The organism is Xylanimonas ulmi, from assembly GCF_004216535.1.
Lineage (GTDB): Bacteria > Actinomycetota > Actinomycetes > Actinomycetales > Cellulomonadaceae > Xylanimonas > Xylanimonas ulmi.
Genome location: NZ_SGWX01000001.1, coordinates 1,946,285 through 2,003,045 on the forward strand (window position 1 = coordinate 1,946,285; position 56,761 = coordinate 2,003,045).

Here is a 56,761-nt window from a genome sequence, read left to right on the forward strand (position 1 = left end):
GGCACGCTGCCGGTGGCGACGACGACGGCGTGGCGCGCGCGCAGCAGGCCTGGGCTCGCCGGCGCCGAGGGGTCGTCGGGTGCGGCGACCCGCACGAGGCGCTCCCCCGCGAGCCGTCCGTGCCCGCGCACCAGCGTGATGCCCGCCGAGGCGACCCAGTCGGCCGCGCCCGCGTCGTCCCAGTCCCCCGTCATCCAGTCGCGCCACGCGAGCACGGCGGCGGGGTCGACGTGCAGGCCCTCGACCTGCGCCGCGAGGCCGGGCGCCGCCGCCGCGGCCGCGAGCGCCGCGCCCGGGCGCAACAGCGCCTTGGACGGCATGCACGCCCAGTAGGAGCACTCGCCTCCGACCAGCTCGGCCTCGACCAGGGCCACCGAGAGCCCGGTGCGTGAGGCGCGGTCGGCGGCGTTCTCCCCGACCGGACCCGCTCCGATGACGACGACGTCGAACTCCTGCGCGGGCTGCTCGGTCATAGGCGCATCGTCACCCGGGCGTCGGCGGCCCACAACGCGGGAGCGGCCCGGCCCCGGGTTCGGGGCCGGGCCGCCAGCGCCAAGGCGTCAGCGCAGGGACGTCAGTGGCGCACCACCGCCCGCTCGGCGCCCGCCCCCGTCAGGGAGCGCACCTCCATCTCGGCGAACCGCTCGGGGTGCGGCTTCTCGGAGGACGTGAGCGTGCCGACGATCCCCAGCACGAATCCCAGCGGGATCGACACCAGGCCGGGGTTGGTGAGCGGGAACACCGCGAAGTCGGCGTCGGGGAACATCGCCGTCGGCGATCCCGAGACCACCGGTGAGAGCGCGATGAGCATGATGCACGAGATCAGGCCGCCGTAGATGCTCCACAGCGCGCCCGCCGTGTTGAACCGCCTCCAGAACAGCGAGAACACGATGGTCGGCAGGTTGGCCGAGGCCGCGACCGCGAACGCGAGCGCCACGAGGAACGCGACGTTCTGGTTCTGCGCGTAGATGCCGCCGACGATCGCGATGGCGCCGATGACGACGACGGTCCAGCGCGCGACCTTGACCCCGCCGTCGGCGCTGACCTCGCCCTTCTTGATGACGTTGGCGTAGATGTCGTGCGAGAAGCTCGCCGCCGCCGTGATGGTCAGACCGGCGACCACGGCCAGGATGGTCGCGAACGCGACCGCCGCGATGATCCCCAGCAGCACCTCGCCGCCGAGGGCGAAGGCGAGCAGCGGCGCGGCCGAGTTGACGCCGCCCGGCGCCGCGGCGATCGCCTCGGGCCCGACCAGCGCGCCCGCGCCGTAGCCGAGCACCAGCGTGAACAGGTAGAAGACGCCGATGAGCCAGATGGCCCAGACGACCGAGCGCCGGGCCTCCTTCGCCGTCGGCACCGTGTAGAAGCGCATGAGCACGTGCGGCAGTCCCGCCGTGCCGAGCACCAGGGCCAGCGCGAGCGAGATGAAGCTCAGCTTCGACAACGACGTCGCGCCGTACTGCTTGCCGGGCTCGAGCAGCGCGGCCCCGTTGTCGCCGCCCGCGGCGACGGCGCCCTCGAGCAGTCCGGACAGCGAGAAGCCGAAGTGCGCGAGCACCCACAGCGTCATGACGGCGGCGCCGATGATGAGCAGCACGGCCTTGATGATCTGCACCCAGGTGGTGCCCTTCATGCCGCCGACCAACACGTAGACGATCATGAGCGCGCCCACGACGGCGATCACGAGGTTCTTGCCCGCCTGTCCGTCGATGCCGAGCAGCAGGGCCACCAGCCCGCCCGCACCGGCCATCTGGGCGAGCAGGTAGAAGAAGACGACCAGCAGCGTGGCCAGCGCCGCGGCCATGCGCACGGGGCGCTGCTTGAGCCGGAACGACAGGACGTCCGCCATCGTGAAGCGCCCGGTGTTGCGCAGCAGCTCCGCGACCAGCAGCAGCGCGACCAGCCACGCGACGAGGAACCCGATCGAGTACAGGAACCCGTCGTATCCGTTGACGGCGATGGCGCCGCAGATGCCGAGGAACGACGCCGCGGACAGATAGTCACCCGCGATGGCCGTGCCGTTCTGCGGGCCGGTGAAGGTGCGCCCGCCCGCGTAGAAGTCGGCGGCGGACTTGTTGTCGCGCGAGGCGCGGATGACGATCACGAGCGTCACCACGACGAACGCGGCGAAGATGGAGATGTTGACGACCGGGTTGCCGACGTCGGTCGACGTGGTCGCCAGGCGCAGCGGTGCGGCGATCATCTCTCTCCCCCTTCGACGTGCGCGCGCAGGGCCTCGGCCCGCGGGTCGAGCGTGTTGTTGGCCCAGCGGGCGTACAGCATCGTGATGACGAAGGTGGTCACGAACTGGCCGAGTCCGAGCAGCAGCCCGACCGTGATGGCGCTGCCTGCGATCCGGGTGGACATGAGGTCGTGCGCGTAGCTGGCGAGCAGCACGTAGGCGAAGTACCAGACCAGGAACAACGCCGTCATCGGGAAGACGAAGCGGCGGAACCGGGACCGCAGGTCCTGGAACTCGGCGGATCTCTCGACCTGTTGGTAAACGGTTTCGTCGGGCACTTCGATCGTGTCAGTCATGTTGCCTCCGTTGGCACAGGACGACCGGCGCGCGCCTTCGCGGGCCGGGCGAGCCCACCGTGCTCAGGTGTGCTCGGGAGCACACGATGCCGCGTTCCGACGTGTGACGCAAGCAACACTGAGGACTGAAACTCAGAGTCGCACGTACTCCAGGTCGGTGACGCCGCGGCCGGCGGCCAGGCCCTTGCGCTCGAATGCCGTCAGCACCCGCCCCTCGAACCGGGGCGCGACCGCGCCCGACCCGTGGGCGTTGCGGAAGTCAGCGCTCGCCTCGCCGACCTCGCGCATCTGCTCGCCGTACTCGGCCCAGTCCGTCGCGAGCCGCCAGACGCCGCCGGGACGCAGCACCCGGGCGGCCAGCGCCGCGAACCCGGGCGTGACCAGCCGGCGCTTGTGGTGGCGGGACTTGTGCCACGGGTCGGGGAAGAACACCCACAGCTCAGCGACCGAGGCCGCCGGCAGCGCCGTCTCCAGCAACTCGGCCGCGTTGACCTGGAGCAGGCGCAGGTTCGCGAGCCCGGCGCCCCCGCGCCGCTGCGCGGAGCGCGCGATCGTCTTGGCCAGACCGGGCAGGTAGACCTCGACGGCCAGGTGGTCACGCTCCGGGTGGGCGTCGGCCGCCTCGACGATGTTCTCGCCCTGGCCCGATCCGATCTCGACGACGAGCGGCGCGCGGCGCCCGAACGTGGCCTCGGCGTCGAAGACCCACGCGGGGTCGACCGAGGTGCCCGCGATCGCGCGCGGGGCGTCGACGACGTACTCGCGCCTGCGCTCGTCCCACGCCTTGCGCTGCGCCGGCGTCAGGCGCCCGCTGCGGCGCACGAAGCTGACGGGGTGCGTGCGGAAGGTGGGCACGTGCGGGAGGGGCTCGGACACCCGACAAGGGTACGGGGGCGCTCAGCGGCCGCTGACCTTGCCGAAGAGCGAGGCGACCGGCGCGATCACCAGCGGGCGGGCGGCCAGCGACACCGCGACCACCACGCCGAGCCCCGCGGCGAACCAGCCGAAGCCCGCCCAGCTCACGGCGTCGGAGGAGGCGAACATGTGGTTGAGGTTGCGGCGAGCGCCCGTCGCGAACACCAGGAACACGTGCGCGATGACGAACAGCACGAAGAACTGCATGGTCGGGAAGTGGATCGCGCGCGCCAGCGGCGCCGGGTACCAGCGGTTGAGGCGCTCGGCCTTGGTGGGCCACCACGCGCTCATCCGGACCCCGGTGAGGGCGGCCAGCGGCGCCGCGACGAACACCACCAGGAAGTACATGAGCTGCTGGAGGCTGTTGTAGGCCACCCAACCGTGCTCGACGGGCCAGTCGAGCGTCAGGTACTGCAGCGCGGCCGACAGCGCGTTGGGGAACACCGCCCACGACGTCGGGACGATCCGCGCCCAGTGCCCGGTGGCGAACAGCATGACCACGAACGCCGCGCCGTTGGCGAGCCACAGCAGGTCGAGGCTCGTGTGCAGCCACAGGGTCAGGCTGACCTTCGTCCCACCGCGCCGGGGCGTCCAGTACGCGGGCGGCTTGTGCTGGAGCCGCACCTGCAGACCCGACCGGACGATGAGCGCCATGAAGAAGAAGTTGAGGTAGTGCATCCAGTTCATCCACACCGGGAACCCGACCGGGGCGAACGCGGGCGGGTCGACCGTGCCCGGATATCGCTCCACGAACTCGGGCACGCCCGGCAGCGTGGTCACGCCGCGCGCCGCCAACACGATGACGCCCGCCGCGGCGACGACGCCGATCACGCCGAGCGTGGCGAGGCGGACGACGGCGCCCCGGGTGCGGGGGATGCGCGAGCCCAGGACTCGCGAGCCCAGGGTGCGCGGCTCGCTCGCGGCGGGCGCGCTCGCCGCGCGCGCCGGGGCCGACGGCGCTGGCTCGGCCACAGTGGGCGCCGCGGAGGCCGCGGCGACCGGCGCAGGCGCTGCGGGCGCAGGCGCAGCGAGCGTGGGCGCCCCAGGCACGGCGGGCGCAGCCACAGCGGGCCCCACGGACGGCGCGGCTGCGGACGGCGCAGTTTCGGACGGCGCAGGCGCGGCGAGCGCAGGCGCGGCAAGCGCAGGCGCGGCGAGCGCAGGCGCGGCAAGCGCAGGCGCGGCGAGCGCAGGCGCGGCGAGCGCAGGCGCGGCGAGCGCAGGCGCGGCGAGCGCAGGCGCGGCGAGCGCAGGCGCGGCAAGCGCAGGCGCGGCAAGCGCAGGCGCGGCAAGCGCAGGCGCGGCGAGCGCAGGCGCGGCGAGCGCAGGCGCGGCGAGCGCAGGCGCGGCGAGCGCAGGCGCCGTCGCGACCGCGGGGGCGCCCGCGACGGCGACGGCGACCGTCGTCGCGGGGGGCCAGGGTTCGCCTCCCGCGACGCGCGGCAGTCCGCGCCGCAGAGTGACGCCGGCGCTCGTCGTGGGACCGGGCCCGGCCGACGCCGTCGCGCTGGGCGCGTCCGCACCCGCGCGTCCTCCGTCCGCCGCCCGGCGCTCGCCCTCTGCCGGTTCGGCGGCCGTCTGCGAGCTCGCCGCTGGCGAGGCGACGGGCGCCACTGTCGCCCCGCGACGCTCGGGCTCGCTCGGGCCGGGCTGCGTGGGCGTCACGTCCACGGCGACGCTCGGGCGGGCGTCGTCGTCGACCTCGGGCCACCGGGGCCCGCCGGGGCGGCGCGGGAGCCCGCGGCGGATCGTTCGCGGGGACGTGGCCACGGGACTACGCCCTCGCCTTCTCGATCTCGGCGATCAGCTGCGGCACCACGGTGAACACGTCGCCCACCACGCCGAAGTCGGCGATCTCGAAGATGGGGGCGTCCGGGTCCTTGTTGACGGCGACGATCGTCTTCGACGTCCGCATCCCGGCGAGGTGCTGGATCGCGCCCGAGATGCCGAGCGCGACGTAGAGCTGTGGCGAGACCTGCACGCCCGTCTGCCCGACCTGACAGGTGGCGGGAACGAACCCGGCGTCGACGGCGGCGCGCGAGGCGCCGAGCGCGGCGCCCAGCGTGTCGGCGAGGCGCTCGACCAGTTCGAACTTCTCCTTCGAGGCGAGCCCACGGCCCCCCGAGACGATCCTCTTGGCGCCGCGCAGCTCGGGGCGCGCTCCGACCTTCTCCGCGGGCTTGACCGCGCCGATCACCGCGACCGGGGCGCCGCCCGCGATCTGGTCCAGTTCGATCACACGCGCCGGTTGGGCCTCGGCGCGCGCCTCGACCGCGCCCTGACGCACGGTGATCACGGGCGCCCCGTGGGTCACCGCCGACGTCACGGTGTAGGCCCCGCCGAACGCCGAGGTGCGCGCGATGACCCCCTCCTCGTCACGCTCGACCGCGACCGCGTCGACGATCAGGCCGGCGCGGGCGCGGACCGCGTAGCGCGCGGCGGCCTCGCGTCCCTCGACCGAGTGCGAGGCGAGCACGGCCTGGGGCCGCACCTGCGCCGCGGCCGCGGCCAGCGCGTCGGCTGCGCTGCCCGCGACCGTCGTCGCAGCGTCGGCCCGCAGCACGGCGACGGCGCCGAGCTCGGCCGCGGCGGTCGCCGCGGCGTCGTCGCCGAGCACGACGGCGACGGGCGTGCCGACGCCCGACGCGGCGCCGAGCAGCGGCGCCGACGACCTCGCCAGGCCGCCCTCGGGGGTCGTGTCGAGCAGCACCAGGATCGAATCTGTCGCGAAACTCATGGTCGCTCCCCCACTCAGATCAGGTGGTTCTCGGCCAGGAACGCCGCGAGCCGCACGCCCGCGTCGCCCTCGTCGGTGATCGTGACACCCGCGGTCCGCGGTGGACGGGCCTCGATCGCGACGACGATCGAGCGCGGCGTGCTCAGGTCCTGCGCCTCGACGCCGAGGTCGGCGAGCGTGAGCACGTCCAGCGGCTTCTTCTTGGCTGCCATGATGCCCTTGAAGTTCGGGAACCGGGCGTCCGGCAACGCCTCGGTGATCGACGCGACCGCCGGCAGCGGCGCGCTGACCTCGATGGTGGCGTCGTCCGAGACGCGCGTGCCGCCCACCTCGGACTCCCCCACCGTGATCGCGTTGAGGTTGGTCAGGTTCGCCACGCCCAGCAGCTCGGCCAGCATCGCGGGCAGCACGCCGCCCATCCCATCCGTGGACTGGTTGCCCGCGAGCACCAGGTCGTAGCCGATGCGCCGCAACGCCGCGGCGAGGACCTCGGCCGTGAGGCCGAGGTCCGCCCCGAGCAGTCCGTCGTCGACCACGTGGGTCGCCGCGTGCGCCCCCATCGCCAGGCATTTACGGATCGAGGTGGTCGCGTCCGCGGGCGCAAGCGTCAGCACATGGACCTCGGCGCCCTCGTGGGCGTCGGCGTAGGTCAGCGCGACCTCGAGCGCGCGCTCACCGATCTCGTCGACGACGTTGTCACCCGAGCGCTCGACGAGGCCCGTCTCAAGGCTGAGGGTGCGCTCACCGTTGGTGTCGGGGACCTCTTTGACCAGGACGACGATCCTCATGGGACGACGGCGCCTTCCTCGTTGAACGGCAGGGTCGGGTGCTACTTGCGGCCGGTCACGCTGCGCGCGACGATCTCGCGCATGACCTCGTTCGTGCCACCGTAGATGCGGTGCACGCGGGCGTCGAGGAACGCACGGGCGATCGGGTACTCGGTGATGTAGCCGTAGCCGCCGTGCAACTGGACACCCTGGTCGAGGATCTCCCACTCGCGCTCGGTGCACCAGAACTTGACCTTGGCGGCCTCCTCGGCGCTGAGCTTGCGCTGACGGTACAGGTCCATCGCGCGGTCGAGGTAGGCCCACATGACGTCGACCGTCGTGGCCATCTCCGCCAGGCGGAACCGCGTGTTCTGGAAGTCCGCGATGGCCTGCCCGAAGGCCCGGCGCGTCGAGGTGTAGTCGAGCGTCCACTCGAGCGCGGCCTGGGCGACCGCCCCGGCGACCGCGCCGATCGACAGGCGCTCGAGCGGCAGGTTCATCATCAGGTGGACGAACCCACGGCCTGGGACGCCGCCGATGAGGTTCTCGTCCGGGACGAACACGTCGGTGAAGGTCAGCTCGGCCGTGTCGTGGCCGGGGAAGCCCATCTTGTGCAGCTTCTTGCTGTGGTCGAAGCCCTCCATGCCGTCCTCGATCACGAGCAGGCTGAAGGCGTCGGGGCGGTTGCCCTCCCCCGTCTTGACGAACGTGACGACGATGTCAGCGGTCTTGCCGCTGGAGATGAACGTCTTGGCGCCGTTGACGACGTAGCCGCCGTCGACCTTCTTGGCCGTGGTCGTCACGCCACGCAGGTCGCTGCCGGCTCCGGGCTCCGTCATCGCGAGCGCGCCGAGCACCTCAGCGCTCGCCATGCCCGGCAGCCACTTGCGCTTCTGGTCGTCGGTGCCGAAGTGGGCGAGGTAGGGCACCGCGAGGTCGTCGTGGATGCCGAAGGCGCCTGCGATGGCCGAGCCGACGCCGCTGCGGATCAGCTCCTCGTTGACCACGCACCGGAACCGGTAGTCCATGAGCATCCCCGCGCCCCCGAACTCCTCGGGGACCGACAGCCCGACGATGCCGTGCTCGGCCGCCGCCCTCATGGTGTCGCGGTCGACCTCGCCCGCGGCGTCCCACTCACGGGACCGCTCGGGGGTCACGTACCGCTTGATGAACTCCTTGACCACCTCGCGGAACGCCTCGTGGTCCTCGTCGTAGATGTCGCGCTGCATGGCTTGGCCTCTTCCTCGCTCACTCGCCCTTGAGTGCCTGGCGCCCGTGTCGCGCCGGCGCCAGACACGGGCGAGTATGCCTGAGACTCAGTCTCCACTCAAGACCGCCAGGACGGCAAGACCCCTCAGGTCCCACCCGCCGGGACCTTGGTCCCGGCAGCCTCGCTCTCTGGTTGTTGCCCGCTGCTCGCTCAGGGGCCGGGGAGCCGCCCGCGTATCGGAGCACTGAGACGCAGTATCAGTGCAGCGCCGCGCGTCGCCGGGGCCCGCCCGCGGGCGCCCTGGCAGAACGGGCCAACCCCGCGATGTCGAGGCGGCGATTCCCGCGCCGCCGTTATCGCACATTCTCGCTCAGGTGAATCAGCCCCGCCCACCCTCACGACAGCCATGAGTCGCCTCACGACGCCTCCGGAGCCACACCGTCATCGCGATGGCATGTTGTCGAAACCGGGTCTTCGACAGACGTAGACCCTCGGTGCAAATGGCGGACGGTCGTGAATCGCATTTCGGCACTGCCACGGCGAGCGCGAATTCAGACAGGGCAGCGGCACGACATTCTCAAGGCCGCCGGCAAAGAGCAGCAAAGGGGGTGGCGGGATCATGGGGTGGATTGACGGGGTCACGCACTGGCCTTATCTGGCGCTAACGGCCAGCGGACTGGGACTGCTCGCGATGATCGTGGCGCTCGCGCAAGCGGCGCAGATCAGGCGGCTCCGGCGGCAGGTGCGGCGACTGGAGCGTCTGGTGCGCGAGGCGCAGTCGCGCGTCGCACAGACGGATCCCGCACCGCGCAGCGAGACGGAGGCCGACGGCGAGGTCGAAGCCGCCGCCGACGACGTGACGCTGCCCGCGTGGCTCACCGCGGACGCCGACCCGCACGCCCCGAGCGGACAGGACGACGCCGCCCCGCCAGCGCTCGAGTCCGGCCCACCGGACCTCCTGGGGGTCGGTCCCCCCGATATGCCCGACTCCGACGCCGCGCGTGCTCTCGACGTGACGGCGCTCAAGGTGACGGCGCTCGACAAGACGGGGCTCGACAAGACGGGGCTCGACACGCCGACGTTCGACGCGTTGCGCCTGCCGGCCCCCGTGCCCGACCCAGCCCCAGCCGCTTCGGGCCACCTCACCGTGGTCAGCACGCTGCGTGGGCTGTCGCTCATCGGCCGGCAGCTGGAGCTCCTGGACGAGATGGAGCGGCGCGAGGCGGTCCCCGAGACGCTCGCGGCGCTCTTCCAGATCGACAACCTCACGATGCGCCTGCGGCGCAGCGCGGAGTCGGCGCTCATCCTCGCGGGGCGCGAGCCGAGCCGTCGCGCGCGCGAGGCCCTCACGGTGAGCGACACGGTCCGCACCGCGTGCGCGCAGATCGAGCGCTACGAACGCGTCTCGGTCGACGCGCGCGAGGACCCCGTGCTGCGCGCCGACGTCGTGGTTCCGCTCGCCCACCTGCTCGCCGAGGTGCTCGACAACGCCACGCGGTTCTCCGACCCCGAGACGGCCGTACGGGTGCTGGTCGAGGCCACCGGCAGCCATGTGGTGGTCGTCGTCGAGGACCACGGCATCGGCCTGGACACCCCGACCCTCGATCAGGCCCGGGCCCAACTGCGCGGCGACGCCCCCTGGGCGGGCAGCGCGCGGATCGGTTTCGCCGTCATCAGCCAACTCGCCCGCCGTGTCGAGGCGAACGTCGAGATCGACTCCGAGCCGGGAGCGACCCGGGTCACCATCGGCGTCCCGGTCCGGTGGGTGCACGGCAGCGACGCCCTCGGCCTGGACGCGAGCCTCGACGTGCCCACGGCCGCGGCGGACGCCCTGTCCCTGGACGCCTTCGCCGAGCCCGCCCTGGTCGACGACGCCGACGCCTCATCGATCCCCGGACTGGGGCAGCCCGTGGCCGCCCTGCCCGGCGGACAGGCAGGCCCGATGGCCTCGGCGCCGCACAGCGCGGGGTGGCAGCCGGAGTGGCGCGCGGACACGTCCACGGCCGAGAGCGCGCCGCTGCCCACCCGGCGCACGTCCACGCTGACCGCACCGGCCGCCGAGCAGCCGTCGTCGCGACCCGCGCCGGCGCCGAGCGACGACGAGGCCGAGTGGATCGTCCCGCAGCGTCCGGGGCCGGGACTGGAGATGGTGTCCGACTCCTCGCTCCAGGACGAGGTGATCGCGGAGCTCTCCCGACTGTCGGGCTATCGGCCGGCTCACGCCGCCATCGACTCGGGGCCGCTGGAGCGGCGCACCCCGGCGCGGGTCGGCGAGCCGGTCGAGGCCAACCGAGGACCGGCACAGCGCGACGCCGCCGACATCCAGCGCCGGATGTCGGCCTTCCAGTCCAGTGTGCGCCGCGGACGAAGCCGCAGGCAGCGATGACGACCACCGCTCACGCCATGACAGCTCACGCGATGACAACCCGAGGAGAAGCAGTGTCCGCATCAGCCCGCGAAACACGGTCGTTCCCATGGCTGCTCGACAACACCGTGCGCAGCGTGGCCGGAGCCCGCCTGGGCCTGCTGGTCTCCAGCGACGGCCTGCTGATGGCCGTCTCGAAGGAGCTCGACCGCACGACCGCCGACCAGCTCGCGGCCGTGGTCTCCGGCATCGCCGGACTCGCGCGTGGGGCCGTGCGGACCCTGGGCGGAACCACCGTCAACCAGGCCGTCGTCGAGCACGACGCCGGGTCCCTGGTGCTCATGACGATCTCCGACGGCTCCATCCTCGCGTTCGAAGCCGACCCCGTCACCGACATCGGCTCGCTCGGGTATGAGATGGCGGTGCTCGCCCAGAGCGCCGAGGCCTACCTCACCCCGCAGCTGATCTCGCAGATGCGCCGCAGCCTGCCGGTCGACGGCGAGACGAGGGCCGACAGATGACAGCCGGCCCCGAGGAGCTGCCCGACGTCTCGGACATCAGGCCGTACATCCGCACGGGCGGGCGCGTCGCCGATGAGCGGGTCGCCCTCGACGCCCTCGTGGCGGCGGCGCATCGGTGCGACTCGCCCATTCGCGAACGCCAGGCCGCCGAAGTGCTCGGGGCCCTCGGATCCGGGTATCTGACCGTCGCGGAGCTGGCCGTCGCGCTGGCGGTCCCGCTCGGGACGGCGCAGGTGATCGCGGCGGACCTGGCGCACGCAGGTGTGCTCCGCCTCGTCGAGGGCGCCGAGTCGCCGGGATCCTCCGGCGACGAGCGCATTCAGATGTTGACGCTACTCGGGAGTGTGATTGATGGAATCGGCAAGCTCTGAGCTGAGCGAGCGTGATGGCGGCTCGTCCGCGACGACGCTCGACAGCCCCCCGGTCGTCGTCAAGGTGGTCGTCGCCGGTGGGTTCTCAGTGGGCAAGACGACATTCATCGGCTCGATCTCCGACATCGACCCGATCAGCACCGAGGCCTCGATGACGGACCGGTCACTGGGGGTCGACGACGCGGGCGGCCTGACCGACCGCAAGGTGGCCACGACGGTCGCGCTGGACTTCGGTCGCATCGCGCTGCCCGGGCGGCTGTGGCTGTACCTGTTCGGCACCCCGGGTCAGGACCGGTTCGCCGTGATGTGGGACGACCTGACCCGGGGTGCGGTGGGCGCCGTCGTCCTGGTGGACACCCAGCGCCTCGAGCAGAGCTTCACCGCGATCAACTACTTCGAGTCGCGCAACGTGCCGTTCGTCGTCGCCGTGAACTGCTTCGACGGGCTCGCGCGGCACAGCCTCGACGCGGTGCGTGAGGCCCTGGCCATGCCGGCCGAGGTGCCCGTGGTCTACACCGACGCCCGCTCGCGCGAGGCGACCAAGGAGACCCTGGTCCGCCTCGTCCGGCACGCGATGGACAGGCTCCGGAATGCGCGCTGACGGCATGTCCCTTCAGGGGGAGGGGCGCTGGATCGCTCCCGGAGAGCTGTTCTTCTCGATCACCGACCGTCAGGGGCGCATCGTCGCGTCCAACTCCGTCTTCGAGCGCCTCTCGGCCTACGGCCGGGACGAGTTGATGGGCGCGCCTCACAACATCATCCGGCACCCCGAGATGCCGGGCGGCGCGTTCCACCTCATGTGGGACACGCTGCTGTCCGGCCGTCCGTTCGCGGCGTACGTGCGCAACCTCGCCAAGGACCGCGTGCCCTACGACGTGTTCGCGACCGTGACGCCGCTCGGCGACGGGTTCTTGTCGGTGCGCAGCGCGCCGCAGTCCGCCGCCCTGCGCGCGGCGGCCTACGACCTCTACGCCGAGGTCGCCCCCCTGGAGCGCGAGCGCCGGGACGAGGGCGCCTCGGCCGCCGCAGCCGCCGCGCACGGGGCGGAGCAGCTCGCCGCGCGCCTCGCCGCGCTGGGCTTCGCCTCCTATGACGAGTTCATGTACTCGGCCCTGCCGACCGAGGTTGTGGCGCGCGTGGCCGTGTCGGGGCCCCGGCGCCCGTCGACCGACCCGGGCACGGTCGGGCGCATCCTCGCGGCGGCGCTCGACATCGACTCCGGGCTGGTCGCCGCGATGGACCGCCTCGACGCCCTGGAGCGGCTGGTCGAGAGCCTGCGGGCGGCCTCCTGCGAGGCGTCGACGACGGCGTCGGAGCTGCTGGAGGTCACCCGCCTGGCCGACGTCGCCTCCCAGCGTGTGGAGGCCTCGGCGCCGGTGCTGCGCCGCACCACGCAGGCGATGACGTCGCTCGTGGGCGGGCTGACCGTGACCCTGACGGCGCTGTCGGGCGAGTTGACCGCCGTGCGCCTGGCCGTCATGGAGCAGCGCTTCCTGATCGCCCTGGCGCGGCTGCACAACGACATGGTCATCCTGTTCGCGCAGGAGGTGCTGCAGGGCCGGGCCCCGCAGCAGGCCCTCGGGTACGTGCGCGCGCTGTGCGAGACCCTGAGCGACGACCTGAGCCGAATGGCGGACGCCGCGGAGGCGACCTCACGGCGCCTGGGCCTGATCCGCCAGGACGTCGACCGCGCCCGCGAGGAGCTTGAGGGCTACCGCGTGTTCCTGAGCACCTGGCGCATCCAGGTGCCGCGTTACGGAGTCGCGAGGCAGGTCGGCCCGCACGTCGGCCCGATCGACTCGCACCTGCGTCGGGGGCACGACCGCATCGCCGACCTGCGGGCGCTCGCCCAGCAGTGCGAGGCGAACGCCACGCCGGTCGACACCGGCGAGCTGGTCGGCCCCGTCTGGCGGATCCTCGAGTCCGCCGGCGCCGCGATCGGGGGGTGGCGACCGTGAGCCGGCTGACCGACGTCCTGGTCGGACGCGGACTCGTCGCGCCCGAGACGCTCGCGCGCGCTCAGGCGGCGCACGAGCGCAACGGGCGTGGCCTGGTCCAGACGCTCCTCGACGACGGCACGGTCAGCGAGCAGGCCATGCTCGCGACCCTGGCCGAGCAGGCGGGGATGCCGTTCGTCGACCTCGACGCCGAGCCCGTGGACCCCGAGACGGCCAACCTGCTGCCCGATTACGTGTGCCGCCGCCACACGATTCTGCCGATCGGCCACGACGGCGACACGGTCCTGATCGCGACTGCGGACCCCGGCAACGTGCTCGCCCTCGACGACGCGAAGGCCCTGCTCGCCGTCTCCGTCTCCCCCGTCCTGGCGACGCCGACGGCGTTGCGCAACGCCATCAGCCGCTACCTGCGCTCGGACACGGAGATCGCCGGCATCGCGCACTCGCTCGGCGCCGCGGCCGCGGGCGACGAGCTCGACCTGTCGCGCGTGGGCGACTCGGTCGCCGCCGACAGCCCCGTGGTGCGGTATGTCGACCTGCTGGTCCGCCAGGCGATCTCCGACCGCGCCAGCGACATCCACATCGAGCCCACCGAGCACGACGTGCGGGTGCGCTACCGCATCGACGGCGTGCTGCACGAGACGCAGCGCGCGCCGCGGCAGATCAGCGGGGGCGTCATCTCGCGCGTCAAAATCCTGGCCGATGTCGATATCGCGGAGAAGCGCAAGCCGCAAGACGGGCGCATGTCGGTGGTGCACGACGGAAAGAAGGTCGACCTGCGCGTGGCGACATTGCCCACGGTGTGGGGCGAGAAGGTCGTCATGCGCATCCTCGACAACTCGACGACAAGCCTGGACGTGCGCGACCTCGCCCTTCTCGACGAGAACTTCGAGAAATACCATGCCGCCTACTCCAAGCCCTACGGAATGATCCTCGTGACGGGTCCGACGGGGTCGGGAAAATCCACGACGCTGTACGCGACCATCAACGCGGTCTCACGCCCCGAGATCAACGTCATCACGGTCGAGGACCCGGTCGAGTACCGCCTGCCCGGCATCAACCAGGTCCAGGTCAACCCCAAGGCGGGCCTGACGTTCGCCAGCGCGCTGCGGGCGATCCTGCGCTCCGACCCCGACGTCGTCCTGCTCGGCGAGGTCCGCGACCACGAGACCGCGCAGATCGCCATCGAGTCGGCGCTCACCGGGCACCTGGTGCTGTCCACACTGCACACCAACGACGCGCCGTCCGCGGTCACCCGGCTCGTCGAGATGGGCATCGAGCCCTACCTTGTCGGCTCGGCGCTGGACTGCGTCGTCGCGCAGCGGCTCGCACGCCGGCTGTGCGAGCGGTGCCGCGCGCCGCACACGCCCACACGCGAGGAGCTGCGCGCCGCGCGGTACCCCGGTTCGGACGACGACCCGATCCCCGAGCTCTACCGCCCGGTCGGCTGCGTCGCCTGCTCCGGGACCGGGTACCGCGGCCGCGTCGCGCTCCACGAGGTCATGCCCGTCACCGAGGAGATCGAGTGGCTCGCCGCCGATCGGGCGTCGGCCGGGACCATCGCCCGGACCGCCCTGAGCCAGGGCATGGTCACGCTGCACGTCGACGGTTGGCGCAAGGCGGCCTCGGGCGTCACCTCGGTCGAGGAGATCTTGCGGGTGATCGCATGAGTGCCCCGACTCTTGACCTCGACGCGCTGCTGAGCCAGTGCGTGGCGGCCAGCGCGTCCGACGTCCACCTCGCGGCGGGCATGCCGCCCACGCACCGCGTCGACGGACGCATCTGCGCGGTGCCCGGGTGGCCGGCCCTGACCGACGCCGTCCTGCGCCCGGCGCTGCTCGCGCTCCTGAGCGAGCAGCAGCGCGATCGCTTCACGCGCGAGCTGGAGCTGGACCTGTCGCACTCGGTCGGCCACGGCGCGAACTTCCGCGTCAACTACTACCAGCAGCGTGACGGCCTGGGCGCGGCGTTCCGCCTGATCCCGACCGTCATCAAGCCGCTGCACGAGTTGGGCATCCCGCAGGTGGTGCGGCGGTTCGCGACGCTGCCGCGGGGCCTGGTGCTCGTGACGGGCCCCACGGGCGCCGGCAAGTCCACCACCATGGCCTCGATCATCGACCTCGCGAACGCCGCGCGCTGCGACCACATCGTGCTGATCGAGGACCCGATCGAGTTTCTGCACCGCTCGCGGCGCAGCATCATCACGCAGCGCGAGGTCGGCACCGACACCGGCTCGTTCAAGTCCGCGCTGGTGCACGCCCTGCGCCAGGACCCCGACATCATCGTGATCGGCGAGATGCGCGACGCCGAGACGATGGCGATCGCCCTGCGGGCGGCGGAGACCGGGCACCTGGTGTTCGGGACGCTGCACACCCAGGACGCCGCCTCCAGCATCGATCGCGTCGTCGACGAGTTCCCCGGCGACCAGCAGGCCCAGGTCCGCACGCAACTGTCGGCGACGCTGCAGGGCATCGTGTCCCAGACGCTGTGCCGGCGCGCGGACGGGCGCGGCCGCGTCGTCGCCACTGAGATCCTCGTGGCCACGCCCTCGGTGCGCGCGCTGGTCCGGGACGGGCGGCTCCACCAGCTCTATTCGACGATGCACACGGGCTCCGACCACGGGATGCAGACGCTCGACCAGAGCCTCGCGGACCTCGTGCGCCGCGGAGAGGTCACGTTCGACGAGGCCGGGGCCAGAGCCCGCCGGCTCGACCAGTTCTCCGAGCTGTGCGGGCGCAGCGCCCGCATGGTCGCCGGGGCGCAGGTCTGAGGCCGCCATGAGACACACCTTCGAGTACACACTCGTCCAGCCGTCCGGCTCCACCGTCAAAGGCCGGATCGAGGCGCCCGACGAGCAGGCCGTGGCCGCGCGGCTGCGCGAACTGGGCCTCACCCCGACCCGGATCACCGTGGTCTCCGGCAGTGTGCTGCACCGCTCGATCACCCTCGGGGAGAGGCGCCCGCGGCCCAAGGACGTCGCGATCGCGCTGCGCCAGCTCGCGACCATGGTCAACGCCGGGCTCTCCCTGCCGCGGGCGCTCGCAGTGCTGCGCACCCAGACGGCGGGGCAGGCGTTGGAGTCGACCATTCAGTCGGTCGAGCAGGACGTCCGAGACGGTGAGACGCTCTCGCGCGCGCTCGAACGCCACCCCCGGGTGTTCTCGCCCGTGACGCTTGCGATGGTGCGCTCGGGAGAGACCGGCGGCTACCTCGACGACGTGCTCGCCGCGGTCGCGACGATCATGGAGAAGGAGATCGCGCTGCGCCGCACGGTGCGCACGGCGATGGTCTACCCGGCCGTCGTGCTGGCCATGGCCCTGCTCGCGGTGGCCGCGATGCTGCTGTTCATCGTCCCGGTGTTCCAGGAGATGTTCGACGGCCTCGGCGCCGAGCTCCCCTGGGCGACCCAGATGCTCGTCGGCGCCTCTCAGGTCTTCCGGGTCGCGATCGGCCCGCTGGCGCTCGCGCTGTGCCTGTGCGCCTGGTGGTGGCGGCGCCACCGGACCGACGCCGACGTCCGGGCCAGGCTGGACCCGGTCAAGCTCCGGACGCCGATCTTCGGCCCCCTGCTGCGCAAGGTGGCGCTGTCCCGGTTCAGCGGCAACCTCGCCACGATGGTCCGCGTCGGCGTGCCGGTGGTGCCCGCGCTCGCGACGGTCGGGGCCACCAGCGGCAACGTCGTCATCGAGCGGGCCGTCGAACGCGTGCGTGAGGCGGTCCACGACGGTGCGACGCTCGGCGACGCGATCGCAACCGAGGCGGTCTTCCCGGCGATGCTGCGCCAGATGGTCGCCGTCGGCGAGGACTCGGGCTCGCTCGACACGATGCTCGCCAAGGTCGCCGACTTCTACGACCAGGAGGTGGAGGCCGCGACCGCCTCGCTCACCAGCGTGCTTGAGCCGCTGCTGATCCTCGTCGTCGGCGTGATCGTCGGCGCGATGCTGCTGGGCCTGTACATGCCGATCTTCTCGATCTCGGACGCCGTCAACTGACGCGCGTCCCCACGAGCCACGGAGCGTCCGCCGGCGACGACCCGTCGCACCACCCCCGCCGGCAAGTCAGCACCACAAGGAGAACCATCGTGAGGCAACACCACCACCGACCGGACAAGGAGGCGGGCTTCTCGCTCGTCGAACTGCTGGTCGTGATCATCATCATCGGCATCCTCGCCGCCATCGCGATCCCCCTGTTCCTCAACCAGCGTCAGAAGGCGTACGACACCGCGGCCAAGTCCGACGTGTCGACGCTCGGCAAGGAGATCGCGACCCTGTGGGTCGACAACAGCCCGACGAGCATCACGGTCACGATCGATGGGACCAGCTACCAGCTCGACTTCGTGGTTGACACAGGAACGAAGACTCTTGACGTCGGGCCAGTCTCGAATGGCGTCAAGCTTGAGGGAAGCGACACGGGCGTCTCGACGTTCACTGTCGTTCCTGAGGCCGCCGGCCCCCTCGACCGGATGAGCTGGTGCGTCGGCGTGATCCACCCGCGCGGCCAGGAGAAGAACTGGAAGTACACCGCCTCGGGCGGCCTGAGCGCGGGCACCTGCACGGCCTAAACGGTGCCGTAGCCACCCGGCGCCGCCTCGGCCGCGAGCGCGCACCGGCCACCACGGCCGGGGCGGCGCCACCCCCTCCCCCTGCGACACGTCCCCACCCCTGGAGAGGCACGCCCATGTCCCGCCACCCCGCGCCGCCGCACGCGCCGGGTCGGGCCGACGACGCCGGCTCGACCCTGGTCGAAGTCGTGCTGGCCGCGCTCCTCCTGGGACTGCTGGCCGTCGTCGGGACGGCCGCCGTCGTCCAGGGTCAGCGCGTCACTGTCGCCAACCGGGCGCGCGTCGTCGCAGCCCACCTCGCGGCGCGCGAGCTCGACTTCGCCCGTGGGCGACTGGCCGCCACCCCCACCGCAGCCGTCGAGATGGTCGACGAGGGCGACGTCGTCAACGAGCACCCCGTGGATGAGACGCGCGCGCCCGGCGACCGGGACGCGTACGTCGTCGACGGGATGCGGTACACCGTGCGACGTGTCGCGCGGCTGCGCGACCTCGGCGCGACGGCCCCGTGTGGCGATGCCGTCATCGGCGCGAGGAGGCTCGCCACCGACGTCGCCGTGACCGTGACCTGGCAGGACATGGGGTCCGCGCTCCCGTTCACCCTGCGGCAGATCGTCACGGCGCACCGCGACGCCGCCACCGCCTCGCAGGACGCCCTGGTCGCGGTCACCGTCACGGACCACCACGACCAGGGGGTCGAGGGGGTCCGAGCCACGGTGGCCGGCGCCGGTGCGCCGGGGCGCTCCGCGCTGACCGACTCCGCGGGGTGCGCGCTCGTCGCGGTCGCCGCGCCGCCGTCGGGCGAGGGGATCAACGTGACGCTGACCGCCGAGACCCCGCATGTGGACCCGAGCGGGAACACGGCGCCCTCGCGCGCGCTGTTCGGGGTGGCGCCATCGCAGATCACCCGGACGGCGTTCACCTACGCCCGCGCCGGGACGCTGCTCATCCACCTGTCCGGCGCCGCCGAGGACAGCCCCATCACGATCATGCGCCCGGACGGGACCTTGACGATCGCGCTCCCCGACGCCGGATCGGGCGGGGCCCTGATCACCGTGGCCGACGCGTATCCCGGCACGTGGGCCGCCTACCCCGGCGCCGCCGGCCTCCCCCCGGGACAGGAGTACCCGAGCGTCACCGTGCTGCCCGGCGAGACGGCGGACCTGCACGTGGTGATCCCATGACGGCGCGCGCACGCCAACGGGAAGCCGGGGTCACATTGGCCGAGTTGGTCGTCGTCATGATGGTCGGCTCGGTCGTCCTGGCGCTGGTCGGCGCCCTGACCGTCGGCCTGCTTCGGTCCAACGCGCGCAACCTCGCACGCCAGGAGCAGGTCGACGCCGCGCGGACGGGCGTCTCGTGGCTGTCGCGCAGCCTGGAGCGGGCCGTGGCGCCCAGTGCGGTGTCCGACCGCCTCACCGGTGACCTCGCCATCCTCGCGGCGAGCGACACCGAACTGCGGTTCTATGCGCTGCTCGACGACGGCGGATCGGACGTCGAGGCGACCGGGCCGAGCCTGGTGACATTCGCCGTGCTCGACGGCGCCCTGCACCGGATCGTGCGGCGCCCCGACCCGTCGCCGACAGGGGACTGGACATTCACGTGCGGCGCGACGCAGTGCCCCGACCTGCACGAGGACCTAGTGGTGGCCCGCGGCGTCACCGGTGCGGTGTTCCGGTACGTCGACCGCGCCGGAGGGCGCCTGCCCGCCGACGCCTCCGCGCGCACCCTGACCGAGGCGGAACGCGCGGCGGTCGCCTCGGTCGAGGTGTCCATCGTGATCGCCGACCCCGCCGACCCCGGCGCGACCACCACCGTGCTGGCTCGCGTCTCCCTGCTGGACTACTGGAGCGAACTGTGATGCGCACCCCCGTCCCGGCGCCCACCGCGCACCCCCGATCGGCTGAGGACGGCGTCGCGATGGTCGCGGTCCTCACCGCGCTGGTCCTCGTCTCGGTCCTGGTGCTCGGCTCGCTGGCGCACCTGTCGGCGAGCGTGCGGCTCTCGCGCGTGGAGCAGGACCGCACGGCGGCCGAGGCGGCGGCCCGCTCGGGGGTCAGCGACTTCCTGTCCCGGATGCGGATCGACCCCGACTACCTCGACAACGCCGACCCCGCGAGCCTGGACGCCGGCAACTACTGCCACAACCCCGCCGTCGCCGGCCCGGACGTCACCCTGCCCGCCGCAGGGAGCCCGGCGACGCCCGTGTGCGCCAATCTGACGCACGTCACGCCTTACGGCTGGGTCGCCGTCGAGCACGGCCGCGCCGCGTCGCCCGAGACGCCGTCGTTCCACTACCGCGTGGTGCGGCACGACACCGCGCAGCGGGAAATCCTGTTGGAGTCCGTGGGTCGCGCGCGCGACGAGTTCCGGACGCTCCAGGCGCGCATCGCCCTGCCGTCGAGCGCCGACTACGTCTACTTCAGCGACTACGAGCTCGCCGACCCGCATGACCCGATCTTCTACCCCGAGAACGTGGTCTACCCAGGGACGCAGACCACGTCGGCGGCCTGCGGCGGCCTGGGTCCTGAGAGCGACCAGCTCTCGTACGCCTGGGACCCCACCCCGCCCGCACCCCGGACCTACTTCATCCATGGCGACCGCGGCAACGTCGAACAGCCGTGCTTAGTCCGCGCGTTCTCCGCGACCGACGTATTGACCGGGAAGGTGCACTCCAACGACACGATCCTCGCCAAGGCAGGTGTGACACTCGGCTACCTCTCAACGTCGCACCCGGGATGCGCGAGCGCCGACCCGTCGGACGGAGCCACCTGGAGCCGTTGTGTGGACATCCCGGCCTCCGCGAGCCTGAAGCTCTTGGGTCCACCGACGTACGTGCCAGAGCCACTGGCCATGCCGAGCGTCGTGAAGGTCGACGAGTTGTCCGAGACCGTCGGCTGCCGGTACGCGGGCGTCACCCGGATCGTCGTCAAAGGCCCCACAATGACCGTTTGGAGCAAGGGCACCAAGGAGTCCCGCCCAGCATGCGGTCAGCCGGGAACCGGCCCCGGCCAGCTCGGCAGCAAGGACGGCGCCACGGTCGCGCTTCCCGCCGAGGGACTGGTCTATGTCGACGACGCGACCGGCGTGTCGGGGACCCTCATCTCGGGTGGGCTCGGCGGACCCGCCGGGCGGGAGCTCCCCCTCGGGACGTACACGGGTCAGAAGCCCAAGCCTGGCGCCACGTACCTCTGGGACATCACCTTCGACGCGTCGCTCAAGTACGCCAGCCTCGGCAACCTCCTGGTTGAGGGCATCGTCGACGGGCAGGTGACATTCGCGGCGGCGAAGTCCGTCGTGATCACGGGCGACGTCCTGCTCCAGGGTGGGCGGCAGGGCGACGACGTCGTCGGAATCGTCGCGGGCACCTCCATCGAGGTGTTCCGGCCGTTCGTGGCGAGATTCGACGCACAGAACTGCGAGCACACCTGCGTGTGGTCCGACAACATGGACCCCAAACTGGTCGAGGGGTGGCCCTCTCGCTATGCCGACCCGTCGACGGGGGTCGTGAGCCCGGCCAAGGGAGTCCAGGTGGCCGCGGCGATGCTCGCGCTCAACGGCTCGCTGCGCCTCCAGGAGTGGCGGTCCGGGTGGAAGCCAAACCCGACATACCGGGGCGAGGTGCTGAACGTCTTCGGGTCGATCGCCCAGCGATTCCACGGCGAGACCGCCGGCCGTGACAGTCAGGGGCGCCCGGTCACGGGGTACACCAAGGTGTTCGAGTACGACCCCCGATTGGCCAATGGCCTGCGGCCTCCACACTTCCCCGTCCTCGCCAATGGGGAGTGGACCGTGACCTCGATCGGGGAGCAGCCGACCAACGCCGCGTCGCAGCCCTGACCAGCCCACACCGAACCGCCCGACCTCGCACGACCAGCCGCGCCCGCGCGTCGGCTCACGAAAGGACACTCGCCATGGCCAGAACCCGAGTCGTCGGCCTTGACCTCGGCAGTCGGTGCGTGCGCGCCGCGGAGGTCGAGGTCCACGCCACCCGGTCAGGATCGCACGCCACGCTGCTGCGCTTCGGCGAGGAGCCGCTCGACCCCGGCGCGATCCGCGACGGGGAGGTGGTTCGCCAGGCTCCCGTGGCGCTCGCGCTGCGCACACTGTGGCGGCGCGAACGCCTGCGCTGCAAGAACGTGGTGCTGGGCGTCGGCAACCAGCGCGTGTTCGTGCGCGACCTGTGCCTGCCTGGGGCCCCGCTCGAACGGCTGAGGTCCACACTCCGCTACCAACCCGTGCAGGACCTCCTGCCCGTGCGCGTCGAGGACTGCCTGCTCGACTTCCATCCGGTGCGCGTCGACGATGACGGCGCCGTCCACGGCATGCTCATCGCGGCCCCGGAGGAGACCGTCGACGCGAACACCTCGGCGGTGGTGGCGGCGGGGCTCCGACCGGTCCGGGTCGACCTCAACGCGTTCGGCCTCACCCGGTCGATCATCCACGGGCGGCTGCGCGAGGAGGTCGTGGGCGTCGTCGACATCGGTGCGACGATCACCGACATCATCGTGGTCGACCACGGCGTGCTGCGCATGTATCGCACGCTCGCGACGGGATCGGACGACATGACCTCGGCCGTCCGCCACGCCACGGCGCTGACCGAGCAGCAGGCCGAGGAGGTCAAACGCCACTTCGGCATCACGAGTCCACCCGATGTGCCCACCGACGTCGCCCCAGGGATCGACGCCATGGCCCGACGGGCGCGCGCGCTGGGCGAGTCCATCCGCACGAGCTTCGGCTACTACGCGGCGTCGGCCGGCCGGCCCGTCGTACGCCTGCTGCTGACGGGCCGCGGCGCGCAGACGCCGGGACTGGCCCAGTACCTGTCGACCTCGCTGGGGCTGCCGACCGCGTTCGGCGTGGCTGGCTCCGAGGTCGAGGTCGCCCGCACGGCACAGGGTCATGACCTGACCGGGGACCTGCGCACGTCGCTGCCGGTCGCGCTCGGCCTGGCGCTGGGGGTGGCCGCATGAGCCGCCGCGCCACGGCCGAGGCCGCGGCGCCGAGCAGCGCGCACGCGGCGACGCCGGAGGTGAGCGAGCCGTTCGGCGGACTGCAGGGCGTCAACCTGCTCCCGGCGTCCGTGCGGACCGCGATGGCCTTGCGCAAGCTGCGGATCCGGCTCGCGCTCGTGCTCGCCGTGGTCGTGCTGCTGGTCGTCGGCGCGAGTGTCGAGCTGCGCGTGCTCGAAGCGCAGGCCCGCAGCAGGGTCGACCTCGCCACGAGCGAGACCGCGCGCCTGAACGCCGAACTGGCCAGCTACGCGCAAGCCCTCGACGTTCGCGCGGCGATCGACCGGGCCACCGACGCGCGCACCCTGGCCATGGGCGCCGAGATCCGCTGGGTGGACCTGATCACGCAGATCGAGGCCGTCTGCCCGCCCGGCACGCAGGTCGTCGCGTTCGCCGCTCAGGCCCTCGCGCCCGCCGGGGGGTCCACGGTGGGCGCTCGGGACCCGCTGGCCACTCCCGGGGTGGCCTCGATCACCTTCACGATCACGACGCCCACGCTGCCCGAGACCGCCGCGTGGCTCGACGCCCTCAACTCCATCCCCGGCCTGATGGACGCCACCTTCACCAACGCCACGCTGTCGGACGCGTCCACCGCGCAGGAGTCCGCGCTGTACACGGTCGCCTCGTCCGTACAGGTCAACGTGAAAGCGCTCTCGAACGCGCACGCCGAGGCGGACGACGCCGGGGGCAGCACGCAGGTCGAGGAGACGGAAGCCGACAGCGACACCGAAGGGGCAGGCTCATGAACTCCGGGCGCTCGACCTCCATCATGGCGACGGCGCTGGGGGCGCTGGCGCTGCTCGCCGCCGCCTGGGCGCTGCTGTGGTCACCGGCGCTGGCGCGGATCGGCGAGCTCGACGCCGAGCGCGAGGCCGCCGAGGCCCACCACCAGGAGCTGCGCGCCCACATCGCGCTCGCCGCGCGGGACCACGCGCAGCTCGCCGACCTCCAGACGGACCTGGCCCGCCTGGAGACTCAGTTCCCGACAGCGGTCGACCTGCCGGAGTTCACGCGCGGCCTCGCCCGGCTCGCCGACTCCAGCGGCGCAGCCGTGCGCGGCGTGACAGTCGGCGCCTCGACGCCCGTGACGACGGCGCCGCAGCTTCCCGCAGCGCCGGACGGGACGCCGCCCCCCGCGCTTCCCGAGCCGCCGGCGGGTCTGTACGCCGTGCCGATCACACTGAGCGTGGAGGGCGCCTTCGAGCAGGCCCAGGCGTACGCGCGAGCACTCCAGGAGGCCGACGGCCGCCTGTTCCTGCTCAGCAGGCTCTCGTGGTCGGGCGAGACCGAGGAGGGCGCGGCGTCGTTCTCGATCAGTGGGCACACCTACGTCCTCGCGCCCGCCGGGACGACGGCCCCATGACGGCGCGCCGACGTCACACCCCGGCGCCCCCGGGGCGGTGACCCGCGATGGGACCCATCGCGCCCGCGGGGCTGCTCGGCCTGCTCATCGGCTCGTTCCTCAACGTCGTCATCTGGCGTGTGCCGCGCGGACTGTCGGTGCTGCCGCGCAGCGCCTGCCCGCACTGCGCGGCCCCGGTCCGCGCCCGTGACAACGTCCCCGTCGTGTCGTGGCTCGCGCTGCGCGGCCGCTGTCGCGCCTGCCGCACGCCCATCAGCGTCCGCTACCTGGTCGTCGAGGCCAGCACCGCCGCGCTGTTCGCCGGCGCGGCGGCGTTGACGGGTTGGTCGTGGACGTTGCCCGCAGCGCTGCACCTGGTCGCCGTCGGCGTGGCCCTGGCCTGCATCGACCTCGAACTGCGCCGACTGCCCGACCGCGTCCTGGGCCCGGCGTCCGTCGTCGGCGTCATACTGCTCACCCTCGCCGCATGGAACCCGGGCGGACCGGCTCAGTGGACGGACCTGGGACGTGCGGGCCTCGGCGCGGGGGGTCTGCTGGCGTTCTACCTGGTGCTGGTCCTGGTCTGGCCCGGCGGGATGGGGCTCGGCGACGTCAAGCTCGCGGGGCTGCTGGGCGGGTACCTGGGCTGGTTCGGCGTCGGCGCTCTCGTCATCGGCGGGTTCGCCGCCTTCCTGTTCGGCGGCGCCTTCGCGATCGGACTGCTCGCCTCAGGACGAGCCCGCCCCGGGACGGGCATCCCCTTCGGGCCGTGGATGCTGCTGGGCGCGGCCTTCGGCATCCTTGCCGGCGAGCACCTGTGGGCGCACTATCTCGCGCTGCTGAACGTGTGACGGGGGGCCGGTGCAAGCGCGGAGAACGGCCGGGGCCCCGTCCGCGTCGCGAACGGGGCCCCGGCTGTGTGGTGCGCCATCAGGGACTCGAACCCCGAACCCGCTGATTAAGAGTCAGCTGCTCTGCCTATTGAGCTAATGGCGCGCGGAGGGAAGATTACCAGCATTCGGCGGCGGTCCGTACATCGGACCGCCGCCGTCGCTGTGGTCGGCTCAGGCCAGCTCGGGCTCCTCGAAGGCGCCCGAGAACTGCGACTGGTAGAGCGCGTCGTAGGCCCCGCGGGCCGCGAGCAACTCCTCGTGCGTGCCCTGCTCGACGATGGCGCCGTGCTCCATCACGAGGATGAGGTCGGCGTCACGGATGGTCGACAGGCGGTGGGCGATGACGAACGAGGTGCGCCCGTGACGCAGTGACGCCATGGCGTGCTGCAGCAGCTTCTCGGTGCGGGTGTCGACCGAGCTGGTGGCCTCGTCGAGGATGAGGATCGACGGCTGGGACACGAACGCGCGCGCGATCGTGATCAGCTGCCGCTCACCCGCCGACAGGTTCGCGGCGTCCTCCTCCAGCATGGTGTCGTAGCCGTGCGGCAGGGAGTGGACGAACCGGTCGACGTAGGTGGCGCGCGCGGCGGCGAGCACCTCCTCGTCGGTCGCCGACTGGCGCCCGTAGCGGATGTTCTCCCGGATGGTCCCGGCGAACAGCCACGTGTCCTGCAGCACCATGCCGGTGCGGGCGCGCGCGTCGTGCCGCGTCAGGTCCGCGATGTCCTGTCCGTCGACGAGGATGCGCCCGCCCTGCGGGTCGTAGAACCGCATGAGCAGGTTGACCAGCGTCGTCTTGCCGGCGCCGGTGGGCCCGACGATCGCGACGGTCTGGCCGGGGCGCACGGTGAACGAGAGGTCCTCGATGAGCGGGGCGTCCTGGCTGTAGGAGAAGTGGACGTGCTCGAACTCGATGACGCCCTCCCCCTCGACCGGGGCCGGGGCGTCGACGTCGTCGGGCTCCTGCTCGTCCTCGTCCAGGAACTGGAAGACGCGCTCGGCCGAGGCCGTGCCGGACTGGACGACGGCGACCATCCCGCCGAGCTGCTGCAGCGGCTGGGTGAACATCTGCGAGTACTGGATGAACGCCTGGATCGCGCCGAGGCTCATCGACCCGCCGGCCACCATTAGGCCGCCGATGACGGCGATGGTGACGTAGGACAGGTTGCCGATGAACGACATCGCGGGCCAGATGATCCCGGACAGGAACTGCGCCTTGAACGACTGCTGGTACAGCTCCTCGTTGTCGACGGCGAACCGGGCCTGGAAGTCCGCGCGGCGCCCGAACGTCTTGACCAGCGCGTGGCCGGAGAACGACTCCTCGACGCGCGCGTTGAGGCGACCGACCTTGCGCCACTGGACGCCGAAGGCCTTCTGCGACTTCGGGCCGATGACGCCGAACACCACGCCCATGAGCGGCAGCGAGACGAGCGTGACCAGGGCGAGCTGCCACGACAGCGAGAACATCATGGCGAGCACACCGACGACGGTCAGCACCGCGGTGATGGCGCCCGACAGCGCCTGCTGCATGGTCTGGGTGACGTTGTCGATGTCGTTGGTCACGCGCGAGATGACCTCACCGCGCTGCACCCGGTCGAAGTACCGCAACGGCAGGCGGTTGACCTTGGCCTCGACGTCCTCGCGCAGGCGCCACATGGCCTTGACCATGACGATGTTCGTGATGAAGCCCTGCGCCCAGCCGAGCACGGCCGCGGCGACGTAGATGACCAGCACCGAGACCATGAGCTCGCGCAGGCGGTCGAAGTCGATGCCCTGCCCGGGCACGAAGTGCTCCATGGTCGCGACCATGTCGGCGATCCGTCCCTGACCTGCCTGCCGCAGGCCCGCCACGGCCTCGTCCTGGGTCAGGCCCGCGGGGAACTGCCGCGAGGCGAAGCCCGAGAAGACGACGTCGGTGGCGCGGCCGAGCACGCGCGGCGCCCACACCGAGAGCACCACCGAGGCGGCGCCCATGACCACGACGATCGCCATCGCCACCTTGTACGGCTTGAGCAGGCCGATCATGCGCCCGAACGACTGGCCGAAGTGGTCGGCCTTGCCGGGCGCGACGGAGTCCCAGGAGTCGGAGGCGATGCGGGCCTGCTCGCCCAACTCGATCTCGAGCCGCTCCTCCTCGGTCAGCTCCGGCTCGCTCGCCGGCGCGGACGTCTCAGTCTTCTGCTCGCTCATGCTCCGGCCTCCCCCGTGGTCGCGGACACCGTCAGCTGCGACTCGGCGATCTCGCGGTAGGTCTGGTTGGTCGCGAGCAGCTCCTCGTGCGTTCCGGAGCCGACCAGGCGCCCGTCTTCGAGCACGAGGATCGCGTCGGCGTCGGCGACCGTGCTCACACGCTGCGCGACCACGAGCTTGGTGACCTCAGGCAGCTGGCGCCACAGCGCCTTGCGCAGCCGGGCGTCGGTGGCGACGTCGAGCGCCGAGAACGAGTCGTCGAGCAGCAGCAGCGCGGGACGGCGCAGCACCGCGCGCGCGATCGCCAACCGCTGGCGCTGCCCACCCGAGACGTTGGTGCCGCCCTGCGAGATGCGCGCGCTCAGGCCGCCGTCCATCTCGGACACGAAGTCGCGCGCCTGCGCGATCTCCAGGGCCTCCCACACCTCCTCGTCGGTGGCGTCCTCGCGGCCCAGCCGCACATTGGACCCGACCGTGCCCGCGAACAGGAACGGGCGCTGCGGCACCAGGCCCAGGCTCGCCCACAGCGTCTCGAGCTCGAGGTCGCGCACGTCGACGCCGCCCACCCGCACGGCGCCCGACGTCGTGTCGATCAGGCGCGCGACCAGCGTCAACAGCGTCGTCTTGCCCGCTCCGGTCGACCCGACCACGGCGACGGTCTGCCCGGCGCGCACCTGGAACGAGACCCCGTCCAGGACGGGGTGCTCGGCGCCCGGGTAGGTGAAGGTGACCTGGTCGAACTCAAGCGTGCCCGGGCTGGTCAGCGCGCGCACCGGCGTGGGCGACTCGCGCAGGGTCGACTCGACGTCCAGCACCTCGGCGATGCGCTCGGCCGAGACCGCCGCGCGCGGGATCATCACGGTCATGAACGTGGCGAGCAGCACGCCCATGAGGATCTGGCCCACGTACTGCATGAACGCGAGCAGCGTGCCGATCTGGACGCGACCGGAGTCGACCTCGACCGCGCCGAACCAGATCACCCCGAGCACCGTGATGTTGAGGATGACCATCGCGCCCGGGAACATCAGCACGAACAGCGAGCCGACCTTGCGGCCCACGATCAGCATGTCGGTGTTCGCGACGCGGTAGCGCGCCGCCTCGATGGCCTCGCGCACGAACGCGCGCACCACCCGGATGCCGGTCAACTGCTCGCGCATCACGCGGTTGAGGGTGTCCAGGCGCAGCTGGTACTGCCGGAACAGCGGCACCATCCGGCCGATGATCAGGCCGGCGAAGATCAGCAGCAGGGGCACCGAGACGGCGATGAGCCACGACAGCCGCACGTCCTGTCGCAGCGCCATGATGATGCCGCCCACCGCCAGCAGCGGCGCCGTGATGAGCATCGTCGAGCCCATCATCGCGATCATCTGGACCTGCTGGACGTCGTTGGTGTTGCGCGTGATGAGCGACCCGGCCCCGAAGTGCGAGACCTCACGCTCCGAGAAGCCGCTCACGCGCCCGTAGACGGCGTCGCGCAGGTCGCGGCCCAGCGCCATCGAGGCCTGCGCCGCCAGGCGCGTGGCGATCACCGCCGCCACGATCTGCAGCAGCGAGACGGCGAGCATCACCCCGCCCGTGCGCCAGATGTAGTCGGTGTCTCCCTGGGCCACGCCACGGTCGACGATGTCGGCGTTGAGGCTCGGCAGGTAGAGCATCCCGATCGCGGCGAGGAACTGGAACACCAGCACCCCGGCCAGCAGCCATCGGTACGGGCGCAGGTAGCGCCATAACAGTCGTCGAAGCACGGGCGTGGTCTCCAGGGGTTCCGGTGCGTGGCGCGCGCCGTCAAGGCGCCGCACGAGCCTATGCGCGCGATGCGCGCGACGCGAGGCTTTTCGCGCCGAAATGCGACAACGTTCTCCCCACCGCCTCGTCCGACGGCGGCGAGGTCACCTCGTCGGCGCCCCGCTCCCCTCGCCCAGGGCGTGGAGCAGCACGTCCTCGACGCAGAGTTGAGGCGTGGTCCACCCGAGGCGCCGCACGAGGCCGTCGTCGAGCACGTAGTCGGACTCGACCTGATACATCATCTCGCGCTGCTCGCGAGCCCGGCCGCTGACCAGGGCCGCGACCGTGACCGCCGCCGAGCGCAGGGGCCGCAGCCGCACGGGGCGCCCCCGCAGCCCACCGAGCGCGGTGGCTACCTGGCGCCCCGTGGTCGGGCGCAGCGCGGGCAGGTGCAGCACGGGCGAGGCGCGCAGCGCAGGCTGGAGCGCGATGCGGGCGAGCGCGGCGGCGAGCTCCGGCGTCCACGCGAAGGAGTGCCGCGCGTCGGGGTCGCCCAGCCACGGGAGGGCGCCGCGGCGCCCGCGGGCGCACGCGACGACGTCGTGCCAGGGCAGGATCGAGCTCTGCGCGCCGGGACCGAGGAAGTCCGCCGAGCGGGCGACGACGACGTCCGCCCCCGCCTCCTGCGCGCGGCGCACCTCGCACCAGCCCGCGAGCCGGGCGCGGCCCTTGCGGCTGCAGGGCGCGAGCGGTGACTGCTCCGTGACGGCGCCGTTCGCGCGGCCGTACACGTAGAGGTTGTCCAGCACGGTCAACGGCGCCCCAGACGTGTGAGCGGCGCGCGCGACGGCCGCCAGGAGCGGCGGCCACTGCTCGGCCCACGTCGTGGCGCGGTACGGCATCCCGAGTGTCGCGACCACGGCGGCGCAGCCGTCGAGCGCCTCCGTGAGCCCAGGCCCGTCGTAGGCGCTGAGCGTGTGTCGCTCGACGCCGGGAGCCTGGTCGCCTTCCCCGCCGCCGTCCCCGCCGGCGCGCCCGACGGCGCGCACCGGCACGCCCGCCCGCGCGAGGGCGGCGACAACCAGACGGCCGATCTGCCCGCTGGCGCCCAGCACCACGATCGGGCCACTCACGGCCTCACCGCCGCGGGTCGGCCCGGCGGCGTCGCGCCCGTCGCGCCCGCCGGTCTGGCACTGCGACAGCGATCCAGCGCGTGACCCATCGTCACAGCCTGGCGCCCTCGCACGCCCCGAACACGACGAAGGCTCCGTCCGCGTCGCGGACGGAGCCTTGCCGGTGTGGTGCGCCATCAGGGACTCGAACCCCGAACCCGCTGATTAAGAGTCAGCTGCTCTGCCTATTGAGCTAATGGCGCGCAACGAGCGGATACGTTACCAGCCCCTGGCGCCTGGAGAGAAACCGATCAAGCCCACCGGAGTGTGACCTCGATGACAGTGCACCGAGCGTGTGCCGGGCGCTCAGAGATAGAGCCCGGTCGCCCCCGCTTCCTGCTGCTGCTGGCTCACGCCGTGCACGTCGCGTTCGCGCAGCAGCACGTAGTCGGCGCCGCCCACCTCGACCTCGGCACGCCCCTCGGGGTCGAACAGCACGCGGTCGCCCACCGCGACCTGCCGCACGTGCTCGCCCTTGGCCACGACGACGGCCCACGCGAGCCGCTTGGGCCCCACGGCCGTCGCGGGGATGACGAGGCCCGCCGACGACTGGCGCTCCGACGCGTCGACCTCGGGCTGCACGAGAAGCCGGTCGAACAGCATGCGGATCGGGATGCTGGGGGTGGCTGCCGTCGGCGGCTGCGCTGCGATGGTGCTCACCGGACCAACGCTAGACGACGTCGGCGTGTGGTTAGGCTCGGTGTCCGCACCAACCCCTCGCCTGTGGAGCCTCCCATGCCTCGTCTCGCCGTCGGCGACACCGCCCCCGACTTCGCGCTGCCCACGTCCGACGGCGGTGACCTGTCGCTCGCGGCCGCGCTCGCCGCCCCGGGGCGCCGCGGCGTCGTCGTCTACTTCTACCCCGCCGCGATGACGCCTGGCTGCACGACGCAGGCGTGCGACTTCCGCGACTCGCTGGCCTCGCTGCAAGGCGCCGGGTACGCGGTGGTGGGCGTCTCCCCTGACGGCGTCGACAAGCTCGCGCGCTTCGCCGAGCGCGACCTGCTGACCTTCCCCCTGGCGTCCGACGCCGACCACGCCGTCGCCGAGGCGTATGGCGCGTGGGGCGTGCGCAAGCTCTACGGCAAGGAGGTCACGGGCATCATCCGCTCAACCGTCGTCGTCGCACCCGACGGAACGGTCGCGCTCGCGCAGTACAACGTCAAGGCGACCGGGCACGTGGCACGGTTGCGCAAGGCGCTGGGCGTCGACTGAGCGACAACGGTGCCGGAGGCGGGACTCGAACCCGCACGCCACAGGGCACGGCGACCTAAGCGCCGCGTGTCTGCCAGTTCCACCACTCCGGCCGGCCGCGCCAGTCTAGAGGGCGTCGCGCGGCGGCGCGCTCACCCGGACACGCGCCCGCCACTGGTCCACACCTTTGGCGGCGCGTGACGGTCATACAGGGCGTCCGGCCCAATGGTCCGTACCTTGACGCCACAGTGACGTGGGTCATATGGTCACCGCAAGAACTGACATCGAAGTCAGATTCATACGCGGGAGTGGCCATGACTACTCGGCTCGCGCAAGCACTCCAGGATGATCCGACGGCGAGCGCCGGCTTGCTCGTCCTGCGAGCGTCGATCGGCCTGCTCATCCTCGGGCACGCCGCGCAGAAGACGTGGGGCGCGCTCGGCGGCGAGGGGCTGACGGCGACAGCCGCCATCTTCGAGCGGGTGGGCTATCGCCCCGGCCGCCCCATGGTCGTGGTCGCCTCCATCCTCGAACTGCTTGCGGGAGCCCTCCTCATCGTCGGCCTCCTGACGACGCTCGCCGGCGCCCTGCTCACCGCCGTCATGGCGGTGGCGTGCTCCGCCCACTGGCCCCGCGGACTCTGGGCGGCCCACGGCGGGTTCGAGCTCCCGCTCCTGTTCGGCGTCGTCGCCGCCGCGCTCACACTGACAGGCCCGGGCGGCTGGTCGCTCGACGCCGTCGTCGAGCCATCCCTGCCGCCCGCGACGGCCCTCGTCGTCCTCCCCCTCGCCCTGGCCGCCGCCATCGGCGCCATCGCGCTGCGCAGCGCGGGTCAGGCGAAGACGCCGTCGCGATCCCCCCGTGCCACGCCCGCCCCACCGCTGGAGAAGAAGCACCGCCCGCGCCATCGACCCTGACGACCATGACCGGGAGAGAACCCATGAGACCGACCGCGAAGACCGTCGCGCCCGTGCTGACCCTCGGACTGCTCATCGCCGGATGCTCCGCCAAGGCAGAACCCGGCCCCCAGCCGTCTGCCACGGCCGAGGTCCACGGAGGCGACGGCGTCACCACGGGCCCCGGCGTCACCGACGACACGATCACCCTCGGCGCCCTGGTGCCGCTGAGCGGTCCGATCGGGGGCCTGGGACAAGATGCCGTCGCCGGGGTCAAGCTCTACTTCGACGAGGTCAACGCCGCGGCAGGCGTGTGCGGGCGCGAGGTCGTGATCGAGGCGCGCGACAACAAGTGGGACCAGCAGGAGACGCTGACCCAGTACACCGGGCTGGCCGGCAAGGTCGCCGCATTCGCGAACCTCTCCCCCGGCGACCATGCGCTCACCCTCAAGGACCGGCTCGACAACGACGGCCTCGCCGTCATGGCCGGGTCCTATGACCCGCTGCTGCTCGACGTGCACCAGGCGTTCATGCCCGGCAGCCCCTACGACGTCGAGGCGGTCAACGGCATCGCCTACCTGATCGAGCAGGGCGTCGTGGCCAAGGGCGACACCATCGGGGTCATCGCCTACCCGGTCGGCATCGGCGCCGCGGTGACCAAGGGCGTCGACGGCGCGGCCGAGCACTTCGGCCTCACGGTCGAGCACACCAAGATCGACAGCACCGCGCCCGACGCGACCGCGCAGGTCAACGCGCTCAAGCAGGCCGGCGCGAAGGTCATCGTCATGGGCACGGCCGGGGCCGCCGTCGTCTCCGCGGCCTCGGTCGCCGCCGCGTCCGACTATCGCGTGACCATCCTGGCGACCAACCTGCTGTCCCAGGGCGACGTCCAGGGCGCCGCGAAGGACGCGATCCTCAACCACGTCGTCCTGGTGTCCAACAGCGCGCCGTTCAGCTCGCGCGCCCCTGCGGTCCGCAATCTCCTGGCCGCGTGGCAGGACCAGGCCGACGGCCGTCCGATCAGCACACCGGTCGGCGCCGGATACCTCCTGGCCAAGGTGCTGACCGTGGCGCTGCAGCAGGCCTGCCTCGACGGCGACCTGACCCCGCACGCCATCACCGCGGCGCTGTCGACGGTCGGCAAGATCGACACCGAAGGGCTGAGCGTCGACCTCGACTACTCCACGCCCGGGCAGCCGCCGTCCCTCGAGACGTTCGTCCTGCGGCCCGACGCCGACGCCGACGGCGGCGTGGTCGCCGTGACCGAGCCCTTTGCCAGCGACGCGGCCCGCGCCTACGCCTCCGCGCGCGGCTACACGAAGTAGCCGCCGTGGCACTCCAGGTCGAAGGCCTCGCGGTGCGCTACGGGCTCGCCGAGGCGTTCCGTGACGTCAGCCTGCGCGTCGACGACGCGCAGATCGTGGCCCTGCTCGGCAACAACGGAGCCGGCAAGACGACGCTGGTCCGCGCGCTGTCCGGCACCCTCGCGCGTCACGGCGGACGCGTCGTGGCCGGGTCCGCGCGGGGCGCGGGGCTCGACCTCACCCGCGCGCGAGCGGACGCGATCGTCCGGGCCGGCGTCGTCCAGGTGCCCGAGGGGCGGCGCATCTTCGGGCAGCTCTCGGTCGACGAGAACCTCGCCGCCGGGGCGCTCGCGCTGCGATCGCGCGCCGAGGCGCGCCGGATCAAGGCGTGGGTGCTGGACCTGTTCCCGGTCCTGGCCGCCAAGGCCGGACATCCGGCCGCGCTGCTGTCGGGCGGCGAGCAGCAGATGCTGGCGATCGGGCGCGCGCTCATGAGCGGGCCGCGGACGCTGCTGCTCGACGAGCCGTCACTCGGCATCGCACCGCTGGCCACCCGCACCATCATGGACACGGTGCGCGAGGTCAACCGCGCCGGCGCCAGCGTGCTGCTGGTCGAGCAGAACACCCGCCTCGCCCTATCCGTCGCCCACCACGCATGCCTGCTCCACGGCGGCACGATCCGCGCCGAGGGGCCGGCGGCCGACCTGGCCGCGTCCGACGTGATCCTGGAGCTCACCCTGGGCCGGGGCGTCGCCCACACGGCGACCGCCGCCGCCGTGGCGAGGGGTGGCGGCGATGGGTAGCGACACGATCCTCGAGGCCGTCGACATCACCGTGCGGTTCGGCGGCGTCGTCGCCCTCGACGCGGTCTCCTTCCGCGTGGCCACCGGCGCGATCCACGCGATCATCGGCCCCAACGGCGCCGGCAAGTCAACCTGCTTCAACGCGATGACCGGCGTCAGCCCGATCGCCTCGGGTCAGGTGCGCCTCGACGGCGAGCGCCTGGACCGCCTGCCCGGGCGCCGGATCGTCGCACGCGGCGTGGCGCGCACCTTCCAGAACGTCGTGCTGCCCGAGTCCCTCACCGTCGCGGACGCCCTGCGGGTCGGGCGGCACCACCGCACGCGCGCCGGCCTGCTGGCCACGGCGCTCGGGCTGCCCTCGGCGCGCAGCGAGCGGCGCGCCGACGACGCGATGGTGCGCGACCTCGCCCAACTCCTGGGGCTGGCGGACCGGCTCGACGACCCGGCCAGCTCCCTGCCGCTCGGCCTGCGCAAGAAGGCCGAGATCGCCCGCGCGCTGTGCGCCGAACCTCGCCTCCTCCTGCTGGACGAGCCGGTGGCCGGCCTCAACGACGCGGAGTCCCAGGAGCTCGGCGACAAGATCCGCGAGTGCCGCGAGCGGTTCGGCCTCACGGTGCTGCTCGTCGAGCACGACATGGAGTTGGTGATGCGGGTGTCCGACCACGTGACAGTCCTCCAGTCGGGATGCGTGATCGCCGACGACCGCCCCGAGGGGGTCCAGCGGGACCCCGCGGTGATCAGCGCCTACCTCGGCGCCGAGGTCACCGAGCCCACCGCCCCCGAGCGGGAGGCGATCACCGGTGGATAGCCTCCTCAGCGCGACGGCCAACGGGCTGTCCCTCGGCGCCCTGTACGCCGTCATGGCCCTCGGCTTCGTCGTGATCTACCGCGCGACGGGCGTGCTCAACTTCGCCCACGGCGCGATCCTGCTCACCGGCGTGTACATCGCCTCGGTCGTGAGCCAGGCCCACGGGTACGCGCCGGGAGCGCTCGCCGGAGTCGGCGCCGGCGCGACGGTCGCCGTCGTCGCCGAGACCGTCTTCCTGCGCCACAGCAAGACCCGCGACCACATCACCCTGACCATCCTGACGCTCGGGCTCAACATCCTGCTGGTGACCGAGGTCAGCCGGCGTATCGGCACGCACACGCTGCCGCTGCACGACCCGATCGGCAACGCCCTGACCCGGTTCGGCGGCCTCACGCTGCCGACGGCCCGGGTGCTCGCGCTCGTCGTGTCCCTCGTCGTGATCACCGCGTTCCTCCTCGCGTTCAGGCTCACCCGATGGGGCCTGGCGATGCGGGTGAGCACCGCCGACGCCGAGGTCGCCAGCCTCATGGGGGTACGCCTGTCGGTGGTGTCGTGGACCAGTTGGGCCATCGGCGGGGCGCTCGCCGTCATCTCCGGACTGTTCCTCGCCTCGTTCCCGGCGCCGGGCGTGACGCCGTCGCTCGCCGACACGGCGTTCCGGGCGTTCCCGGCCGCGGTGCTCGGCGGGCTCGGGTCGGTGGGCGGCGCACTCGTGGGCGGCATCCTGCTGGGTCTGGCGGAGGCGTTCGCAGCGACCTACGAGGGCGCCCTGGGCTCGTGGGCGCACAACCTGTCGGGAATCTCGGCCTGGCTGCTGCTCCTGGTCGTCCTCCTCCTGCGGCCCGAAGGGCTCTTCAGCGCGCGGACGGTGCGACGTGTCTAGGGCGCGGGCGCTCGTGGCGGCACTCCTGGTCGCGCTCGTCGTCGCGCCGCACTTCCTCGACCGGTTCTGGCTTCAGGTCGGGTCGCTCACGATGGCGGCGGCGATCGCCGCGATCGGCCTGACCCTGCTGGTCGGCGTCGCCGGCCAGATCTCCCTGGCGCACGCGGTGTTCGTCGGCCTGGGGGCCTACGGCTACATCGTGCTCGCCGCTCCGAGTGACGCGGCCGGCTGGGGGCTGGGTCTGCCGACGCCGCTCGCGGCGATCGGCGGCGTGACCCTCGCCGGGCTCGCCGGGCTCGCGATCAGCCCCCTGTCGGGCCGCGTCAGCGGGCTCTACCTCGCCGTCGTGACGATCGGCCTCGTCTTCATCTGGCAGCACGCGCTCCAGGAGGTCGAGGACTTCAGCGGCGGCTATGCCGGCCGGCCCGCCCCCGAACTGAGCGTCCTCGGGCTCAGCCTGGGCGAGAGCCAACCCTGGCACATCGCGCAGGTGCCCTACGGCGGCGCCGAGAAGACGTGGCTGCTCTCGCTCGCGGCCCTCGTGTGCGCCTTCGTCGCGGCGCGCAACATCGCGCGCGGCCGCCCAGGCCTCGCCCTGGCGATGATCAAGGAGAACGAGATCGGGGCGAGGTCGCTGGGCGTCGACGTGCGTCGAGGCCGTGCGGCGGTGTTCGGGCTCGCCTCGCTGTATGCGGGCGTCGCGGGCGTCCTGATGGCGCTGACGACCCAGTTCGTCACCCCGCAGAGCTTCGGCTTCCAGCTCTCGACCGACTACCTCGTCATGGTCATCATCGGCGGCGTCGCCAGCGTGCGCGGCGCCGTCGCCGGGGCGCTCTTCGTCACCGTGCTGCCCCGCGTGCTGGGCCAGTACACCGACGGCCTGCCCTTCCTCGCGCGGGTCGGATCAGGCGGGATCGACGCGAACGTCCTGAGCGTGTTCGTCTACTGCGCGCTCCTGCTCGTGGTCATTATGTTCGCCCGCGGCGGGCTCGACCGTCTGCTCGGCCTGCTCGTCAGCTCACGCCGGGCGTCTGCGGTGGTGGGGCACTGATGCAGACCTGGATCCACGTCCTCGACTGGCGCGGCGTCGCCGACCGTGACGCCGTCGCGGTCCGCGACGGCCGTAGCGAGCTGACCTACGGCGAGCTGCGCGCCCGGATCGAGGAGCGCGCTGGCGGCTGGCATGACCACGGGGTGCGCAGCCACGACGTCGTGGCCGTGCTCTCGCACAACAGCGCCGAGATGCTCGTCCAGACGCTGGCCCTCCTGCGGATCGGCGCGCTGCCGCTTCTGCTCAACTGGCGCCTGACCGCGACCGAGATCGCCGAGCTGCTCGCGCTGACGCGGCCGGTCGCCGTCTTCGCCGACGCCGCCTCGACCCCGCTGGTGGCGCCGACGGAGCGAATCCTGCGGTTCGCCGACGGCCCGGCCCGAGACGACTGGTTCGAGGCCGCCACGCTCGTCGGCGACGTCCCACCGCGGCCGCACACGCGGCTGCGCTCAGCCGAGGACGCGCTGCTCATGCACACCAGCGGCACGACCGGGCGGCCCAAGGTGATCCCGATCGACCACGGCTCGCTCGTCCGAGGCCTGGCAGCCTTCGCGATCGACATCGGCGACCAGCGCCGCGGGAGCGTGCATCTGGCGATGATGCCCCTGTTCCACCTCGCCGGGTTCGCCCAGGCGATGCAGTGCCTCCTGACCGGCGGCACGCTCGTCGTGCACGACGGCTTCGACGCCGACCGCGCGATCGACGCGATCGGCGCCGAGCGGGTCAACTTCCTCACCGCGGTCCCCGCGATCATCGAGGCGCTGACCGTCGCCCTTGAGGGACCCCGCGCCGGGGCAGACCTCACGAGCCTGCGCGAGATCCAGTACGGCGCCGCGCCGATCGCGCCCGCACTGCTCGAGCGCGCGGTGCGGGTCGTGTGCCGCCGGTTCCGGCAGATCTACGGCAGCACCGAACTGCAGGGGTTCTTGTCGATCCTGCGCCCCGAGGACCACGTCGCAGGCGCCGCCCGGCTCGCGTCCGCGGGGTGTCTCTCACCTGGGTGGGAGGCGCGGATCGTCGACTCCCACGGCCGCGCGACACCCGCCGGGACCCCGGGCGAGCTGGAGGTCCGCGGCGAGAGCGTCATCCGCGAGTACTGGCACGACCCGGACACGACCCGCACCGCGTTCACCGCCGACGGCTGGTTCCGCACCGGCGACATCGGCGACCTGAGTCCCGACGGCTACCTCAGCATCGTCGGACGGGCCAAGGACATGATCATCAGCGGCGGTGAGAACGTGTACCCGGCCGAGGTCGAACGCGTGCTGCTCGCCCACCCCGCGGTGCTCGACGCGGCCGTGGTCGCCCGGTCGCACCCGCGCTGGGGCGAGACGCCGGCCGCGTTTGTGGTGACCGGCGAGACCAGCGTCGAGCCCGCCGCCCTGCTCGCGTTCTGCCGCGAGCGGCTGGCCCGCTTCAAGTGCCCCAGCGACGTGACCCTCGTCGGTGACCTGCCCCGCAACGCCCTCGGCAAGGTGCTCAAGTCCGAGCTACGCCGACGCGCCGCCGAGTCCGCAGGCCCGCGGTCGCATGGGCCCCCGCACCCCGCACCAGAGGACGACCGGCCAACAGGAGGCACGACGTGATGGACCACACTCGATCGATCGCCACCATGCTGCGGCACTGGGCGCACACGCACCCCGACTCCCCCGGCGTCAGCGTCGACGGCGTCGCCGACCACACCTTCGCCAGTTGGCTGGAGGCGAGCTCGCGGCTCGCCGCGGGCCTGCGGGGCGTCGGCGTCGGGCCGGGTGACCGCATCGGCTTCATCGGCAAGAGCGCCGTGGTGTGGGCCGAGGCGTTCGCGGCGGCGTCGCTGCTGCGCGCCGCCGCGGCGCCCCTCAACTGGCGACTGAGTCCCGCGGAGACCGCGGAGATCCTTGCGGACGCTGATGTGGCCGCGCTCATCACCGAGGCGGAGTTCCTTCCGCTGACGGGCCGCCCGGCGTCGGACGACGGCCGGGTGCGGCTCATCCTCCCCGACGGCTCGGAGCACGACTACGCGCAGTTCGTCTCGTCGCACGAGGCCGGCGACGACTGGCCGGAGCCGGAGCCGGAGCCGGAGCCCGAGGACATCGCGCTCCTGCTGTACACCTCGGGCACCTCAGGCACGCCCAAGGGCGTCGAGCTGCCCAACCGGGCCATCGAGGCCAACATCACCTCACCGTTCCCGGTCGACCTCACCGTCGGCGACGTCGTCATGGTGCCCGCCCCGACCTTCCACCTGTCCGGGACGGGCTGGCTCTACTCGGCCCTCAGCCGCGGCGCCGCCTCACTGTTCGTGTTCGACATCCGCCCGGAGGCCGTGCTCGACGTCCTCGCCGACGGCCGGGTCACCTACGCCATCACGGTTCCGGCGATCGTCCAGGCGCTCGTGCAGCACCCGACGGCGCGCAGCCGCACGTACCCGTCTCTGCGCACCCTCATCTACGGCGGCTCGCCGATGTCGCCGAGCCTCGCCGACGCGGCGCACGAGGTCTTCGACTGCGACCTCGTGCAGGGCTACGGCCTGACCGAGACGTGCGGGCCGATCACGTGCCTGTCGGACGAAGACCACCGGCGCGGCGGCGCCCGGCTCGCCTCGGCCGGACGCGCGATCGCGGGCGTGGAGCTCGGTGTGTTCGACCCCGCGACGGGTGAGCGCTGCGCGACAGGCGAGGTCGGCGAGGTGTGGGCGCGCACCCCCACGATCATGGCCGGCTACCGCAATCGGCCGCAGGAGGTGCGGGCCGTGCTGCACGAGGACGGCTGGTTCCGCACGGGAGACGCCGGCTGTCTGGACGAAGACGGCTACTTGTTCCTGCGCGACCGCGTGAAGGACATGATCGTCTCGGGAGGCGAGAACGTCTATCCCGTCGAGGTGGAGAACGTGCTCACCGCACACCCCGCGGTGCGCGACGCCGCGGTCATCGGCGTCCCTGACGAGCGGTGGGGCGAGACGGTCAAGGCGCTGGTCGTCACGGGCGAGCGCACACCCGACGCGCACGAGCTGATCGAGTTCTGCCGCGAGCGCCTGGCCCACTTCAAGTGCCCGACGTCGGTCGACGTCGTCGACTCGCTGCCCCGCAACCCCACCGGCAAGCTCATGAAGCGCGAGTTGCGCGCGCCGTACTGGGCGGGCCGGGCGCGCGGGATCGCCTGAGGGACGGGACCAGGAGACGGTCATGGTCGCGCGCTACGAGGAGGTCGCCCGATCGCTGGCGCGCCGCATCGAGGACGCCACCTACCCGGTGGGCTCACGTCTGCCGCCCGAGGTCGACCTGGCCACGACCTATGCCGTATCGCGCGCGACCATCCGCTCGGCGCTCGACTCGCTGGAGCGCCTGGGGATGGTCTCGCGGCGCCGTCGTGTCGGGACCCGTGTCGAGTCGGCGCGCCCGACGACGGGCTATGTGCGCACCGTGACGACGATGAACGAGCTGGTGCAGTACTCCACCGAGACGCGCCGGCGCGTGCTCGGCCGCCAGGACGTCACGGTCGACGCCGCCCTCGCGGCGGTGCTCGGGTGCGCGCCGGGCAGCGCGTGGGTGCTGGTGACGATGCTCCGCATCGACGACGCGGGTCTCGGCGCGTCCCGACCTCTGTGCCACACCGACGTCTACCTCGCCCCGGACGTCGCGTCGGTCGTCGGCGATCGCGTCTCGCGCCCGGACGGGTTGATCGCCGAGGTCGTCGAGCAGTGCACCGGGCGCCTGACCGTCCGCGTCGACCAGCGGGTGCGCGCCTGCGCGCTGCCGTGTCACCTGGCCGGGCCGCTGCGCGCCGACGCCGGCAGCCCCGCTCTGCGGGTCGTGCGCCGGTACGTCGAGCGCTCGGGCGCGGTCGCCCTGGTGACAGTCTCGACGCACCCGGCGGACCGATTCGAGTTCACCGTGTCCATGGAGCGCTCCGACGCCTGAGGGCACGCGATGGGTCGCCGCGTCGGCCCGAAGGAGGTGCACGTGCGAGTCACCGAGGTCCGTGAGATGGACGTCCCGCTCCAGGGCGGTCTCTCGAACGCCGTCGTCAGCTTTGTCGGCCACAAGGTCTCGCTGGTCGCTGTCGTCAGCGACCACGTGCGGCACGGTGTGCCCGTGATCGGCGTCGCGTTCAACTCGATCGGCCGTCACGCCCAGGGCGGGATCCTGCGCGAGCGGATGGTGCCGCGTCTGCTCGCCTCCGCGCCCGAGGCGCTGCTCGACCCCCGGGACGGGCTCCTGGACCCCGCGCGTGTGCTGGCATGCGTGCTGCGCGACGAGAAGCCCGGCGGCCACGGGGATCGCGCGGCGGCCGCGAGCGCCGTCGAGCTCGCATGCTGGGACCTGCTCGCCAAGGCGCACGACGAGCCGGCCTTCGCGACGATCGCCCGCCGGCACGGGCGCGCGCCCACGACGGCGGGGGTCCCGGTCTACGCGGCAGGCGGCTACTACGACGCCAGCGACGACGTGGCCGCGCTCGCGGCTGAGGTCCGCGGGTACATCGCCGCCGGGTATCCAGCCGTCAAGATCAAGATCGGAGGCGTCTCGCTGGCGCAGGATCTGCGCCGGATCGAGGCCGCCGTCGACGCCGCGGGCGGCGGGAGACAGGTCGCGGTCGACGCCAACGGCCGGTTTGGGCGCGAGCGCGCCCTCGCCTACGCCGCGGCGCTCGAACCCCTGGGGCTGCGGTGGTTGGAGGAGGCGGTCGACCCGCTCGACTTCGCCCTCAACGCCGAGCTGACCGCGCGCTATGCGGGCCCGATCGCCACGGGTGAGAACCTCTTCTCGCGCCAGGATGTGGCGAACCTGCTGCGCTTCGGCGGCCTGCGCCCGGACCGTGACGTGCTGCAGATGGACGCCGGCCTCGCCTACGGCCTGACCGAGTACGCCGCGATGGTCACGCTGATGGAGGGCGCGGGCTTCGACCGGAGCGCGGCGATCCCGCACGGGGGGCACCTGGTCAACCTGCATATCGTGGCGGGACTGGGACTGGGCGGCTGCGAGGCCTACCCCGGGGTGTTCCAGCCGTTCGGCGGCTACAGCGACGACTGCCTGCTGAGCGACGGCTTGATCCGCCCGGCCGACCATCCCGGCTTCGGGCTCGAGGCGAAGTCCGGCCTGGACGATGTGATCGCCCGGCTGGTGGCGTGATGGGGGGGCCTGCGGATCGCCGTCATCGGGTGCGGCGCCATGGGGTCCGTCTACGCGTCCCGGCTCGCGCGCGGCGGCCACGACGTCCTTGTCGTCGACGCGTGGGCGGACCACGTGCGCGCGATCGCCGAGCGGGGCCTGAGCGTGCGCGGGCCCGACGGCGCCATGACCGCGCGCGTGCGCGCCTTCGAGGCGCCGCCCGCCCGCGTGGTCGACCTGGTCGTCCTGGCCGTCAAGGCGGCCGACGTCGTCGGCGCGGCGCGCGGCGTCGCCCCGCTGCTCGGCCCGCACACCCTCGTGCTGACGATTCAGAACGGCCTGGGATCGGCGCAGGAGGTCGCCGGCGTCCTCGGCCCCGAGCGCCTCCTGGTCGGGGTCGCCAGCGGCTTCGGCGCCAGCCTTGTCGGCCCGGGCCAGGTGCGCCACAACGCGATGCGCGCGCTTCGGTTCGGCGCCTACGCACCCGGCGCAGGACCCGGCGCCCCGCAGGTCGAGCGGATCGCGCGGGCATGGCGCCAGGGCGGCTTCGACGCGACGGCCGTTGACGACGTCGTGGCGACGCAGTGGGAGAAGCTCATCTGCAACGTGGCCTACAGCGCCCCGTGCGCGCTGACGGGGCTCACCGTCGGCGAGGTCATGGACCATCCGCACCTGGGCGAGGTGAGCCGAGCCGCGGCGGTCGAGGCGTGGGAGACGGCGACCGCCGCCAAGGTCCGGATCGACGTCGCCGATCCGGTGACCCACGTGCGCGAGTTCGGCGCCCGGCTGCCGGACGCGAAGCCGTCGGCGCTGCTGGACCATCTCGCGGGCCGGCGCAGCGAGATCCCGGTGATCAACGGGGCGATCCCACGCGAGGCCGCGAAGGTCGGCCTCACCGCACCGGTCAACGCGACGCTGACGGCGCTGGTGCTGGCCCGCGAGGACGGGCTGTGAGGCGTGGCGCACGAACGGGAGCCGCCCGGCGGCTCCCGTTCGTGCGGGGTGTCAGGCGCCGACGATGGCGGGGTGGCGCTCCTGGGCGGTCTTCGGCACGTGCTTGACGTCCGCGGGAGTCAGCGCGCGCAGCCAGCAGGCGAACTCCAGCAGGACGCCGTCGGGGTCCTGGAAGTAGAACGAGCGCACATACACACCGTCATGCATCGTCGTGGCGATCTGCGAGGGGCTCTCGTCGTGGTTGATGAGGGGCCCGACCCGGACGCCGGCGGCCTTGAGCTTCGCGCGGTACTCCGCGAACTTCTCAGGCGGCACGTCGAACGCGATGTGGTTGAGCGACCCGACCGCGCTGGTCCACTCACCGAAGCCCGGCTGCGACCGCGGCGCCGAGAGGCCGGGCACGCCGTCCGGCGCCTGCGGGAACCAGAAGAACGCGAGCGAGTCGCCGTTGCCGGCGTCGAAGAAGAAGTGCTGTCCCATGCCGTCAGGCAGGTCAAGGGTCTTGATCAGGGGCATCCCCAGGACGCCGCTGTAGAAGTCGACCGTGCGCTGCATGTCCGAAGACACCAGCGCGACGTGGTTGAAGCCGCGGAGCTCGAACTGCGTGTTGGCGCCCATCGGGTTCGTCCTCTCTGGAGTGTCCCTGCGTAATCTGATACTAACGTCAGGTTCGTAGCGTGGCAGCGACCTCTCCCCGACCGAGCCCGCGCACTTCCGGTAGAACTGACCCCGTGACCAGCGCGCAGACGACCCGCCCGACCCGGCGCGGCAGGCAGACCCTTGAGGCGATCGACGCCGCCGCCCGCAAGGTGATCGCCGAGAAGGGCTTCCTCAAGATGACGGTGGCCGACATCGTCAGGGAGGCCGGCAAGTCGCCCGCGTCGTTCTATAACTACTACGACTCCAAAGAGGCGCTGCTCGAGCGTTGGGCGCGCGACTTCCAGCAGGAGGCGCGCGAACGGCATCGCGCGGCCGAGCGGGCCGCGGGCAACGATCCGCGCAAGCACGCCGAGGCCGCCGCCCGCGCACATTGGGAGACCTACCGCGCCCGGCTCGCCGAGATGGTCGGCGTCTTCCAGCTCGCGATGGTCAACGACGCGTTCGCCCGCGTCTGGGACGAGATCTGCCTCGACGCCGCGAGCGACATCGCCCAGGCCGTCGCGCGCGCACAGCAACGCGGGTACTGCCCCGGCGTCGACCCGCACCTGACCGCCCGGGCCATCGTGGCCATGCTCAACATGTTCTGCTACGAGAGCCTCGCCAACGGGCGGTCGGCCACGGCGGACGACGAGGCCTGCGTCGCGACGCTGGCGAGCGCATGGTTCCACGCCATCTACTGGACCGAGTGACCGTCGCGCCCGCCAGGCTGAGGCCTGGACGCACCGCCCCCTCCCCTGATAGAAACCTGACATCGGATTCAGATTGGGGAGAGAGATGGCCATCACGCGCGAGTTCGTCGGTCTGCCCGCACCCAACCTCCCGCGCGCCGGCGCCGGCGGGCACCCGTGCCAGGGCCTCTACCACCGGCCCACCGCAAGCCGCCCGAGCGTCGCGTTCATCGCCACCCACTACCAGATCGACTTCTCCGAGCACTACCTCGCCCACTACCTCGCCGACCGGGGATTCGGCTTCCTCGGCTGGAACACGCGGTTCCGGGGCGACGAGGCGCATTTCCTGCTCGACCACGCCCTCGTCGACATCGGCGTCGGCGTGCGCTGGCTGCGCGAGCAGGCGGGGGTCGACGCCGTCGTGCTGCTGGGCAACTCGGGCGGCGGCTCACTCATGGCCGCCTACCACTCGCAGTCCGTCGACCCGACCGTGCGCGCATTGCCGGGCATGCGACCGGCTCCCGGAGTCGAAGCCCTGCCCGTCGCGGACGCCTATGTCTCGACCGCGGCGCACCTGGGCCGGCCCGACGTGCTGACCGCCTGGATGGACGGGGCGGTCGCGGACGAGAACGACCCCGTGGCCACCGACCCCACGCTCGACCTCTTCGACCCCGCCCACGGGCCCCCGTACGACGCCGCGTTCGTCACCCGCTACCGGGCCGCCCAGGTGGCGCGCAACCATGCGATCACCCGCTGGGTCAAGCAGGAGCTCGCACGGCTCGCTGACGCCGGGTACCACGACCGGCCCTTCTCGCTCGCGCGCACCTGGGCCGATCCGCGCATGGTCGACCCGACGCTCGAGCCGACCCGCCGCGAGCCCAACCGGTGCTATGCCGGGGTCCCCCAGCGCGCCAACCGCTCCGTCTACGGCATCGCGTCAGCCTGCACCCTGCGCACGTGGCTCTCGCTGTGGAGCCTCGACGACTCCCAGACACGCGCGCACGCGCACCTGCCCAAGATCACCGTGCCGACCCTCGTCGTCAACGCCAACGCCGACACGGGCGTCTTCCCGAGCGACGCCGCGGCGATCTACGACCTCCTGGGCGCCGACGACAAGGCGCTGCACGAACTCGACGCCGACCACTACTTCCGCGACGCGGGCGCCCGCGACGAGCTCGCCGACCTCGTCGCCGCGTGGGCCGCTCCGCGCCTGGCCTGAGCGGGGCTCGCCTCGACGCGGCCTCCTCGCCCGACGCGGCCTCAACGCCCGACGAACCGGGGCGGGCGTTTGGCGGCGAACGCGGCCACACCCTCGCGCAGGTCCTCGGTCTGGGCCAGCGCGCGCTGCCCGTCCGCCTCGCGCGCCAGGGCCCGCTCCAGCTCCGGCAGGCACGCGGCGTTGACCGCGGCCTTGATCTGCCGATGCGCGGCCGCCGGCCCGGCCGCGAGGTCGTGGACGAGGGACTCGACGACGCCGTCGAACTCGTCGTCCTCGGCGAGCCAGGCGATGAGCCCCTGCTCGTACGCCTGCTGCGCCGTCAGCCGTTCGCCGAGCAGGGCCAGCCGCATCGCCCGCGCCCGGCCGACCGCCGCGGGGATCAGGGCGGTCGCGCCGGCGTCGGGCATGAGCCCGATCTTGACAAAGGCGAGCGCGAACGACGCCGAGCGCCGCGCCACGACCAGGTCGGCGGCGAGCGCGAGCGAGACGGCGGCTCCGGCGGCGACGCCGTTGACCGCCGCCACCACCGGCGTCGGGCAGGACTGCACCGTCCGCACCAGGCGCGTCAGGGCCTCCAGCAGCGGTGCGGCGGGCAGGCCTCCCGTGAGATTGGCGCCCGAGCTGAACGCTCGCCCCGCGCCCGTCAGGAGCACGACGCGCACCGCGGCGTCCTGAGAGGCCTGCGTCACCGCGGCGTTGACGGCCTCGACCCCCTCGGCGGTCAGGGCGTTGAGGGTGGCCTCGTCATCGAGCACCACGCGCAGCACCGCGCCGTGGGTGGCCGTGCGCACCGGAACGTCCGTCATCTGTGGCTCCCTTCGTGAGCGCTCAGGGCCTGGCGGGCCTTGAGCAGGAACGGGGCGACCGCCTCGCCCGCCGTGGCGAAGCCGCGCCCGGACCCGGCCCCGCGGCTCGCCCGGTGCGCGATGCCGGCGGCGATGACCGCGACCTTGAACGAGGCGAGCGCCAGGTGGGCCTCCCAGTCGCGCAGCCGGACGCCCGCCGCCTGCTCATAGGCGGCCGCGAGCGCCGCCGCATCGGGCAGCCGCGGGCTGGTCCACGCCCCGGGCTCGCCCACGATCAGGTCGAACGCCGGGTCACGGTAGGCGCACATCATCGCGACGTCGGCGCTCGGGTCACCCAGGGCCGCCAGCTCCCAGTCGACGATCGCGGCGAGGTGACGCCGGGGCAGGTCGAGGAGCGTGTTGTCGATGCGGTAGTCACCGTGGACGACGCGCGTGCGCGGCTCGGCCGGCGCCCAGGCGCGCAGGCCGCGGGCGACCTCGGTGGCGAGCGCGCGCAGTGCGGGCACGCCGACGATCTCCCACTGCCGCGACCACCGCCGCGTCTGACGCTCGACGTACCCGCCGGGGCGCGCCAGGTCTCCCAGGCCGACCTGTTCGGGCACGACGGCGTGCAGCGCGGCCAGCACGCTCACGAGCTCGTCGACGACGCCGCGAAGGGCCGCGTCGTCGAGGGCGTCCAGGTCCGCGCGCGTGCGCAGCGCGTCGCCGGCGACGAACCCCGAGACGGCGAACGGCACGCCGAGCACGGCCTCGTCCTGGCAGGCGGCCACCGCGCGCGCGACGGGTACGCCGGCGCCGTGGAGCGCGCGCGTGAAGCGCAGCTCGCGCACGACGTCGTGTGCCGACGGCGTGCGGCCCGCGCGCGGCGGCGTGCGCAGGACCCACCGGCGCGCGTCGTCGCACAGCGCGTAGGTGAGGTTCGAGCGCCCGCCGGCGATGAGCCGCGCGCGCAGCTCGCCCTCAACGGGCTCGCCCACGCTCCGGAGCACCGCGGCCACGCGGGCCAGCTCCTCGCGCCCGAGCGCCGTCGTCGTCACCGCGCGCCCGCGATCTGGCGCACCGCACGGCGGGCGATCGACCAACGATGGACCTCCGACGGCCCGTCGTAGACGCGGAAGGGGCGGACCTCCCGCGCGATCTTGGCGACCGGCAGGTCCGCGCTCACGCCGAGCCCGCCGCACAGCTGCGTCGCGCGGTCCACCACCCGGTGCAGCGCCTCAGCCGCGAAGGTCTTGACGATCGACGTCTCCTTCGAGGCGCGCTCACCCGCGTCGAGCGCCGCACACGCCTCGCGCAACAGCGCCCGCGTGGCCGCCAGATCGATCTCGTTGTCGGCGATGAGCTGCTGGGCCATGCCGAGAGAGGCCAGCCGCGTGCCGAAGGCGCGCCGCGAGGCGGCGTACCGCACGGCGACCTCGTGCGCGCGGCGCGCCGCCCCCGTCCAGCGCATCACATGCGTCGCGCGCGCCGGGCCGAGCCGCACCTGCACGTACCGGAAACCGCGGTCGACCTCGCCGAGCACATCGTCGTCGGGCACGAAGACCTGGCGCAGGCGCACCTCGCAGTGCCCGCCGACCATCGACGTGTCCATGGTGGTGATGTGCCGCACGACCTCGACTCCGTCGCGGTCGGCCGGGACGAGGAGCATGGTGGCGCCGTCGCCGTCGCCCGGCTCACCGCTCGTGCGCGCGAACACGATGAGGAACCCTGCCCCGTCGGCGCCGGTGATGAAGTGCTTGTGCCCGTCGATGACCCACCCGCCGTCGACCCGCGTGGCCCGGGTCGCGAGCGTGGTCGGATCGGCGCCCGCGCCGGGGTCGGGTTCGGTCATCGCGAACGCCGATCGCGTCTCCCCCCGCGCCAGCGGACCCAGGTAGCGCTCGCGCTGCCCGGGGCTGGCGACCTTGCCGAGCAGGTGGACGTTGCCCTCGTCGGGCGCGTTGCAGTTGAGCGCGAGGGCGCCGAACAGCGAGTAGCCCGCCTCCTCGAACACCGGCGCGCGGTCAACCATGCCGAGGCCGAGGCCGCCGAACTCGACGGGTCCGTGCGGCGTGAGCAGCCCCGCCTCGCGCGCCCTCGCCTGCAGCCGCCGGCGCAGCGCGTCGCCGCCCGCGGCGGCGATGTCGCCGTCGTACTGGTCGTCGACGGGCAGCACGTGCTCGGCCACGAACGCCCGTGTCCGCTCGACGATGTCTGCCTGCGCGCCCCGGCCCTCATGTGCCGCGCGCCCGGTCATGCCGGCGCCCCCTGCGTGGCCTCCGCGGCGCCCGCCAGCCCGAGCTCGGCCAACACCGCACGCGTGTCGGCCCCGACCGGGGGCGCCGGGGGCGGCACGGCGGAGGGCGTTGCGCTGAACCTCGGCGCCGGCGCCGGAGCAAGAGCGCCGTCGGTCACGAAGGTCTCCCGCGCGCTCAGGTGGGGCTCGGCGAGCAGCTCATCAGGCGCCAGCACGGCGGTCAGGCACGCGTCGGCCCCGGCGAAGGCCGCGACCCACTCGTCACGGGTCCGCTCGCGCACCCGGGCGGCGATCCGGGCGCGCGAGCGCGGCCAGGACGCCGTGTCGTCCTGAGCGACGCCGCCGAGCTCGCATGTCAGGCCGAGGCCCTCCAACAGTGCGGCGTAGAACGCGGGCTCGATGGCGCCGACGGCGACCCAGCGCCCGTCGCGGGTCTCGTAGACGCCGTAGAACGGCGCCCCGCCGTCGAGCAGGTTCTCCCCCCGGGGCGCCGACCAGGCCCGCTCGGCGCGCATCGAGTGCAGCATCGCGGTCATGAGCGCGGCGCCGTCGACCACCGCGGCGTCGACGACCTGCCCCCGCCCGGTGGCCCGCGCCGAGAGCAGCGCAGCCAACACGCCGCACACGGCCAGCATCCCTCCCCCGCCGAAGTCGCCCAGCATGTTGAGCGGCGGCGTGGGGGCGCCGTCGCGCCCGGCGACCGGCTCAAGCGCGCCGGCCAACGCGATGTAGTTGATGTCGTGCCCGGCGCGCGGCGCGAGCGGGCCGTCCTGCCCCCAGCCCGTCACGCGTCCGTACACCAGCCGCGGGTTGCGGGCCAGCACCACGTCCGGGCCGAGCCCGAGGCGCTCCATGACTCCGGGACGGAACCCCTCCAGGAGGACCTCGGCCGTGTCCGCGAGCGCCAGCACGGCCTCGCGCCCTCGCGGCGACTTGAGGTCGAGCTGGACCGAGCGCCGGCCGCGCAGCAGGAGGCTGTGCGCCCTCCTGCCCGACTCGTCGCGCTCGACGCGGATCACCTCGGCGCCCAGGTCCGCCAGCATCATCCCGGCGAACGGCCCCGGCCCGATGCCCCCGACCTCGACGACCCGCAGGCCCGTGAGCGGACCCGTCATCGACCGCTCCACACGGGCTCGCGCTTCTCGGCGAAGGCGCGGGCGCCCTCCATCGCGTCCGCGCTCGCGAAGACCGTGCGCATGGCCTCGTCGCTGACGGCCCACGGGTCGGCGCCGGACCACCGGGCGTCCCAGTCCGACCCGCCGACGGCGGCGCGGTGCAGCACGCGTTTGGTGTGCGCGACCGACAGGGGCGCGTTGGCGGCGATCCGCCGCGCGACGGCCTCGACCTCGCCGCGCAGCGCGTCGGCGCTCGTCACCCGGTTGACCAGGCCCCACTGGCACGCCGTCTCGGCGCTGATCGCCTCGCCCGTCAGCGCGAGCTCGAGCGCGCGTTTGAGGGGGACCTGGCGCGGCAGGCGCACCAGTCCCCCCGCGGCGGCCAGCAGCCCGCGGCGCACCTCGGGCAGCGCGAACACGGCGTCGGCCGCGGCGATCGCCAGGTCGCAGGCGAGCACGATCTCGGCGCCGCCACCCATGGCGGGTCCGTTGACCGCGGCGATGACGGGCTTGTCGATCCAGTGCCGCACCATGCCCGCGAATCCCCACTCGGGATGCCCGTGCGCCAGGATCGGGCGGCCCCGGGCCACCTCCTTGAGGTCGGCCCCGGCGCAGAACGCCCGCCCGCGTCCGGTCACGACCACGACGCGCACCGCGGGGTCGGCCGCGGCGGCCTCCAGGCCCTCGCCGACGGCGGTCGCGAGCGCCGCGTCGACAGCGTTGAGGGCGTGCGGCCGGTTGAGCGTCAGGAGCGCGACGCCGTCGCGGGCCTCGTAGAGCGCGGCGGGCTCGTCGGAAGTCATCAGCGCACCCCCAGCACGTCGCGCGCGATGATCGTCTTCATGATCTCGGTGGTCCCGCCGTAGATCGTCGAGACGCGGGTGTCGACGTACGCGCGCGCGATGGGGTACTCGAGCATGTAGCCGTAGCCGCCGTGCAGTTGCACGCACCGGTCGACGATGCGCTTGTGGGTCTCGGTCGCCCACCACTTGCCCTTGGCCGCGTCGACGGCGCTGAGCTCGCCCTTGCCCAGCCGGATCACGGCGTCGTCGACGTAGGCCTGGGCGACCTCCAGCTCGGTGACCATCTCGGCCACGACGAACTGCGTGTTCTGGAACTCGGCCAGGGCCTTGCCGAACGCGGTGCGCTCACGCACGTAGTCGATCGTCCACGCGAGCGCGGCGCGCGCTCCTGCGCACGCGCCGACCGCGATGCTGATGCGTTCGAGCGGCAGGTGCGCCATCAGCACGCGCAGCCCCTGCCCCTGTCGACCGAGCAGCGCCTCGGGCCCCAGGCGCACGTCCGCGAAGCGCAGTTCGGCGGTGTCCTGCGCCTTGAGGCCCATCTTCCTCAGGCGCCGCCCGCGGGTGAACCCGGGCGTGCCCGTCTCGACGAGGAAGAGGCTGAGCGCCTCGCTGCCGGCCGCCGGGTCCTGCGAGGTGCGCGCCACGACGATGACGACGTCGGCCAGGATCCCGTTGGTGATGAAGGTCTTGGAGCCGTCGAGCACCCAGCCGTCGCCGTCCGGGCGGGCCGTGGTGCGGATGCCCCGCAGGTCGGAGCCCGTGCCCGGCTCGGTCATCGCGATCGCCCCGATGGCCTCGCCCGCGGCGAGCCGTGGCACCCACCGCTTGGCCTGCTCGGGGGTGGCCAGGTCGACGAGGTAGGGCAGGATGATGTCGGCCTGACACCCGAAGCCCGCCGACAGCGAGTTCGCGCCGACGCGGGAGAACTCCTCGGCCGCCGCACTGCGGAAGCGGTAGTCCTCGACGCCGCCGCCTCCCCACTCCTCGGGCGTCCCCATCCCGAGCAGGCCGAGCGCGCCCGCGCGCGCCCAGATCTCGCGGGGGATCTCGCTCGCCTCCTCCCACTCCTCGATGTGGGCGACGACGTCGCGGTCGAGGAACTGGCGCACGCTGGCGCGGAACGCGGTGTGCTCGTCGTCGAACAGCGCCCGCGGCGCGTACAGGTCGTACATGTCAGATCCTCTCGATGATCGTCGCGTTGGCCATGCCCCCGCCCTCGCACATCGTCTGCAGGCCGTACCGTCCCCCGGTCTGCTCGAGGTGGTTGACGAGAGTGGTCAGCAGCCGCGTCCCGGAGCCGCCCAACGGGTGGCCGAGGGCGACGGCGCCGCCACGCGGGTTGAGCCGCGCCTCGTCGACGCCGAACTCGGCCGCCCACGCGAGAGGCACGGGCGCGAACGCCTCGTTGACCTCGAACGCGTCGATGTCGCCGACCGCCAGGCCCGAGCGGCGCAGGATCTTGTGCGTGGCCGGCATGGGGCCGGTGAGCATGACCTCGGGGTCCGAGCCCACGACCGCGAAGCTGTGCACGCGGGCGCGTGGGGTCAGGCCGAGCCGCCGCGCGGCCTCCTCGCTCATCACGAGCGCACCCGAGGCGCCGTCGGTCAGCGGCGAGGAGTTGCCGGCGGTGATGACCCACTCGATCTCGGGGTAACGCTCGCTCAACGCCGCGTCGCGGAACGCGGGGGACAGCCCCGCGAGCGCCTCGACCGTGGTCCCGGGGCGGACGGTCTCGTCGACGGTGTGCTCGCCGCCGCCCGGCAGCGCGACGGGCACGATCTCACGCTCGAAGCCGCCCGCGGCGGCCGTGGCGGCCGCCCGCGCGTGCGACCGCGCCGCGTACTGGTCGACCTGGGCGCGATCGAGCTTCCAGCGCGCGGCGATGAGCTCGGCGCCGATGCCCTGGTTCGGCAGGCTCGGGAACCGGGAGGCGAGGGGGCCGTGGGGGTCGCCGTCGACGAGGGCCTTGCCCATCGGCACGCGGCTCATCGACTCGACGCCACAGGCGATGGCGACGTCGTAGGCGCCGGCGATGACGCCCTGCGCCGCGAAGTGGACCGCCTGCTGGCTCGATCCGCACTGCCGGTCGACGCTCGTGCCCGGCACGGAGACCGGGAAGCCCGCTGTGAGCAGCGCGGTCCGCCCGATGTTCAGCGCCTGGTCCCCGGCCTGGCCGACGCAGCCCGCGATCACGTCGTCGACGATGACGGGGTCGAGTCCGTTGCGCTCGATCAGTGCGGTCAGGACCGTGGCGAGCAGGTCCGCGGGGTGCACGCCCGACAACGCCCCGCCGGGCTTGCCCCGGCCGGACGCCGTGCGCACCACGTCGACGATGACGGCGCTGGTCATGATGAGACACCCCTCATTCGCTTGCCCTACTTAGCGATCGCTCAGTATCGTGTCGTGGATCACACCCACCGTCAAGGGCGACAGCGAGGTACGCCGTGAACCCACTGACCCGCTTCCGTCTCGACGACCGCGTCGTGGTCCTGACCGGCGCGAGCTCCGGACTCGGGCTCGGCTTCGCGCACGCGCTCGCCGCCGTCGGCGCGCACCTGGTCCTGGTCGCGCGCCGCGGCGACCGCCTCGCCGCCCTCGCCGCGGACCTGGCCTCCGCGGGCGCGCGGGCGGTCACCCACGTGGCCGACGTGCGCGACCCCGGTCAGTGCCGCGGGGCCGCGGCCGCCGCCGTCGAGCGCTTCGGGCGGATCGACGTCCTGGTCAACAACGCGGGCGTCGGCGGCTCGACCCCGTCCTCGCGCGAGACGGAGAGCGGGTTCCGCGCGGTGCTCGACGTCAACCTGCACGGGACCTTCTGGATGGCGCAGGCGTGCGCGCCGCACATGCCGCGCGGCTCGGTGATCGTCAACGTCGCGAGCGTCCTGGGACACATCGCCCCACGCTTCCCCCAGGCGGCGTACGCGGCGAGCAAGGCGGGCGTCCTCGGCCTGACGCGCGACCTCGCTCAGGAGTGGTCGGCGCGCAAGGGCATCCGCGTCAACGCGCTGTGCCCCGGGTACTTCGCCAGCGAGATGACGGCGCAGGACGACGCGCAACTGCGCGAGATGGTCGACCGCGAGAGCATGCTGGGCCGGTTCGGCGAGCAGCACGAGCTCGACACCGCGCTTGTCTTCCTCGCCTCCCCGGCGTCGTCGTACATGACCGGCGCGTCGCTCCTCGTCGACGGCGGGATGTCCGCGCTGTAAGAGGCGGCCGGGAAGGCGGGAAGGGCCGCGGCCCTCCGCGGCCCGGTGCGACTCAGCGCGACTCAGCGCGGCGCCATCCGGATCGCGCCGTCGAGCCGGATCGTCTCCCCGTTGAGCATCGGGTTGGCGACGATCGCGGCCACCAGGTCGGCGTACTCGGCGGCCGTGCCCAGCCGGCTCGGGTGCGGCACCTGCGCGCCGAGCGAGGCCCGCACGTCGTCGGGCAGCCCGCCGAGCATCGGGGTGTCGAACAGGCCGGGTGCGATCGTGACCACGCGGATGAGCAGCGGCGCCAGGTCTCGCGCGATGGGCAGCGTCATGCCGGCGACACCCGCCTTCGAGGCCGAGTAGGCCGCCTGGCCGATCTGACCGTCGAAGGCCGCGACCGACGCGGTGTTGACGACGACGCCACGCTCCTCGCCGTCGGGGTCGTTGGCTGCCATCGCCGACGCCGCGAGCCGGATGACGTTGAACGTGCCGACCAGGTTGACGGTGACCACCCGGGAGAACTCGGCCAGCGGGAAGGGCCCCTGCCGCGTGACGGTCCGGTGCGCCGCGCCGACTCCGGCGCAGTTGACCGCGACCGCCAGGCGGCCGTCCTCGTTGGCGAGCCCGACGGCGCGCGTGACCGCCGCCTCATCCGTGACGTCCGCGGCGGCGAACCGGACCGCGTCGCCCAGCGCGTCGAGCGCCGACCGGTCGGCCGACGCCAGGTCGACGGCGACCACGCGCGCGCCGTCCGCGGCCAACCGCGTCACGGTCGCCAGCCCCAGCCCCGAAGCGCCTCCCGTGACCAGCGCGACCTTGCCGTGAACCCTCATGCGACTTCCTCCCTGGTGTGCGGACCGAGTGCGGACCGACGTGTGCGCCCGCCCCGGACGGAGCGGCGCGGCGAGCGAACGATCGCTCAGTGCTTCAATGGCCCCAGCGAGCGCCCCCACGAGCGACCTCGCGCGACCCCACCGGCCCGACTGACAGGCGAGACGACATGACCTCCGCGAACGACGCGCCCGCAGCGGACTGGCGGACGTATTCCCCGCTGCGCCTGTCCCCCATCCTGCGCGCGACGCTCGCGCAGGTGGTCGAGCACGGCTACGACGCGACGAGCGTGCGCTCGATCGCGCGTGAGGTCGGCGTCACGGTGCCCGCGCTCTACTACCACTTCGAGAACAAGCAGGCGATCCTCGCCGCGCTCCTGGACCACGCCATGACGATCGTGACCACGCACGTCGAGGCCGCCCTCGCCGAGGCGGGCGACGACCCGACGCGCCAGCTCAGCGCCGTCGTCGAGGCGATCTCGCTGTACATGGCCCACCACCGTGACCTCGCGTTCCTCGACTCCGAGCGGCGCGCGCTGGTCGCGGAGAACCGGACGCGCTACATCGAGCACCGCGACCGCGTCGAGCAGCGCGTGCGCATGATCATCGAGCGCGGCGTCGACGCGGGCGTATTCCGCACCGCGGACCCCGAGACCTGCGGTCGGGCCATCTTGTCGATGTGCCAGGGCATCGCCGGCTGGTACCGCCCCGAGGGACCCGACGCGCCCGACATCGTCGCGCGACGCTACGTCGCGATCGCGCTCGCCGCGGCGGGATGCGTCACGACGGTCTGAACGGTCCATCGGCGCGACTCCCTCGTCGTCTACTGAACGCTCGCTAAGGAGCGAGCGTAGGCATCGCGCGCATCCGCCGCAAGAGCCGTCGGCGAGCACCTCGACCGCCGATCGCCTGCCTCCACCATGCACCCCCTTGCGTGGCGCGCGTCACAACCGATACGTTGCCAATTGAACGAGCGCTAAGTCAACTGCGGACTTTCCTGTTGCCAGCCGAGCCCAAGGACGCGCCATGAAGAAGCTGAGCGCCAGCCTCGCGATCACCGCCCTGACGACCGCCACCCTCGCCGGGTGCGGGGGACGGGACGACTCCCCCGCCGAAGCCGGCGACGACTGCGCGCCGGGGATCACCGACAGTCAGGTCCGGATCGGCTCGAGCCTGCCGGCGTCGGGCCCTGCGGCGGCCTACGGCGCGATCGCGGCGGGCTCCGAGGCCTACTTCGACGCCGTCAACGCCGCAGGGGGCGTCGCGATGGGCGACGGCGTCACGCGCCAGGTCGTCCTGACCACGATGGACGACGCCTACGACTCGGCGCGCACCGTCAGCAATGTGCGCAAACTCGTCGAGCAGGACGATGTCGCGGCGCTGATGAACGTCCTGGGCACCTCCCCCAACGCCGCGATCGCCGACTACGTGACCGAGCACAAGATCCCCAACCTCTTTGCGATGACGGGCACCGACCAGATCGGCGAGCAGGCCTCCCCGCCCTGGACCCAGGCGTTCATGCCGCAGTACGCCCTGGAGGCCGAGGCCCTCGGCGGCCGCGTGCTGGAGATCAACCCCAACGCGAAGATCGCGATCCTGTACCAGAACGACGGCTACGGGAAGAACATGTTGGCCGACTTCACGGAGTTCTTCGCGGGCACCGGCGTCACGATCGTGGCCGAGCAGTCCTACGAGCAGACCGCCAGCTCGATCGACTCCCAGATGGCCAACCTCGCCGCGTCCGACGCCGACATGTTCCTCGACTACGCCACCGGCGCCTTCATGACCCAGAGCCTGCGCAAGCGCGCCGAACTCGGCTGGCAGGTCCCGACCATCATCACCTCGGCCTCCGGCAGCGTCGAGACGATCATCAAGCCGGCCGGCGAGGGCGCCGCCGATGGCGTCATCACGACGTCCTGGCTCAAGGACGTCAGCGCGGGGCCCGGAGACGACCCGGGCGTCAAGGCGTGGTG

Annotated in this window: 54 protein-coding genes and 3 tRNA genes (2 of these 57 cut by a window edge); 33 read left to right on the plus strand and 24 right to left on the minus strand. The window is 72.8% G+C overall.

All coding sequences use genetic code 11. From position 1 onward, the window contains the following. The 8 genes from EV386_RS08980 to EV386_RS09015 all read right to left on the minus strand — a co-directional run. Positions 1-473: the 5' end (the start) of a dihydrolipoyl dehydrogenase family protein gene (locus EV386_RS08980; protein WP_130414245.1), read on the minus strand. The gene continues 1,039 nt to the left of window position 1, outside the view; the window shows 473 of its 1,512 coding nt (coding positions 1-473); its start codon is at positions 471-473; its stop codon lies off the left edge, out of view. A gap of 101 nt (positions 474-574) precedes the next feature. Continuing rightward, positions 575-2,203 carry a solute symporter family protein gene (locus EV386_RS08985; RefSeq protein WP_130414247.1) on the minus strand — a complete coding sequence of 543 codons (1,629 nt, stop codon included), beginning with the start codon at positions 2,201-2,203 and terminating at the stop codon, positions 575-577. Then, the gene (locus EV386_RS08990; protein ID WP_130414249.1) at positions 2,200-2,538 is read right to left on the minus strand and encodes a DUF485 domain-containing protein; all 339 of its coding nucleotides are present in this window, start codon (positions 2,536-2,538) and stop codon (positions 2,200-2,202) included. Before EV386_RS08990 ends, EV386_RS08985 begins: the two co-directional genes overlap by 4 nt. A gap of 132 nt (positions 2,539-2,670) precedes the next feature. Then, the gene (gene trmB, locus EV386_RS08995) at positions 2,671-3,414 is read right to left on the minus strand and encodes a tRNA (guanosine(46)-N7)-methyltransferase TrmB (RefSeq protein ID WP_130414251.1); all 744 of its coding nucleotides are present in this window, start codon (positions 3,412-3,414) and stop codon (positions 2,671-2,673) included. A gap of 21 nt (positions 3,415-3,435) precedes the next feature. Continuing rightward, positions 3,436-5,223, minus strand: a complete 1,788-nt coding sequence (locus EV386_RS09000; RefSeq protein WP_130414253.1) for a cytochrome b/b6 domain-containing protein — start codon at positions 5,221-5,223, stop codon at positions 3,436-3,438. Positions 5,224-5,227: 4 nt separating this feature from the next. Then, positions 5,228-6,190: an electron transfer flavoprotein subunit alpha/FixB family protein gene (locus EV386_RS09005; RefSeq protein ID WP_130414255.1), complete on the minus strand. Its 963-nt coding sequence runs from the start codon at positions 6,188-6,190 to the stop codon at positions 5,228-5,230. Between the two features lie 14 nt (positions 6,191-6,204). Continuing rightward, entirely contained in the window at positions 6,205-6,978 is a 774-nt protein-coding gene (locus EV386_RS09010) for an electron transfer flavoprotein subunit beta/FixA family protein (RefSeq protein ID WP_130414257.1), read from the minus strand. Positions 6,979-7,019: 41 nt separating this feature from the next. Further along, the gene (locus EV386_RS09015) at positions 7,020-8,186 is read right to left on the minus strand and encodes an acyl-CoA dehydrogenase family protein (protein WP_130414259.1); all 1,167 of its coding nucleotides are present in this window, start codon (positions 8,184-8,186) and stop codon (positions 7,020-7,022) included. Positions 8,187-8,786: 600 nt separating this feature from the next. Between EV386_RS09015 and EV386_RS09020 the strand changes: the two genes are divergently transcribed. The 16 genes from EV386_RS09020 (at position 8,787) to EV386_RS09095 (ending at position 25,145) form a co-directional block, all read left to right on the plus strand. Then, positions 8,787-10,553, plus strand: coding sequence for a sensor histidine kinase (locus EV386_RS09020; RefSeq protein WP_130414261.1), 1,767 nt, complete (start codon positions 8,787-8,789; stop codon positions 10,551-10,553). Between the two features lie 53 nt (positions 10,554-10,606). After that, complete coding sequence (locus EV386_RS09025; RefSeq protein WP_130414263.1) at positions 10,607-11,053, plus strand: roadblock/LC7 domain-containing protein; 447 nt, start codon at positions 10,607-10,609, stop codon at positions 11,051-11,053. Continuing rightward, positions 11,050-11,424, plus strand: a complete 375-nt coding sequence (locus EV386_RS09030; protein WP_130414265.1) for a DUF742 domain-containing protein — start codon at positions 11,050-11,052, stop codon at positions 11,422-11,424. The genes EV386_RS09025 and EV386_RS09030 overlap by 4 nt, the downstream gene beginning before the upstream one ends. Further along, positions 11,405-12,025: a GTP-binding protein gene (locus EV386_RS09035; protein ID WP_130414267.1), complete on the plus strand. Its 621-nt coding sequence runs from the start codon at positions 11,405-11,407 to the stop codon at positions 12,023-12,025. The genes EV386_RS09030 and EV386_RS09035 overlap by 20 nt, the downstream gene beginning before the upstream one ends. Before the next feature lie 4 nt (positions 12,026-12,029). Further along, positions 12,030-13,382 (plus strand): PAS domain-containing protein, encoded by a 1,353-nt coding sequence (locus EV386_RS09040; protein ID WP_130414270.1) that lies wholly within the window; start codon positions 12,030-12,032, stop codon positions 13,380-13,382. Continuing rightward, positions 13,379-15,052, plus strand: coding sequence for a GspE/PulE family protein (locus tag EV386_RS09045; protein WP_130414272.1), 1,674 nt, complete (start codon positions 13,379-13,381; stop codon positions 15,050-15,052). Before EV386_RS09040 ends, EV386_RS09045 begins: the two co-directional genes overlap by 4 nt. Further along, positions 15,049-16,152, plus strand: coding sequence for a type IV pilus twitching motility protein PilT (locus tag EV386_RS09050; protein WP_130414274.1), 1,104 nt, complete (start codon positions 15,049-15,051; stop codon positions 16,150-16,152). Before EV386_RS09045 ends, EV386_RS09050 begins: the two co-directional genes overlap by 4 nt. 7 nt (positions 16,153-16,159) lie before the next feature. Further along, positions 16,160-17,374, plus strand: a complete 1,215-nt coding sequence (locus EV386_RS09055; protein ID WP_130414276.1) for a type II secretion system F family protein — start codon at positions 16,160-16,162, stop codon at positions 17,372-17,374. A gap of 89 nt (positions 17,375-17,463) precedes the next feature. Beyond that, positions 17,464-17,943: a prepilin-type N-terminal cleavage/methylation domain-containing protein gene (locus tag EV386_RS09060; RefSeq protein ID WP_242607899.1), complete on the plus strand. Its 480-nt coding sequence runs from the start codon at positions 17,464-17,466 to the stop codon at positions 17,941-17,943. A 116-nt stretch (positions 17,944-18,059) separates the two neighbouring features. Continuing rightward, positions 18,060-19,124: a hypothetical protein gene (locus EV386_RS09065; RefSeq protein ID WP_130414280.1), complete on the plus strand. Its 1,065-nt coding sequence runs from the start codon at positions 18,060-18,062 to the stop codon at positions 19,122-19,124. Next, entirely contained in the window at positions 19,121-19,801 is a 681-nt protein-coding gene (locus tag EV386_RS09070; RefSeq protein WP_130414282.1) for a prepilin-type N-terminal cleavage/methylation domain-containing protein, read from the plus strand. Before EV386_RS09065 ends, EV386_RS09070 begins: the two co-directional genes overlap by 4 nt. Then, a complete protein-coding gene (locus EV386_RS09075) occupies positions 19,801-21,780 on the plus strand; it encodes a hypothetical protein (protein ID WP_130414284.1) in 1,980 nt (659 codons plus the stop codon). The genes EV386_RS09070 and EV386_RS09075 overlap by 1 nt, the downstream gene beginning before the upstream one ends. A gap of 74 nt (positions 21,781-21,854) precedes the next feature. Beyond that, on the plus strand, positions 21,855-22,913 hold the full coding sequence (gene pilM, locus EV386_RS09080) for a type IV pilus assembly protein PilM (RefSeq protein ID WP_130414286.1): 1,059 nt from the start codon (positions 21,855-21,857) through the stop codon (positions 22,911-22,913). Beyond that, positions 22,910-23,698, plus strand: coding sequence for a hypothetical protein (locus tag EV386_RS09085; protein WP_130414288.1), 789 nt, complete (start codon positions 22,910-22,912; stop codon positions 23,696-23,698). The genes pilM and EV386_RS09085 overlap by 4 nt, the downstream gene beginning before the upstream one ends. Further along, on the plus strand, positions 23,695-24,315 hold the full coding sequence (locus EV386_RS09090) for a hypothetical protein (protein ID WP_130414290.1): 621 nt from the start codon (positions 23,695-23,697) through the stop codon (positions 24,313-24,315). The genes EV386_RS09085 and EV386_RS09090 overlap by 4 nt, the downstream gene beginning before the upstream one ends. A 47-nt stretch (positions 24,316-24,362) precedes the next feature. Beyond that, entirely contained in the window at positions 24,363-25,145 is a 783-nt protein-coding gene (locus EV386_RS09095) for a prepilin peptidase (protein ID WP_130414292.1), read from the plus strand. A gap of 69 nt (positions 25,146-25,214) precedes the next feature. Here EV386_RS09095 and EV386_RS09100 read toward each other — a convergent pair. From EV386_RS09100 to EV386_RS09125, 6 genes are all read right to left on the minus strand, one after another. Then, positions 25,215-25,290: transfer RNA gene (locus EV386_RS09100), tRNA-Lys, on the minus strand. A 68-nt stretch (positions 25,291-25,358) separates the two neighbouring features. Further along, positions 25,359-27,377: an ABC transporter ATP-binding protein gene (locus tag EV386_RS09105; protein WP_130414294.1), complete on the minus strand. Its 2,019-nt coding sequence runs from the start codon at positions 27,375-27,377 to the stop codon at positions 25,359-25,361. Further along, positions 27,374-29,122, minus strand: a complete 1,749-nt coding sequence (locus EV386_RS09110) for an ABC transporter ATP-binding protein (protein ID WP_130414296.1) — start codon at positions 29,120-29,122, stop codon at positions 27,374-27,376. The genes EV386_RS09105 and EV386_RS09110 overlap by 4 nt, the downstream gene beginning before the upstream one ends. Before the next feature lie 144 nt (positions 29,123-29,266). Continuing rightward, entirely contained in the window at positions 29,267-30,235 is a 969-nt protein-coding gene (locus tag EV386_RS09115) for an NmrA family NAD(P)-binding protein (RefSeq protein WP_165399882.1), read from the minus strand. A gap of 166 nt (positions 30,236-30,401) precedes the next feature. After that, positions 30,402-30,477, minus strand: a tRNA-Lys gene (locus EV386_RS09120). A gap of 103 nt (positions 30,478-30,580) precedes the next feature. Further along, positions 30,581-30,877 (minus strand): GroES family chaperonin, encoded by a 297-nt coding sequence (locus EV386_RS09125; protein WP_130416853.1) that lies wholly within the window; start codon positions 30,875-30,877, stop codon positions 30,581-30,583. Between the two features lie 132 nt (positions 30,878-31,009). Between EV386_RS09125 and bcp the strand changes: the two genes are divergently transcribed. Further along, a complete protein-coding gene (gene bcp / locus EV386_RS09130) occupies positions 31,010-31,489 on the plus strand; it encodes a thioredoxin-dependent thiol peroxidase (RefSeq protein WP_130414300.1) in 480 nt (159 codons plus the stop codon). A gap of 10 nt (positions 31,490-31,499) precedes the next feature. On the opposite strand, the gene EV386_RS09135 is transcribed toward bcp, so the two are convergent. Next, a tRNA-Leu gene (locus EV386_RS09135) sits at positions 31,500-31,581 on the minus strand. A 201-nt stretch (positions 31,582-31,782) separates the two neighbouring features. Here EV386_RS09135 and EV386_RS09140 point away from each other — a divergent pair. The 11 genes from EV386_RS09140 to EV386_RS09190 are packed head-to-tail and all read left to right on the plus strand — an operon-like array spanning position 31,783 to position 43,254. After that, entirely contained in the window at positions 31,783-32,385 is a 603-nt protein-coding gene (locus tag EV386_RS09140) for a DoxX family protein (protein ID WP_130414302.1), read from the plus strand. Positions 32,386-32,408: 23 nt separating this feature from the next. Next, positions 32,409-33,689, plus strand: a complete 1,281-nt coding sequence (locus EV386_RS09145; RefSeq protein ID WP_165399883.1) for an ABC transporter substrate-binding protein — start codon at positions 32,409-32,411, stop codon at positions 33,687-33,689. Positions 33,690-33,694: 5 nt separating this feature from the next. Further along, positions 33,695-34,471 carry an ABC transporter ATP-binding protein gene (locus EV386_RS09150; RefSeq protein ID WP_130414306.1) on the plus strand — a complete coding sequence of 259 codons (777 nt, stop codon included), beginning with the start codon at positions 33,695-33,697 and terminating at the stop codon, positions 34,469-34,471. Continuing rightward, complete coding sequence (locus EV386_RS09155; RefSeq protein WP_130414308.1) at positions 34,464-35,279, plus strand: ABC transporter ATP-binding protein; 816 nt, start codon at positions 34,464-34,466, stop codon at positions 35,277-35,279. The genes EV386_RS09150 and EV386_RS09155 overlap by 8 nt, the downstream gene beginning before the upstream one ends. After that, positions 35,272-36,162, plus strand: a complete 891-nt coding sequence (locus EV386_RS09160) for a branched-chain amino acid ABC transporter permease (protein WP_130414310.1) — start codon at positions 35,272-35,274, stop codon at positions 36,160-36,162. Before EV386_RS09155 ends, EV386_RS09160 begins: the two co-directional genes overlap by 8 nt. Next, the gene (locus EV386_RS09165; RefSeq protein WP_130414312.1) at positions 36,155-37,213 is read left to right on the plus strand and encodes a branched-chain amino acid ABC transporter permease; all 1,059 of its coding nucleotides are present in this window, start codon (positions 36,155-36,157) and stop codon (positions 37,211-37,213) included. Before EV386_RS09160 ends, EV386_RS09165 begins: the two co-directional genes overlap by 8 nt. Beyond that, positions 37,213-38,799: a class I adenylate-forming enzyme family protein gene (locus tag EV386_RS09170; protein ID WP_130414314.1), complete on the plus strand. Its 1,587-nt coding sequence runs from the start codon at positions 37,213-37,215 to the stop codon at positions 38,797-38,799. The genes EV386_RS09165 and EV386_RS09170 overlap by 1 nt, the downstream gene beginning before the upstream one ends. Further along, the gene (locus tag EV386_RS09175) at positions 38,799-40,355 is read left to right on the plus strand and encodes an AMP-binding protein (protein ID WP_130414316.1); all 1,557 of its coding nucleotides are present in this window, start codon (positions 38,799-38,801) and stop codon (positions 40,353-40,355) included. The genes EV386_RS09170 and EV386_RS09175 overlap by 1 nt, the downstream gene beginning before the upstream one ends. 22 nt (positions 40,356-40,377) lie before the next feature. Beyond that, on the plus strand, positions 40,378-41,112 hold the full coding sequence (locus tag EV386_RS09180; protein ID WP_130414318.1) for a GntR family transcriptional regulator: 735 nt from the start codon (positions 40,378-40,380) through the stop codon (positions 41,110-41,112). Positions 41,113-41,154: 42 nt separating this feature from the next. Beyond that, the gene (locus EV386_RS09185) at positions 41,155-42,321 is read left to right on the plus strand and encodes an enolase C-terminal domain-like protein (RefSeq protein ID WP_207216500.1); all 1,167 of its coding nucleotides are present in this window, start codon (positions 41,155-41,157) and stop codon (positions 42,319-42,321) included. A gap of 24 nt (positions 42,322-42,345) precedes the next feature. Continuing rightward, positions 42,346-43,254, plus strand: a complete 909-nt coding sequence (locus EV386_RS09190; protein WP_278025479.1) for a ketopantoate reductase family protein — start codon at positions 42,346-42,348, stop codon at positions 43,252-43,254. 51 nt (positions 43,255-43,305) lie between these two features. Here EV386_RS09190 and EV386_RS09195 read toward each other — a convergent pair whose 3' ends face one another. After that, complete coding sequence (locus EV386_RS09195; protein ID WP_130414324.1) at positions 43,306-43,872, minus strand: VOC family protein; 567 nt, start codon at positions 43,870-43,872, stop codon at positions 43,306-43,308. A 113-nt stretch (positions 43,873-43,985) separates the two neighbouring features. Between EV386_RS09195 and EV386_RS09200 the strand changes: the two genes are divergently transcribed. Both EV386_RS09200 and EV386_RS09205 read left to right on the plus strand, forming a co-directional pair. After that, positions 43,986-44,603 carry a TetR/AcrR family transcriptional regulator gene (locus EV386_RS09200; protein ID WP_130414326.1) on the plus strand — a complete coding sequence of 206 codons (618 nt, stop codon included), beginning with the start codon at positions 43,986-43,988 and terminating at the stop codon, positions 44,601-44,603. Positions 44,604-44,688: 85 nt separating this feature from the next. Further along, positions 44,689-45,801, plus strand: coding sequence for an alpha/beta hydrolase (locus EV386_RS09205; protein ID WP_130414328.1), 1,113 nt, complete (start codon positions 44,689-44,691; stop codon positions 45,799-45,801). 41 nt (positions 45,802-45,842) lie between these two features. Here the strand turns inward: EV386_RS09205 and EV386_RS09210 are convergent, their stop codons facing one another. Genes EV386_RS09210 through EV386_RS09240 form a run of 7 tightly spaced genes read right to left on the minus strand, consistent with a single transcriptional unit; the run spans position 45,843 to position 53,113 of the window. After that, positions 45,843-46,607, minus strand: a complete 765-nt coding sequence (locus tag EV386_RS09210; protein ID WP_130414330.1) for an enoyl-CoA hydratase-related protein — start codon at positions 46,605-46,607, stop codon at positions 45,843-45,845. Continuing rightward, entirely contained in the window at positions 46,604-47,644 is a 1,041-nt protein-coding gene (locus EV386_RS09215) for a phosphotransferase family protein (protein WP_207216502.1), read from the minus strand. The genes EV386_RS09210 and EV386_RS09215 overlap by 4 nt, the downstream gene beginning before the upstream one ends. Continuing rightward, on the minus strand, positions 47,641-48,843 hold the full coding sequence (locus tag EV386_RS09220) for an acyl-CoA dehydrogenase family protein (protein ID WP_130414332.1): 1,203 nt from the start codon (positions 48,841-48,843) through the stop codon (positions 47,641-47,643). Before EV386_RS09220 ends, EV386_RS09215 begins: the two co-directional genes overlap by 4 nt. After that, positions 48,840-49,958 carry a CaiB/BaiF CoA transferase family protein gene (locus EV386_RS09225; protein WP_130414334.1) on the minus strand — a complete coding sequence of 373 codons (1,119 nt, stop codon included), beginning with the start codon at positions 49,956-49,958 and terminating at the stop codon, positions 48,840-48,842. The genes EV386_RS09220 and EV386_RS09225 overlap by 4 nt, the downstream gene beginning before the upstream one ends. Beyond that, complete coding sequence (locus tag EV386_RS09230; RefSeq protein WP_130414336.1) at positions 49,955-50,761, minus strand: enoyl-CoA hydratase-related protein; 807 nt, start codon at positions 50,759-50,761, stop codon at positions 49,955-49,957. The genes EV386_RS09225 and EV386_RS09230 overlap by 4 nt, the downstream gene beginning before the upstream one ends. Beyond that, complete coding sequence (locus EV386_RS09235; RefSeq protein ID WP_130414338.1) at positions 50,761-51,936, minus strand: acyl-CoA dehydrogenase family protein; 1,176 nt, start codon at positions 51,934-51,936, stop codon at positions 50,761-50,763. The genes EV386_RS09230 and EV386_RS09235 overlap by 1 nt, the downstream gene beginning before the upstream one ends. A 1-nt stretch (position 51,937) precedes the next feature. Beyond that, positions 51,938-53,113, minus strand: a complete 1,176-nt coding sequence (locus tag EV386_RS09240) for a thiolase family protein (RefSeq protein ID WP_130414340.1) — start codon at positions 53,111-53,113, stop codon at positions 51,938-51,940. A gap of 95 nt (positions 53,114-53,208) precedes the next feature. Here EV386_RS09240 and EV386_RS09245 point away from each other — a divergent pair, with 95 nt between their 5' ends. Then, positions 53,209-53,970, plus strand: coding sequence for an SDR family NAD(P)-dependent oxidoreductase (locus EV386_RS09245; RefSeq protein ID WP_130414342.1), 762 nt, complete (start codon positions 53,209-53,211; stop codon positions 53,968-53,970). A 62-nt stretch (positions 53,971-54,032) separates the two neighbouring features. On the opposite strand, the gene EV386_RS09250 is transcribed toward EV386_RS09245, so the two are convergent. After that, positions 54,033-54,791, minus strand: a complete 759-nt coding sequence (locus EV386_RS09250) for an SDR family NAD(P)-dependent oxidoreductase (protein WP_130414344.1) — start codon at positions 54,789-54,791, stop codon at positions 54,033-54,035. 167 nt (positions 54,792-54,958) lie between these two features. On the opposite strand from EV386_RS09250, the gene EV386_RS09255 reads away from it, so the two are divergent. Both EV386_RS09255 and EV386_RS09260 read left to right on the plus strand, forming a co-directional pair. Then, positions 54,959-55,582: a TetR/AcrR family transcriptional regulator gene (locus EV386_RS09255; protein WP_130414346.1), complete on the plus strand. Its 624-nt coding sequence runs from the start codon at positions 54,959-54,961 to the stop codon at positions 55,580-55,582. 232 nt (positions 55,583-55,814) lie between these two features. Then, positions 55,815-56,761, plus strand: partial view of an ABC transporter substrate-binding protein gene (locus EV386_RS09260; protein WP_130414348.1) — the 5' portion only. 289 nt of this gene lie beyond the right edge of the window; only the first 947 of its 1,236 coding nucleotides appear in the window; it begins with the start codon at positions 55,815-55,817; its stop codon lies off the right edge, out of view.

Coding starts and splice junctions, on each gene's coding strand:
- EV386_RS09015 (WP_130414259.1), bottom strand. CDS start 8,186: ATGCAGCGCGACATCTACGACGAGGACCACGAGGCGTTCCGCGAGGTG.
- EV386_RS09125 (WP_130416853.1), bottom strand. CDS start 30,877: ATGCTGTTCGACCGGCTTCTCGTGCAGCCCGAGGTCGACGCGTCGGAG.
- EV386_RS08990 (WP_130414249.1), bottom strand. CDS start 2,538: ATGACTGACACGATCGAAGTGCCCGACGAAACCGTTTACCAACAGGTC.
- EV386_RS09175 (WP_130414316.1), top strand. CDS start 38,799: ATGGACCACACTCGATCGATCGCCACCATGCTGCGGCACTGGGCGCAC.
- EV386_RS09155 (WP_130414308.1), top strand. CDS start 34,464: ATGGGTAGCGACACGATCCTCGAGGCCGTCGACATCACCGTGCGGTTC.
- EV386_RS09090 (WP_130414290.1), top strand. CDS start 23,695: ATGAACTCCGGGCGCTCGACCTCCATCATGGCGACGGCGCTGGGGGCG.
- EV386_RS09250 (WP_130414344.1), bottom strand. CDS start 54,791: ATGAGGGTTCACGGCAAGGTCGCGCTGGTCACGGGAGGCGCTTCGGGG.
- EV386_RS09210 (WP_130414330.1), bottom strand. CDS start 46,607: ATGACGGACGTTCCGGTGCGCACGGCCACCCACGGCGCGGTGCTGCGC.
- EV386_RS09235 (WP_130414338.1), bottom strand. CDS start 51,936: ATGTACGACCTGTACGCGCCGCGGGCGCTGTTCGACGACGAGCACACC.
- EV386_RS09050 (WP_130414274.1), top strand. CDS start 15,049: ATGAGTGCCCCGACTCTTGACCTCGACGCGCTGCTGAGCCAGTGCGTG.
- EV386_RS09085 (WP_130414288.1), top strand. CDS start 22,910: ATGAGCCGCCGCGCCACGGCCGAGGCCGCGGCGCCGAGCAGCGCGCAC.
- EV386_RS09180 (WP_130414318.1), top strand. CDS start 40,378: ATGGTCGCGCGCTACGAGGAGGTCGCCCGATCGCTGGCGCGCCGCATC.
- EV386_RS09055 (WP_130414276.1), top strand. CDS start 16,160: ATGAGACACACCTTCGAGTACACACTCGTCCAGCCGTCCGGCTCCACC.
- pilM (WP_130414286.1), top strand. CDS start 21,855: ATGGCCAGAACCCGAGTCGTCGGCCTTGACCTCGGCAGTCGGTGCGTG.
- EV386_RS09065 (WP_130414280.1), top strand. CDS start 18,060: ATGTCCCGCCACCCCGCGCCGCCGCACGCGCCGGGTCGGGCCGACGAC.
- EV386_RS09010 (WP_130414257.1), bottom strand. CDS start 6,978: ATGAGGATCGTCGTCCTGGTCAAAGAGGTCCCCGACACCAACGGTGAG.
- EV386_RS09140 (WP_130414302.1), top strand. CDS start 31,783: ATGACTACTCGGCTCGCGCAAGCACTCCAGGATGATCCGACGGCGAGC.
- EV386_RS09230 (WP_130414336.1), bottom strand. CDS start 50,761: ATGACTTCCGACGAGCCCGCCGCGCTCTACGAGGCCCGCGACGGCGTC.
- EV386_RS08985 (WP_130414247.1), bottom strand. CDS start 2,203: ATGATCGCCGCACCGCTGCGCCTGGCGACCACGTCGACCGACGTCGGC.
- EV386_RS09020 (WP_130414261.1), top strand. CDS start 8,787: ATGGGGTGGATTGACGGGGTCACGCACTGGCCTTATCTGGCGCTAACG.
- EV386_RS09035 (WP_130414267.1), top strand. CDS start 11,405: ATGGAATCGGCAAGCTCTGAGCTGAGCGAGCGTGATGGCGGCTCGTCC.
- EV386_RS09240 (WP_130414340.1), bottom strand. CDS start 53,113: ATGACCAGCGCCGTCATCGTCGACGTGGTGCGCACGGCGTCCGGCCGG.
- bcp (WP_130414300.1), top strand. CDS start 31,010: ATGCCTCGTCTCGCCGTCGGCGACACCGCCCCCGACTTCGCGCTGCCC.
- EV386_RS09220 (WP_130414332.1), bottom strand. CDS start 48,843: ATGACCGGGCGCGCGGCACATGAGGGCCGGGGCGCGCAGGCAGACATC.
- EV386_RS09005 (WP_130414255.1), bottom strand. CDS start 6,190: ATGAGTTTCGCGACAGATTCGATCCTGGTGCTGCTCGACACGACCCCC.
- EV386_RS09195 (WP_130414324.1), bottom strand. CDS start 43,872: ATGGGCGCCAACACGCAGTTCGAGCTCCGCGGCTTCAACCACGTCGCG.
- EV386_RS09075 (WP_130414284.1), top strand. CDS start 19,801: ATGCGCACCCCCGTCCCGGCGCCCACCGCGCACCCCCGATCGGCTGAG.
- EV386_RS09070 (WP_130414282.1), top strand. CDS start 19,121: ATGACGGCGCGCGCACGCCAACGGGAAGCCGGGGTCACATTGGCCGAG.
- EV386_RS09255 (WP_130414346.1), top strand. CDS start 54,959: ATGACCTCCGCGAACGACGCGCCCGCAGCGGACTGGCGGACGTATTCC.
- EV386_RS09170 (WP_130414314.1), top strand. CDS start 37,213: ATGCAGACCTGGATCCACGTCCTCGACTGGCGCGGCGTCGCCGACCGT.
- EV386_RS09145 (WP_165399883.1), top strand. CDS start 32,409: ATGAGACCGACCGCGAAGACCGTCGCGCCCGTGCTGACCCTCGGACTG.
- EV386_RS09205 (WP_130414328.1), top strand. CDS start 44,689: ATGGCCATCACGCGCGAGTTCGTCGGTCTGCCCGCACCCAACCTCCCG.
- EV386_RS09225 (WP_130414334.1), bottom strand. CDS start 49,958: ATGACGGGTCCGCTCACGGGCCTGCGGGTCGTCGAGGTCGGGGGCATC.
- EV386_RS09095 (WP_130414292.1), top strand. CDS start 24,363: ATGGGACCCATCGCGCCCGCGGGGCTGCTCGGCCTGCTCATCGGCTCG.
- EV386_RS09040 (WP_130414270.1), top strand. CDS start 12,030: ATGTCCCTTCAGGGGGAGGGGCGCTGGATCGCTCCCGGAGAGCTGTTC.
- EV386_RS09105 (WP_130414294.1), bottom strand. CDS start 27,377: ATGAGCGAGCAGAAGACTGAGACGTCCGCGCCGGCGAGCGAGCCGGAG.
- EV386_RS09030 (WP_130414265.1), top strand. CDS start 11,050: ATGACAGCCGGCCCCGAGGAGCTGCCCGACGTCTCGGACATCAGGCCG.